We start from the raw sequence: 51,273 nt of genomic DNA on the forward strand, positions 1-51,273 counted from the left end.
TTCGCTTGGTGGCCCCGACGAGCGTCGCGAACAAAAGTTCGCAACCCTCGTCGGGGATCATTTCGGAATGTCACCCACAAATATTTTACTCACACCTATACCTAACCGAAATTCATCTCCCACTTTCACTTCGTTTCGAAGTGAGGGACTTCTTTCGGAAAGATGTTAAAAAGCCGGGGAAAACCATCAGCCATCCGCCAATGAGTGGTCCAAACATTCATCCTCATAGTATACGCGCCATAAATACAGCCCTTCGGCCGGCGCGGTTGGACCAGCGAGGCGCCGATCTTTCGCCGCAAGCAACATCGAAATGTCGGCGGGAGAACGCTTCCCTTGGCCGATCTCCAACACCGTGCCAACGATAATGCGCACCATGTTGTACAAAAAGCCGCTGCCGACAAACCGAAACTCGAGCATCGGGCCGTCGGCCTTCACTTCAGCCCGATACATGGTGCGCACCCGGTCTTCGATCGACGTTTTGGCGGAACAAAAGCTTGTAAAATCGTGCGTTCCATGAAGCAAACCAAGCGCCTCGTTCATCGCGCTGATATGAAGCGAATATGGATGCCATGCGCAATAATGGCGGCGAAACACGTCGCGCTCGGCAGCCGTCCATACTTTATAGCGGTATTCTTTCGCTTTCGCCGAAAAACGGGCGTGGAAGTCTGCATCGGCCTCCTGTACAAAGCGAACGACGATATCATCCGGCAGCTGGGCGTTCAACGCCTTTTTCCACTGCTCCGAGGAAAGGGAAAGCGGCGTATCAAAGTGGATCACTTGGCCATAGGCATGAACGCCGGCATCCGTCCTTCCGGAAGCCGCCACACGCACTTTTGTCCCTTTATGCATCCGCCGAAGCACTTCCTCAAACTCGCCTTGCACCGTCCGCTTTCCCGGCTGGATTTGGTAGCCGGAAAAGTGGGTGCCATCATAGGCAATGATGCATTTGATCCGTGTTGTCATGGCCTTCCTCCGCTATGAGCGTAATAGACAAAGCAATGCAAAAAGCAACGCCACGGCCGCTAAAAACACGGTGTCCACCGGCTTCCAAGCGAGCTGGCGGAATTTCGTCCGCCCTTCCCCGCCGCGGTAGCCGCGCGCCTCCATGGCTGTCGCCAGCTCATCGGCTCGTTTGAACGAGCTGATAAACAGGGGCACAAGCAGTGAGACAATGGCTTTCATCCGTTCGGAAAAACGGCCGCCAGAAAAATCAACACCACGAGCCGCCTGTGCTTTCATAATTTTTTCCGTCTCTTCCATCAATGTTGGAATGAATCGAAGCGAAATGGCCATCATCAAGGCGAGCTCATGGACAGGAACGCGCATCTTTTTGAGCGGCCCAAGCAAACTTTCGACGCCGTCGGTCACTTCAATCGGCGTCGTCGTCAACGTCAACATCGTCGTCATCAATACAAGGAGCAAAAACCTTAGGGAAATAAAGACCCCTTGCTTGATGCCGCCTTCATATACAGAGAGCGCACCGATTTGGTAGATGACGTCTCCTTCTTTCGTCATGAATAGATGCAACAGCAATGTAAACAAAACGACCCATAAAATCGGTTTCAAGCCGCGGGCAATGAACGAAAACGGGATGCGAGACAGCGCTGCAAAGGCAAACGCAAACAGCGACAGCAGTGCATACGTCGCCGCATTGTTCGCCAAAAAGACGATCAGGACGTAAGCAAACACGATCAATAGTTTGGCGCGTGGATCTAAGCGATGAATGACGGAATGACCAGGCACATATTGCCCGATAATCAAATGATTAGTCATGGACGCTCACCTTTGGCGAACAATTGCTGGATGGCTTCCGCTGTCTGTTCCAACGTCAAGCATGGCGACGGAATGACAACGCCGAACCGCTTTTCGAGCTGCTGTTTCAATTTGACCGTTTCCGGCACACTCAAACCGATGGCAGCCAGTTTGTCAGCGTCGCGAAACATCTCTTCCGGCGTTCCGTGGCCCCATACCGTTCCTTCATGCATGACGATGATTTCATCAGCGTACCGAGCTGCATCTTCCATGCTGTGGGTGACGAGAACGGTTGTCAACTGCTTCTCACGATGGAGGCGATAAAACATCTCCATCATCTCTTTGCGCCCGCGCGGATCAAGGCCCGCGGTCGGTTCATCGAGCACGAGCACTTCTGGTTCAAGCGCGAGCACGCCGGCGATGGCGACGCGCCGCATTTGCCCTCCGCTCAAATCAAACGGCGATTTCGCCAATACGTCTTCACTCAATCCGACGAGCTTAATGAGCTCCCGCGCCTTCCGCTTCGCCTCGTCTTCCGGCACGCCAAAATTGAGCGGGCCAAAACAAATATCTTTCTCCACCGTTTCTTCAAACAACTGGTGCTCCGGGAACTGGAAGACGACCCCGACCTTTTTGCGCAGCGGTTTCAGCTGCTTTGGCCGCTTATGGCTCGTGATCGTCTCTTCGCCGATCTTCACCGCGCCGCTTGTCGGCTGCAGCAACCCGTTTAAATGCTGAAGGAGGGTCGATTTTCCTGAGCCCGTATGCCCAACCACGGCAACGTACGCCCCGCTTCGGATGGCGACATTGACATCATAGAGCGCCCGACGGGCAAGCGGTGAACGGGCGTTGTACACATGCTCTACTTTTTCGAATACAATGTCCATAGCTCCTCGACCAACTCCTCTGTCGTAAAATACCCAATCCGAAGCGGAATGCCTTGTTCCCGCAAGCGACTGCCCATTTTCACGGCAAACGGCAAATCAAGACCGATGCGCTCGAGCTTGCTTCCGAGCCGAAAGATTTGCTCCGGCGTCCCTTCTGCCATCACTTCGCCTTTGTTCATCACAATGAGACGGTCCGCCTTCGCTGCCTCTTCCAAATCATGGGTAATTGACAAGACGGTAATGCGCTGCTGGCGGTTCAGGCGGCGCACCGTCTCAAGCACTTCTTCCCTTCCACGCGGGTCAAGCATCGATGTCGCTTCGTCCAAAATGATCATATCGGGGCGGAGCGCCAAAATGCCAGCGATGGCGACGCGCTGTTTTTGCCCCCCAGACAACCGGTGCGGCTCATAATGGAGAAACGGCTCCATATGGACTTGGCGAATGGCCTCGCGAATGCGCTCGACCATTTCCAAGCGCGGAATGCCGTTGTTTTCAAGGGCAAAAGCGATGTCGTCTTCCACGGTCGCACCGACAAACTGGTTGTCCGGGTTCTGGAACACAAGGCCGACGCGGCGGCGCACCTCCCAAACGGTTGCGTCGTTCAAAAGGCGTCCAAACAAGCGAATGGCGCCCCGCTCCGGCCGAAGCAAGCCGATCAGCATCCGAGCGATGGTCGATTTGCCGGATCCGTTATGGCCGACGATCGCTAACCACTCCCCGCGCTCGGCCGTGAAGCTGACGTTTTGCACCGCATAGTCGGATTGATTTGGATAGCGAAAGGACACTCCCTCGATCGACAAGATTGGTTCGGCCATGATCGTTTCCCCTTGCTTCGCCGCGTTGCAAACGCAGCCTGCTAAATGATGGTAAACAAAAAAAAGGGCATAGATCCAGTTCAAACGAAACTGTCTCGCCCTTGTTGAAATGAAACCGTTACACGAGTTCAATAATGACCATCGGCGCCCCGTCACCGCGGCGAGGACCAAGTTTCATAATGCGCGTATAGCCGCCTTGGCGATCTTGGTAGCGCGGCGCAATGTCGCTGAACAGCTTTTGCAACGCATCCTGGCCGGTTTCGCTGTTGGCGACCTCCTTGCGGATGAATGCCGCTGCTTGGCGGCGGGCATGCAAATCGCCGCGTTTGCCGAGCGTAATCATTTTTTCCATGACCGAGCGCAGTTCTTTCGCCCGCGCTTCCGTCGTTTCAATGCGTTCGTTGATGATTAAGTCTGTTGCCAAGTCGCGAAGCAGTGCTTTTCGTTGCGAAGTCGTGCGTCCTAATTTTCTGTACGACATCAAATGTCCCTCCCTTTTAAAGTGATGTGTTCCTCATGGTGGCCATCATCAAAGCAATATGGTGAAAGTGTGTTTCCGGCTTGCCGGCGGAGGCCGGCACTTAGTCGTCTTTGCGCAGGCTGAGGCCAAGCTCAGCCAGTTTCGCTTTTACTTCCTCAAGCGACTTGCGGCCGAGGTTGCGCACTTTCATCATATCTTCTTCCGTTTTTTGCGTCAGTTCTTGAACAGTGTTGATGCCGGCCCGCTTCAAGCAATTGTAGGAACGAACCGAAAGATCGAGTTCCTCGATCGTCATTTCGAGCACTTTTTCTTTTTGATCGTCCTCTTTCTCGACCATGATCTCCGCATTTTGCGCCTCATCCGTCAAGCCGACAAAAATGTTCAAGTGCTCCGTTAAAATTTTCGCTCCAAGGGAAATGGCCTCTTTCGGCCCAATGCTTCCATCCGTCCACACATCAATGGTCAGCTTGTCATAGTCCGTCACTTGGCCGACCCTTGTATTCTCGACTTGATAGGAAACTCGGGAGACCGGCGTATAAATGGAATCGATCGGAATGACGCCGATGGGCTGGTCTTCGCGCTTATTCGCCTCAGCAGGAACATATCCGCGCCCCCGCTTGGCAGTCATGCGCATGCGCAGGCGGCCGCCTTCCGCCAGCGTCGCGATATGAAGGTCCGGGTTTAAAATTTCTACATCGCTGTCGTGAGTGATATCGGCAGCCGTGACAACTCCTTCACCCTGCACATCAATCTCCAACGTTTTCTCTTCGTCTGAATAAATTTTCAACGCTAGTTTTTTGATATTCAAAATGATGGCTGTCACATCTTCAACGACGCCGTCAATCGTTGAAAACTCATGCAAGACGCCGTCGATTTGCACCGATGTTACAGCTGCACCAGGGAGTGAAGACAATAGGATACGACGCAAGGAGTTCCCTAAGGTTGTACCATATCCACGCTCAAGCGGTTCGACGACGAATTTGCCATATTTGGCATCTTCGCTCAGTTCGACCGTTTCAATTTTCGGCTTTTCAATTTCAATCATCGATTATTATACCCTCCTTCAAAACGTCGAGACCCCGATCAAACGGTACACGCCTAACAACATTCCCCCATGAATCTCTCTTTACGCTTGCCTGCCATGGTCTTTATCATATCCCATTATTGACAATGGTGCAAATTCTATACAGGGGCGTTACACACGGCGACGTTTTGGCGGACGGCATCCATTGTGCGGGATTGGAGTGACGTCTTTGATCGCCGTAATTTCCAACCCGGCTGCTTGCAATGCACGGATCGCTGCCTCGCGGCCAGCCCCCGGACCTTTGACGTTCACTTCGACCGTTTTCATGCCATGCTCCATCGACGCTTTCGCTGCTGCTTCAGCCGCCATTTGCGCCGCAAACGGCGTTGATTTGCGCGAACCTTTGAACCCCAGCGAACCAGCGCTCGCCCAAGCAATGGCGTTGCCATGAACATCCGTAATCGTCACGATCGTGTTGTTGAACGTTGAACGGATATGGGCGATGCCTGTATCAATATTTTTTCTTACCCGGCGTTTACGAGTGTTTGTTCTGCGTGCCATTCGTCAAATGACCTCCTTTGCGTGATTATTTTTTCTTGTTCGCTACCGTGCGGCGCGGACCTTTGCGCGTGCGGGCATTGTTTTTCGTGTTTTGGCCGCGAACCGGCAATCCGCGGCGATGGCGAAGACCACGATAGCAGCCGATCTCCATCAACCGTTTAATATTTAACGATACTTCACGCCGCAAATCGCCTTCCACTTTTAAGCGGCCGACGATTTCACGAATGCGGCCAAGCTCTTCTTCCGTTAAGTCGCGAACGCGTGTGTCTTCCGATACGCCGGCTTCTTTTAAGATTTTTTGTGCTGTCGGTTTGCCGATCCCATAAATGTATGTTAACGAAATGACTACCCGTTTATCACGCGGAATATCGACACCTGCAATGCGTGCCATATGATACACCTCCTTGAAAATTACCCTTGGCGTTGTTTATGCTTCGGATTTTCACAAATGATCATAACTTTGCCGCGTCTGCGAATAACTTTGCACTTTTCGCAAATCGGTTTGACAGATGGTCTTACTTTCATGTTGTTTACCTCCCTAATTGAACGGAGTGCATTCCTTTATTTATATCGATACGTGATCCGTCCACGCGTCAAATCATACGGCGACAGCTCCACCGTCACCCGGTCGCCAGGCAAAATGCGAATGAAATGCATGCGGATCTTGCCGGATACATGAGCCAACACCGTGTGCCCATTTTCTAATTCTACACGAAACATCGCATTTGGCAATGTTTCGATGACGGTGCCTTCCACTTCAATTACATCATCTTTCGCCATCGAGCGGCTCTCCCTCCTTCGAATGAGTAACATTGTGTTACGCAAAACCGAACGTGATATCCATGATGATCGAGAAGACGTTTACCCCTTCCCACTTATGAAGTGGGAGACTCATTTCCACAATGTGTTAAAATTTCGCAGCCATCTTCTGTAATGACAATCGTATGTTCGAAATGGGCGCACCGTTTTCCATCGGCCGTGACGACGGTCCAATCGTCGGCCAACGTTTTCACGTAACGGCTGCCGGCATTGACCATCGGTTCGATGCACAGCGCCATCCCTGGCCGCAAAATCGGGCCTTTGTTCGGCGGCCCATAATGTGGGATTTGTGGGTCTTCATGTAAGTGTTGACCAATTCCATGCCCGACATACTCGCGAACAACGGAAAAGTGATGCGCTTCGACATACGTTTGAATCGCATGGGAGATGTTCGTTAAACGAGCGCCCGGTTTTGCCTCGGCGAGCCCGACGTACAGCGATTGCTCTGTCACGTCAAGCAACCGTTTCGTCTCGGCGTCGATCTCCCCGACCGGATACGTCCAGGCCGAGTCGGCGTGATAGCCTTCATACTGCGCGCCGACATCGATCGTAATAATATCGCCTTCCCGCAATGCGCGGCTGCTGGGAATCCCGTGCACAAGCTCTTCATTCACCGAGGCGCAAATGCTCCCTGGAAACCCTTGATACCCTTTAAACGACGGAATGGCGCCATGGGAACGAATCACTTCCTCCGCGATGGCGTCCAGTTCCTTTGTTGTGATCCCGGGACGAATGTGCTTTTGCAATTCTTTCAATGTAAGGGAAACGATTTTTCCCGCCTCGCGCATCAAAGCAATTTCCTGCGCGGTTTTGCAACGAATCATCGAGCAAGTCCCCCGAGCACTTCACAAATATCAGCAAACACCTTTTCCATTTCCTGTTCGCCGTTAATGTGGCGCAAATAGCCTTTTTGCTCGTAAAAATCGAGGAGCGGCTTCATTTGTTTCATATTCACCTCAAGCCGATTGGCCACCGTTGCTTCATTATCATCGGGGCGCTGGTACAGATCGCCACCGCATTTATCGCATACGCCCGGTTTCGCCGGCGGATGAAAAACGAGATGGTACGTTGCTCCGCAGTTGCGGCAAATACGTCTGCCGGTCAGGCGCTCCATTAAGACCTCTTGGCGAACGTCGATATGGATGACATAGTCAAGCTTGCGCCCGATTTCCGAAAGCAACCTCTCAAGCGCTTCTGCTTGGGCGACCGTGCGCGGGAATCCATCGAGCAAAAAACCATTTTGGCAATCCTCTTTGCTCAGCCGTTCGCGGACGATGCCGATCGTCACCTCATCCGGCACAAGATCACCGCGGTCCATATACTGCTTTGCCTGCAACCCTAACGGCGTCCCTTCTTTGATCGCCGCTCGAAACATATCTCCCGTTGAAATATGCGGAATTCCGTAAGCCTCGACAATTTTCCCGGCCTGCGTGCCTTTGCCGGCACCCGGCAGCCCCATCAGCACTAAATTCATCCTAACTCCCCCTATCGGCAAGGGACGTCCGTTCTTGCCTTCTTTATTTGATGAATCCACGGTAATGGCGTTTCACCAGCTGGCTCTCAAGCTGCTTCATCGTCTCAAGCGCCACGCCGACGACAATAAGCAAGCTCGTACCGCCGATTCGTGCGGAAGACGGCAAGTTGGCAAAGTTCACAAAGAACACCGGCAGCACAGCGACAACCGCCAAAAAGATTGATCCGACCAGCGTCAGCCGGTATAAAATTCTCGTCACGTACTCTTGTGTGTTTTTCCCAGGGCGAATACCTGGGATGTAGCCGCCTTGTTTTTTCAAGTTGTCCGCCATCTGCTCCGGATTGACTTGAACAAACGCATAAAAGTACGTAAACGCGATGATGAGCACGACGTAAATGATCATCCCAACCGGGTGCGTATAATCAAACGTTCGGCGAATCCACAATGTTACATCATTCGTGCCAAAAAACGATGCAATGGTCGGTGGTGCAATCAAAAACGATACAGCGAAAATGACCGGAATGACTCCCGCTGGGTTCACTTTGAGCGGCAAATGAGTCGAGTGGCCGCCCACCGGGCTTCGGCCCTCAAGCCGCTTTGCGTATTGAATCGGAATTTTCCGGAACGCCTGCTGGATGTAAATGACACCAACGATGACGGCAACGACCGCCAACGCCACAAGCAGGAGCCGGACGATGCGCAAAAACACATCTTCCCCGACATTTTCAAACTGTTGGGCGTAAATTTGGTTCAAGACCGTCGGAATGCCTGAGACAATCCCGGCGAAAATAATGATCGAAATGCCATTGCCCACGCCTTTCGCGGTGATCTGTTCGCCGAGCCACATTAAAAATGCGGTGCCGGCGGTCAAGACAACCGCGATCAACAAATACGTGCCGATGCCCGGATTTCGAATGAGCATCCCGCCAGCCAAGTTGTTAAAGCCGTACGACATGCCGATGGCTTGGATAAACCCGAGCACGACCGTGAAATAGCGGGTAAACTGAGCTAATTTACGCCGGCCTACCTCGCCTTGCTTCGACCACTCCGTAAATTTGGGAACAACGTCCATTTGCAGCAGCTGGACGATAATCGATGCCGTGATATAGGGCATAACTCCCATGGCAAAAATCGAAAAGTTTTGCAGCGCCCCGCCGCCAAAAATGTTCAGGACGCCGAACGCATTTAATTCATCTTGCAGTTTTAACACATCCGCGTTCACGCCTGGAACAGGGATGAACGTTCCAATGCGGAACACGATCAACATAAGAAGAGTGAAAATAATTTTGTTTCGAATATCACTGACGCGCATAAAGTTGGAGATTGTCCGAAACATTAAATCACCTCAGTTTTACCGCCAGCCGCTTCAATGGCCTCTTTCGCCGATGCTGAGAACTTATGCGCTTTAACCGTCAGTTTTTTCTCGATTTGGCCTTTGCCTAAAATTTTCACACCCGATTTCAACTTGCTGATGACGCCCGTTTCAAGGAGCAATTCCGGCGTTACTTCCGTTCCGTCTTCAAAACGGTTCAGTTTTTCCAAGTTCACGACTGCATATTCTTTCCGGTTGATGTTCGTGAAGCCGCGCTTCGGCAAACGGCGGAACAGCGGAGTTTGACCGCCTTCAAACCCAAGACGAACTCCTCCACCCGAGCGGGCATTTTGACCTTTTTGACCGCGGCCGGACGTTTTGCCGTTGCCCGAACCGATCCCGCGGCCGACACGAACCGCTTTCTTCCGGGAACCCGGCGCTGGTTGCAATTCATGAAGTTTCATGGCAAAGCACCTCCTTATGATTCATTATTCTTCAATTTCTTTGACATTGACAAGGTGGGCCACTTTGTTGATCATCCCGCGGATTGCAGGATTGTCATTGTGGACGACCGTTTGGTGCATTTTTCGCAGGCCGAGCGTTCTGACGGTAACGCGTTGGTCTTCCGGACGGCCAATCACGCTGCGCGTGAGGGTAATCGCCAGTTTTTTTGCCATGATCGTTCCCTCCTTATCCTAACAGTTCCTCGACTGTTTTGCCGCGCAATCTCGCTACGTCTTCGGCGCGTTTTAATTGTTTCAGCCCATCAAACGTTGCGCGCACCATGTTGATTGGCGTGTTTGAACCGATCGATTTCGACAAGATGTCGCTGATGCCCGCCAGCTCTAATACAGCACGCGCCGGACCCCCAGCGATGACCCCGGTACCTTCGGAAGCGGGTTTCAAAATGATTTCCCCGGCACCGAAATGGCCGATGACTTCATGCGGAATCGTTGTGCCGACGATCGGCACTTCAATTAAGTTTTTCTTCGCATCTTCAATCGCTTTGCGGATCGCTTCTGGAACCTCTTGTGCTTTTCCGGTGCCAAATCCGACATGGCCGTTTTTATCGCCGACGACGACGAGAGCTGAAAAGCGCAGGCGACGTCCGCCTTTTACGACTTTTGCTACACGGTTGACCGCGACTACACGCTCTTCCAATTCAAGTTTGTTTGGATCGATACGACGCATCGTTGTCCCTCCTTTGTAATTAGAATTCCAAGCCGGCTTCGCGGGCGGCGTCTGCCAATGCTTTTACCCGTCCGTGATATAAATACCCGCCACGGTCGAACACGACTTTTTTAATGCCTTTTTCCAATGCACGTTTGGCGACAAGTTCGCCGACTTTTTTCGCTGCCTCAATGTTGTTCGTCGAATCTAAGCCAAACTCTTTGTCCAACGTCGAGGCGCTGACGATCGTTGACGATTTTGTATCATCGATAATTTGCGCGTAAATATGTTTATTTGAACGGAACACGCTCAACCGCGGACGTTCAGCCGTGCCGAAGATTTTTTTGCGGATGCGCGCGTGTCTTTTCTTCCGAACCGCGTTTCGGTCCACTTTCGTGATCATCGAATGTCACTCCTTTCGCTTCGCTATGCCGCGTTATTTACCAGTTTTGCCTTCTTTCAGGCGCACAAGCTCACCTTCGTAGCGGATGCCTTTGCCTTTATACGGCTCTGGCGGACGAACCGCGCGAATGTTGGCGGCCAGTTCGCCGACGCGCTGTTTGTCTGCCCCTTTGACGATGATTTTCGTTTGGGATGGCACTTCAATTTCAAGCCCTTCTTCCGGCTCAATTTCTACCGGATGAGAATAACCGACGCTCAATACAAGCTTTTTCCCTTGTTTCGACGCCCGGTACCCGACACCAACGAGTTCGAGCGCTTTTTCATAACCTTTCGAAACGCCTTCGACCATGTTGGCAAGCAAGCTGCGCGTCGTGCCATGGAGCGCGCGATGATGTTTTTCATCGCTTGGACGCGTAACCGTGATGACATTGCCCTCAACCGTGATCGTCATATCTGGATGGAACGTGCGGGTCAGCTCCCCTTTCGGCCCTTTGACCGTAACCGTGTTGCCGTTGACCGTAACGGTGACACCGGCAGGAATTTCAATTGGTTTTTTGCCGACACGTGACATGTCAAAAACACCTCCATTCTTGAGCAGATAGATTACCAAACGTAGGCGATTACTTCGCCGCCCGTGCCTTTTTGCCGTGCTTCTTTGTCTGTTAAGATGCCCTGCGATGTCGAAAGAATCGCGATCCCTAAGCCGTTCAGGACGCGCGGCACTTCATGGGCTTTGACGTAAACGCGCAACCCCGGTTTGCTGATGCGTTTCAGCCCGGTAATGACACGTTCGTTGTTCGGACCGTATTTCAAGAAGATGCGGAGAATGCCTTGTTTGTTGTCTTCGATATATTCATAATCACGAATAAACCCTTCGCGCTTTAAAATTTCCGCGATTTCCCGCTTGATTTTCGAAGCCGGGACTTCGAGCTTTTCGTGACGCACCATATTCGCATTGCGGATGCGAGTCAGCATATCAGCAATTGGATCTGTCATCACCATTATGTTTTACCTCCTTCCCAATCAATGGGTTGATTACCAGCTGGCTTTTTTGATGCCTGGAAGTTGACCTTTGTATGCGAGCTCACGGAAACAAATACGGCACAATTTGAATTTTCGATAGACCGAGTGCGGGCGGCCGCAGCGCTCGCAACGGGTGTACGCTCTCACTTTAAACTTCGGCGTCCGTTTTTGTTTCGCGATCATCGATTTTTTAGCCACGATTTCGCCTCCCTTGCGTTATGGGATCATTATTTTTGGAATGGCATGCCGAGCAACGCCAGCAGTTCACGAGCTTCTTCATCCGTGTTGGCCGTTGTGACGATCACGATGTCCATGCCGCGCACTTTGTTCACTTTATCGTAGTCAATCTCAGGGAAAATGAGCTGTTCTTTAATGCCGAGCGTATAGTTGCCGCGGCCGTCAAACGACTTTTTCGATACGCCGCGGAAGTCGCGCACGCGCGGAAGCGAGACCGAAATCAACTTATCGAGAAACTCATACATCCGTTCGCCGCGCAGCGTCACTTTCGCACCGATCGGCATCCCTTGGCGAAGACGGAAACCGGCGATCGATTTTTTCGCACGCGTTACCACCGGACGCTGACCGGCGATCAGCGTCAGCTCTTCAACGGCGCTGTCTAATGCTTTCGGGTTTTGCACCGCATCGCCGACACCCATGTTGATGACGATTTTTTCGATTTTTGGCACTTGCATGATCGATTTATAGTTGAACTTGCTCATGAGAGCAGGTACGACTTCGTTTAAATACTTCTCTTTCAGGCGGTTCATAAAAGTACCTCCCTTCCTGCGTCACGGTTATTTATCCAAAATCTCGCCGGATTTTTTCGCATAGCGCACTTTTTTGCCATCGACAATTTTATAGCCGATGCGCGTCGGTTCACCCGTTTTCGGGTCGAGCGGCATGACTTTCGAAACGTGGATCGGCGCTTCCTTCTCAATGATGCCGCCTTGCGGGTTCGCTTGCGACGGTTTCGCATGCTTTTTCACAATATTGACGCCCTCGACGATGACGCGGTTTTTCTTCGGAAACGCCGCTAGAATGACGCCTTGCTTGCCTTTGTCTTTGCCGGAGATTACTTGCACTTTATCGCCTTTTTTTACATGCATCGCATTCGCACCTCCTTGAAACGCTGTTCCGTTCCATTAAATAACTTCCGGAGCTAAAGAAATGATTTTCATGAAGTCTTTATCGCGCAATTCACGGGCAACCGGTCCGAAAATCCGCGTGCCGCGCGGGCTTTTGTCATCACGGATGATGACGCAGGCGTTTTCGTCAAAGCGGATGTACGAGCCGTCCGGACGGCGCACCCCGCGTTTCGTACGAACAACAACTGCTTTCACGACTTGACCTTTTTTAACAACGCCACCTGGTGTCGCATCTTTGACCGTCGCCACAACGACGTCGCCGATGTTCGCATAGCGGCGACCCGAGCCTCCGAGCACTTTAATGACAAGCACTTCGCGTGCACCAGAGTTATCAGCTACTTTCAAGCGAGATTCTTGTTGAATCATCGACGAAACCTCCTTTCGGAATTATCTCTCCGAACTAAGTGAAGAACGATTACAGAACAACCGCTTTTTCAATGACTTCCACTAAGCGGAAGCGTTTTGTGGCCGACAGCGGGCGAGTTTCCATAATTTTCACGATATCGCCGACTTTAGCGATGTTATGTTCATCATGCGCCTTATATTTTTTCGAATATTTCACGCGTTTGCCGTACAGCGGATGTTTTTTGTACGTTTCGACCAACACGGTGATCGTTTTGTCCATTTTGTCCGATACAACCCGCCCGACGTACACTTTGCGTTGATTGCGTTGGCTCATTCCACAAACCTCCTCTCAAACACATTATTTATTGGCAGCGAGCTCACGTTCGCGAATAATCGTTTTCATGCGGGCGATGTCTTTGCGCACTTGGCGGATGCGCGCCGTGTTTTCCAATTGACCTGTGGCCAGTTGGAAGCGAAGGTTGAACAATTCTTCCTTCAACGCTTTAATTTTTTGTTCGATCTCGGCAGTGGTCAACTCACGGATTTCTTTCGCTTTCATTACGCTTCACCACCAGTTTCTTCACGTTTTACAAATTTGCATTTGATCGGAAGTTTGTGAGAAGCGAGACGCAATGCTTCACGTGCCACTTCCTCAGAAACACCGCCCACTTCAAACATCACTTTGCCTGGTTTGACAACGGCGACCCAGCCTTCCGGCGCCCCTTTACCAGAACCCATCCGCACTTCAAGCGGTTTTGCCGTATACGGTTTGGATGGGAAAATGCGGATCCATACCTTCCCGCCCCGTCTCATGTAACGGGTCATCGCCCGACGGGCTGCTTCGATTTGCCGGTTCGTAATCCAAGCTGATTCTAATGCTTGCAACCCAAATTCACCGAAATGAACTTCCGTGCCGCCTTTCGCCCGGCCTTTCATCCGTCCGCGATGTTCACGGCGATATTTGACGCGTTTTGGCATTAACATGATTATTTTCCTCCTTCCTCAGCTTTTTTCTTGGTCGGAAGGACTTCTCCACGATAAATCCATACTTTCACGCCGATTTTTCCGTACGTCGTATCGGCTTCTGCTGTTCCATAGTCAATGTCAGCGCGCAGCGTATGGAGTGGAACCGTCCCTTCGCTGTAATGCTCCGAACGAGCGATGTCAGCCCCGCCCAAACGGCCGGATACCATCGTTTTGATCCCTTTCGCCCCAGCGCGCATCGCACGTTGGATCGCTTGTTTTTGCGCCCGGCGGAACGATACGCGGTTTTCAAGCTGACGAGCGATATTTTCAGCAACAAGACGTGCATCCAAGTCCGGTTTTTTGATTTCTACAATGTTGATATGGACGCGTTTACCGGTCAATTGCGCGAGCGCTTTGCGGAGCGCTTCCACTTCCGAACCGCCTTTCCCGATGACCATGCCCGGTTTGGCGGTATGGATCGTTACGTTGACGCGGTTGGCTGCCCGTTCAATCTCCACGCGGGAGACGGCCGCGTCTTGCAGGCGTTTGCTAATGTATTCACGGATTTTCAAGTCTTCGTGCAACAGATCTGCATAGTCTTTTTCCGCATACCATCTCGATTCCCAGTCACGAATGATGCCGATGCGCAGACCGATCGGGTTGACCTTTTGACCCACGGATTATCCCTCCTTCTTTTCTGAAACGACGATCGTAATATGGCTTGTGCGTTTGTTAATGGCGCTTGCCCGTCCCATGGCGCGCGGACGGAACCGTTTCAGCGTCGGGCCTTCGTCGACATACGCTTGAGTAATGACCAAGTTGTTGACGTCCATGTCATAGTTGTGTTCAGCGTTGGCGACTGCTGATTTCAACACTTTCTCAATGATCGGGGAAGCTGCTTTTGGTGTATGGCGCAAAATAGCGAACGCTTCGCCCACTTCTTTCCCGCGAATCAAGTCAATGACTAAGCGCGCTTTACGAGGAGCGATGCGAACGGTTCTTGCAACAGCTTTGGCTTGCATATCTAGAACCTCCTCTCATTACCGTTTCGTTTTCTTGTCATCGCCAGCATGGCCGCGGAACGTGCGCGTCGGCGCAAATTCGCCGAGTTTGTGCCCGACCATGTCTTCCGTGATGTAGACCGGAACATGTTTGCGGCCATCGTACACCGCGATCGTATGCCCAACAAACTGCGGGAAGATCGTCGAACGGCGAGACCACGTTTTGATCACTTGTTTTTGCCCTGTTGCATTCAGTTTTTCGATTTTTTTCATCAAATGCTCATCGCAAAACGGACCTTTTTTCAAGCTGCGACCCATAAGTGAACCTCCCTTCTGAATTGCGCTCGTTCATTATTTCTTGCGGCGACGGATGATGAATTTATCCGATTTGTTTTTCTTTTTGCGTGTTTTGTATCCAAGCGTCGGTTTGCCCCATGGCGTCATCGGCGATTTGCGTCCGATTGGCGCTTTCCCTTCACCACCGCCGTGCGGATGGTCAACCGGGTTCATAACCGAACCGCGAACTGTCGGGCGAATCCCCAACCAGCGGGCGCGTCCTGCTTTCCCGATGTTGACAAGTTCGTGTTGCTCGTTGCCGACTTCACCAACCGTTGCACGGCATTTGCCTAAAATCATGCGCACTTCGCCGGAAGCCAAACGAACGATGACGTATTTTCCTTCTTTCCCGAGCACTTGCGCCGACGTACCAGCTGCACGCACCAATTGTCCGCCGCGGCCCGGTTTCAGCTCAATATTGTGGACGAGCGTACCGACTGGGATGTTCTCAAGCGGAAGCGCATTGCCGATTTTAATGTCCGCATCCGGACCGGACATGATTTCCATGCCGACTTTCAAGTTTTTCGGCGCGATAATGTAGCGTTTTTCACCGTCTGCATAGTTGATGAGCGCGATATTGGCAGAACGGTTCGGATCGTATTCAATCGTAGCAACGCGTCCTGGAATTCCGTCTTTGTCGCGTTTAAAGTCGATAATCCGATATTGGCGTTTATGGCCGCCGCCTTGATGGCGCACCGTAATTTTCCCTTGATTGTTGCGGCCCGCCTTTTTCTTTAACGGAGCAAGCAGCGATTTTTCCGGCTGATCTGTCGTAATTTCCGAGAAATCAAGCACCGTCATGCCGCGACGGCCGTTCGATGTCGGTTTGTACTTCTTGATCGCCATCGGAATGTCCCTCCTTCATCGTTTATGTTACACTTCAAACAGTTCGATCTCTTTGCTGTCCGGCGTCAGCGTGACGATCGCTTTGCGGCGGCGGTTCGTATAGCCGCTGTAGCGGCCGACGCGTTTAAATTTCCCTTTATAGTTCATGATGTTCACTTTGGCTACTTTAACGCCAAAAATTTTCTCGACCGCGTCTTTCACTTCCGTCTTGTTCGCTTTGACGTCGACCTCAAACGTATATTTTTTTTGCCCGATCAAATTCATTGTATTTTCCGTGATGATGGGGCGCTTAATAATGTCGCGGGGGTCTTTCATTATGCAAGCACCTCCTCTACTTTCTCCACGGCCGCCTTCGTAATGACGAGTTTGTCATGGTTGAGCACATCGAGCACATTGATGCCGTTGGCTGCCACCACTTTGACGCCTGGAATGTTGCGCGCCGACAGATATACATTCTCATTCAGCTCGTCGGTCACAATGAGTGCTTTCCGATCCACTGAGAGATTGTTTAAAATTTTGACCATTTCCTTCGTCTTCGGTGCTTCAAGCGACAATTGATCCAATACAACGATGTCGTTTTCGAGCACTTTCGAAGACAATGCCGATTTGATCGCTAAACGGCGAACTTTTTTCGGAAGTTTGTAGCTGTAGCTGCGCGGAACTGGACCAAAGACCGTACCGCCGCCGCGCCATTGCGGAGCGCGAATCGAACCTTGACGGGCGCGTCCTGTCCCTTTTTGGCGCCATGGCTTGCGGCCGCCGCCGCTCACTTCAGCGCGGTTTTTCGTTTTATGCGTTCCTTGACGCATCGAGGCGCGTTGCATAATCACTGCTTCAAACAACACATGCTTATTCGGTTCAATCCCAAAAACGGCGTCGTTCAACTCGATTTCGCCGACCGTCTGACCGTTTTGGTTGTATAATGCTACTTTTGGCATTACGTAGTTCCTCCTTTCTTGGCCGGATGTTATTTCGCCTTCTTCGCCGCTTTCACGGCGCTTTTGACGATGACTAAGCCTTTTCTCGGACCCGGCACATTGCCTTTAATGAGCAGCAAGTTGCGCTCCGGATCCACTTTCACGATTTTCAAGTTTTGGATCGTCACGCGCTCACCGCCCATGCGGCCCGGCAAGTTTTTCGTTTTGAAAACGCGGTTTGGCGCGATGGACCCCATCGAACCCGGACGGCGATGATAACGGGAACCGTGAGCCATTGGTCCACGTGATTGACCGTGGCGTTTGATCGCCCCTTGGAAACCTTTCCCTTTCGAAATGCCCGTGACATCGACAATTTCGCCTTCGCTGAAAATGTCAACTTTCACTTCTTGGCCAACTTCATATTCATCGATGTTGGCGCCGCGGATTTCACGAATGAAGCGCTTAGGTGCCGTGTTAGCTTTGGCAGCATGGCCAATTTGCGGTTTATTGGCGCGTTTTTCGCTAATATCTTCAAAACCTAATTGGATCGCTTCGTAACCGTCGTTTTCGATCGTTTTCTTTTGCAGGACGACATTCGGCGTCGCATGGATGACGGTTACCGGAATCAAATCGCCATTTTCCGCAAATATTTGCGTCATACCGATCTTTCTTCCTAAGATTCCTTTCGTCATGTGTCACACCTCCCAGTCGATCAAAGTTTAATTTCAATATCAACGCCCGACGGCAAATCGAGACGCATTAACGAATCAACCGTTTGCGGAGTCGGGTTGATGATGTCGATCAAACGTTTATGCGTCCGCATTTCGAATTGTTCACGGGAGTCTTTGTACTTATGAACGGCGCGCAAGATCGTATACACCGTTCTTTCCGTCGGCAGCGGGATCGGCCCCGACACTTTTGCCCCGGAACGTTTTGCGGTTTCCACAATTTTCTCCGCCGATTGGTCTAAAATTCGATGATCGTAAGCTTTTAAACGAATGCGAATTTTTTCTTTTGCCATTTGGTTTCCCTCCTTCTTCGCCTATTTTGAAAATAGACTTCTCCACGGAAATTTCCTGCACACCGCCGTGGCAAAGCGGCCGGGTGTGTCAGCAACCTTCCGCTTCATCGCAGTCAAAGACCAACATTTGATATTATACTGGTATGTAAGCAAGATTGCAAGTGATTTCTTTGCTTTTCCCACACTTCTTCTATTATACATAGCCGCCATCCCGTTTTCAACACAGCCGCCAATCTGACGGTCAAGATGGCATCAAAAAAAGGATGTCCATTGCTGGACACCCTTTTTTGCCGTGATTACTCGATGATTTCCGATACAGAGCCAGCGCCGACCGTACGGCCGCCTTCGCGGATTGAGAATTTCGTACCTTCTTCGATCGCGATCGGGGCGATCAGTTCCACCGTCATTTCAACGTTGTCGCCAGGCATAACCATTTCGACGCCTTCCGGAAGCGTGATAATGCCCGTTACGTCCGTCGTACGGAAGTAGAATTGCGGACGGTAGTTCGAGAAGAACGGAGTATGGCGTCCGCCTTCTTCTTTCGTCAGGACGTATACTTGCGCTTTGAATTTCGTGTGCGGCGTGATCGAACCAGGTTTCGCCAATACTTGGCCGCGCTCGACTTCATCACGAGATACGCCGCGGAGAAGCGCACCGATGTTGTCGCCAGCTTCCGCTTGATCGAGAAGTTTGCGGAACATTTCTACACCCGTAACGGTCGTCGTTTTCGGCTCATCCGACAAACCGATGATTTCAACCGGGTCGCCAACTTTCAACGTACCGCGTTCAACACGGCCTGTTGCAACCGTACCGCGGCCCGTGATCGAGAAGACGTCCTCGATTGGCATCATGAACGGTTTGTCCACTTCACGTTGCGGCGTCGGGATGTATTCGTCAACCGCATTCATCAGTTCAATGATTTTTTCTTCCCATTGCGGGTCGCCTTCAAGCGCTTTTAATGCCGAACCTTTGATGACCGGCACTTCATCGCCTGGGAAGTCGTATTCAGAGAGAAGATCGCGAACTTCCATTTCAACAAGTTCAAGCAATTCTTCGTCGTCCACCATGTCGCATTTGTTCAAGAATACAACGATGTACGGAACACCGACTTGGCGGGAGAGAAGAATGTGTTCGCGCGTTTGCGGCATCGGACCGTCAGCCGCCGAGACAACAAGGATCGCGCCGTCCATTTGCGCCGCGCCCGTGATCATGTTTTTGACGTAGTCAGCGTGGCCCGGGCAGTCAACGTGCGCATAGTGGCGAGCATCTGTTTCATACTCGACGTGCGCCGTCGAAATCGTAATCCCGCGTTCACGCTCTTCCGGAGCAGCGTCGATTTGGTCGTACGCTTTTGCTTCGGCTTTGCCTTGTTTCGCCAAAACCGTCGTGATCGCAGCTGTCAACGTCGTTTTCCCGTGGTCAACGTGGCCGATCGTGCCAATGTTGACGTGCGGTTTCGTGCGCTCAAATTTCGCTTTAGCCATGAGAGATATCCTCCTTAAAAGTAAGATATGAATTTATATGGTTGGGTAAGTATAGGATGCTTGGGAACAAAACGTTCCCAAGTCTTACTTACATAAGTATTTATAGCGAAACTAGCAAGAGAAATCAATTATTCGCCTTTATTTTTTTTGATAATTTCATCGGCGATGTTTTTCGGAACTTCTTCATAGTGGTCAAACACCATCGAGAACGTTCCGCGTCCTTGCGTGTTCGAACGGAGCGATGTCGCATAACCGAACATTTCAGCCAACGGCACCATCGCCCGGACGACTTGGGCGTTGCCGCGCGCTTCCATCCCCTCGATGCGGCCGCGACGGGACGTGATGTCGCCCATGATGTCACCGAGGTACTCTTCAGGGATGACGACTTCGACTTTCATGATCGGTTCCAAAAGAACCGGATCGCACTTCGTCGCGGCGTTTTTCAATGCCAAGGAAGCAGCGATTTTGAATGCCATTTCGCTCGAGTCGACATCGTGGTACGATCCGTCAAACAGTTTCGCTTTAATGTCGACAACCGGATAGCCGGCTAAGACGCCGTTTTGCATCGCTTCTTCCAATCCAGCTTGGACGGCCGGCACATACTCTTTCGGAACAACCCCACCGACGATGGCGTTCTCGAATTCGAAGCCTTTGCCGCGCTCGTTCGGCGAGAATTCGATCCAAACATGGCCGTATTGACCGCGGCCGCCGGATTGACGGATGAATTTGCCTTCGACTTGCGCCGATTTGCGGAACGTTTCGCGGTAGGCAACTTGCGGCGCCCCGACGTTCGCTTCGACTTTGAACTCGCGGCGCATCCGGTCGACGATGATGTCAAGATGCAACTCGCCCATTCCGGAGATGATCGTTTGTCCCGTTTCCGGGTCGGTGTGAGCGCGGAAAGTCGGGTCTTCTTCTTGCAATTTTTGCAGCGCTTGGCTCATTTTGTCTTGATCGGCTTTCGACTTCGGCTCGATTGCCACCGAAATGACCGGTTCTGGGAATTGCATCGACTCTAAAATGACAGGATGCTTCTCATCACATAGAGTATCACCGGTCGTCGTATCTTTTAAACCTACCGCTGCGGCAATATCACCGGCATAGACTTTCGAAATTTCTTGACGGTGGTTCGCGTGCATTTGCAACAAGCGGCCGATCCGTTCGCGCTTCCCTTTCGTCGTGTTCATCACATATGAACCGGAATCAAGCGTTCCAGAGTAGACGCGAATAAACGTCAATTTCCCGACATACGGGTCAGTCATGATTTTAAATGCCAAAGCGGCAAACGGAGCGTCATCGCTTGCTTCACGTGTCACTTCTTCTTCGGTATCCGGAACGACGCCGCGAATCGCCGGGATGTCAACCGGAGACGGCAAGTAGTCGACAACGCCGTCAAGAAGCAGCTGAACACCTTTGTTTTTGAATGCCGAACCGCAGAAGACCGGGAAGAATTCAACGCTGATCGTCGCTTTGCGGATCGCGGCCTTCAGCTCTTCCGTCGTGATTTCTTCCCCTTCCAAATATTTCATCATTAATTCTTCGTCCAGCTCAGCGACCGCCTCAATCAGCTTGTTATGGTACTCTTCTGCCATATCGCGGTATTCTTCCGGAATGTCAATGCGCTCAATGTTTTTGCCAAGCTCATCATGGTAATGGTACGCGCACATTTCAACCAAGTCGATAATGCCGGAGAATTGATCTTCAGCGCCGATCGGCAGTTGCACCGGATGGGCATTTGCTTGCAGGCGGTCATGGAGCGTTTTCACCGAATACAAGAAATCGGCGCCGATTTTATCCATTTTGTTGACGAACACGATCCGTGGGACGCCATATGTCGTCGCTTGGCGCCAAACGGTTTCCGTTTGCGGTTCAACACCCGATTGCGCGTCTAAGACTGTGATGGCCCCGTCCAATACGCGCAACGAACGCTCAACCTCGACCGTAAAGTCGACGTGCCCCGGCGTGTCGATGATGTTGATGCGATGGCCTTTCCATTGCGCCGTTGTCGCCGCCGACGTGATCGTAATTCCGCGCTCTTGTTCTTGTTCCATCCAGTCCATCGTTGCCGCACCTTCATGCACTTCCCCGATTTTATGAACGCGGCCGGTATAGAACAAGATCCGTTCAGTCGTCGTCGTTTTCCCGGCGTCAATGTGCGCCATAATCCCTATGTTGCGAGTCTTTTCCAAGGAGAACTCTCTTGCCATAGTGGTTATTTTCTCCTTCCTTCAAATATGAAATATAAGTAGATGGCGCCGCCATCGATGGCGCAATCCCCTTGTCTTTGAAGTTGTCCCACGCGCGACCGGAAAGGCCGCAATATATAGGAAGATAGGTGAATAGGCAACCGCAGTGCCTCCTCACCTATTTCCTTTAGGCGACGCTCCTTACCAGCGGTAATGGGCAAACGCGCGGTTCGCTTCAGCCATTTTATGTGTATCTTCGCGTTTTTTCACCGCTGCACCCGTGTTGTTGGCAGCGTCCATAATTTCATTTGCCAAGCGCTCTTCCATCGTTTTTTCGTTGCGAAGACGTGCATATTGCACGAGCCAGCGCAAACCGAGAGAAACGCGGCGGTCCGGACGAACCTCGACCGGAACTTGGTAGTTCGCCCCACCAACGCGGCGAGCGCGCACTTCCAACACCGGCATAACGTTTTTCAACGCTTGCTCAAACACTTCCATTGGATCTTTACCCGTGCGCTCACGGATAATATCAAACGCGGTGTAAAGAATTTTTTGCGCTTTTGATTTTTTGCCGTCGATCATAATTTTATTGATCAAACGGGTAACAAGCTTCGAATTGTAAATTGGATCTGGCAGTACGTCACGTTTAGCAACAGGGCCTCTACGTGGCATAGTGTTTCCTCCCTTCAGGAAAACATTCTCTTCATTTCATTATTTTTTCGCTACTTTTGGTTTTTTCGCGCCGTATTTCGAACGACCTTGCATCCGGTTCACTACGCCTGCAGCATCCAGCGCCCCACGGATGATATGGTAGCGTACCCCCGGCAAGTCTTTGACACGTCCGCCGCGGATGAGCACAACGCTGTGTTCTTGCAAGTTATGGCCGATCCCCGGAATGTACGCCGTAACTTCAATCCCATTTGTCAAGCGGACACGGGCGTATTTCCGCAACGCCGAGTTCGGTTTTTTCGGCGTCATCGTGCCGACACGCGTGCAAACGCCGCGTTTTTGCGGAGACGACACATTCGTTTGCTCTTTTTTGAAGCTGTTATACCCTTTGTTCAACGCAGGGGATTTCGATTTAACGACTTTTTTCTCGCGTCCTTTGCGGACCAATTGGTTGATTGTAGGCATGAAAAGATCCTCCTTTCGCATGCATCGTTTAAGCCCACATATCCAGGTGGTTCATCGTTTATGCAAATAAAGGTTTTAGGGGAGAAAGGCAAAACGTTACCGAAGGATCGCCACCGCGGCCGCACCGACTTGGATTTTGCACGCCTTGCCAAGCTTTTTCATCGAATCGACTTTTGTGACCGGCACGTTTGCCTCATTGGCGGCGGCGGTCACTTTTTCGATGATCGGCAAGTCGGCATCCTCCGCCACGATCACTTCCGCTGCTTTCCCTTCCTTTAAAGCCCTTATCGTTTGTTTGGTTCCAATGACAATTTTTCCAGCCTGTAATACTTTTTCATAAGACATGTAACATATCCTCCAAAGTACCAGGTTGTTGGAACACCTTTATTAGACTACCATTTTCTTTGTCGATTGTCAACTGGATTTTTCATTAGATGATGGCCGGCCAAGGAGCGCCTTAGCCGGCCACTTGGTTCGCGTTATTTGGAAGACACCGTGTCGCTAGCCGTTTCCTTTTTGACGGCCGGCTTCACTTTCCGGTAGCGGGCCATACCGGTTCCAGCCGGGACGAGTTTGCCGATAATGACGTTTTCCTTCAAGCCAAGCAGTTCATCACGTTTTCCTTTGATGGCCGCATCCGTCAAGACGCGCGTCGTTTCTTGGAACGAAGCAGCCGACAAGAACGAATCCGTCTCAAGCGACGCTTTCGTGATGCCGAGCAACACCTGGCGGGCCGTCGCCGGCCGTTTCCCTTCGCGAAAAGCTTTGGCGTTGACATCCGTAAACTGGTGGACATCCAACAGCGTGCCCGGCAGCACATCGGTGTCGCCGGCATCGATGACGCGCACTTTGCGCAGCATTTGCCGCACCATGACCTCGATATGCTTATCGCTGATTTCCACCCCTTGCATCCGGTACACTTTTTGCACTTCACGAAGCAAGTACTCTTGAACGGATGTAATATCGCGCACGCGCAACAACTGTTTCGGGTCGACCGAGCCTTCTGTCAGCTCTTGGCCGCGTTCGACGCGCTGACCTTCTTCGACTTTCAGCCGCGCGTTGTACGGCGCTACATACGTACGCGTTTCGACCTCGCTTTGCACGACGATTTCATATTGGTTGTCGCGCGTTTTGTTAATCGAGATGACCGTGCCGTCAATTTCCGAAATGACCGCTTGCCCTTTCGGGTTGCGCGCTTCAAACAGCTCTTGCACCCGCGGCAAACCTTGAGTGATATCGTCGCCGGCGACGCCGCCTGTATGGAACGTCCGCATTGTCAGCTGCGTGCCCGGCTCGCCGATCGACTGAGCGGCGATAATGCCGACGGCTTCGCCAACTTCGACGTCCATGCCGGTCGCCATGTTGCGGCCGTAACATTTTTTGCAGACGCCATGGCGCGTGTTGCAGGCGAATACGGAGCGAATCCATACTTCCGTAATGCCGGCTTTCATGATCTCATTGGCGATATCTTCGGTGATCATCTCGTCTTTGCGGACGATCACTTCGCCCGTTTCCGGATGGCGCACCGTTTTGTGCGCATAGCGGCCGACAAGCCGCTCTTCAAGCTTGACGACAACTTCCGTGCCATCCGTCAGCGCTCGCGCCAAAATGCCGCGGTCGGTGCCGCAATCTTCTTCGCGGACGATGACGTCTTGGGCCACGTCGACAAGGCGGCGCGTGAGATAGCCTGAGTCGGCCGTTTTGAGCGCCGTATCCGCCAATCCTTTTCGCGCGCCGTGCGTCGAGATAAAGTATTCCAACACCGTCAAGCCTTCGCGGAACGACGACTTGATCGGCAGCTCAATGATCCGGCCGGCCGGGTTGGCCATCAAACCGCGCATCCCCGCAAGCTGCGTAAAGTTCGACGCGTTCCCGCGCGCTCCGGAATCGCTCATCATAAAGATCGGGTTGCGTTTATCAAGCGACTTCATCAACCGGTCTTGAATTTTGTCTTTCGCCGCGCTCCAGATAGAGATGACGCGCTCGTACCGCTCTTCGTCCGTAATTAAGCCGCGGCGGAACTGCTTCAAAACCGTATCGACTTTCGCTTGCGCTTCATCCAAAATTTCTTGTTTTTCCGGCAGGACGACGATATCGGCCACGCCGATCGTGATGCCGGCCTTCGTCGAATATTGGAAGCCAAGGTCTTTCATGCGGTCGAGCATCTTCGATGTTTCGGTGATTTTGAACCGTTTGAACACTTCAGCGATAATTTGCCCGAGCACTTTTTTCTTAAACGGCGGCACGAGTTCGCGCTTGCGAATTTCTTCGCGCACGTTGACCCCTTTGTCAAGGAAGTACTTGTCCGGCGTCCGCCCTTCAATGTTTTCCGTCGTCGGCTCGTTGATGTACGGGAACGAATTCGGCAAAATTTCGTTGAAAATGAGCTTGCCGACGGTCGTTAAGAGCAACTTGTTGTTTTGCTCTTCGGTAAACGTTTCGTTTTTCAGCGAACCGGCATGAATGGCAATGCGCGAATGGAGATGGACGTAGCCGTTATGGTAAGCAAGCAGCGCCTCGTCCGTGTCTTTGAACACCATGCCTTCGCCGATGGCTCCCTCGCGCTCCATCGTCAAGTAGTAGTTGCCCAACACCATGTCTTGTGATGGTGTCACGACCGGCTTCCCATCTTTCGGGTTCAAAATGTTTTGCGCCGCCAACATCAACAAGCGCGCTTCGGCTTGCGCCTCAGCTGACAGCGGCACGTGCACCGCCATTTGGTCGCCGTCAAAGTCAGCGTTGTACGCCGTGCAAACAAGCGGATGAAGACGGATCGCCCGCCCTTCCACAAGCGTTGGTTCAAACGCCTGAATGCCGAGACGGTGCAACGTCGGGGCGCGGTTTAACAGCACCGGATGTTCTTTAATGACATCTTCCAGCACATCCCATACTTCCGGATGGACGCGCTCGATTTTCCGTTTCGCGCTTTTAATGTTGTGCGCCAAGCCCCGCTCGACAAGCTCCTTCATAACAAACGGCTTGAACAACTCTAGCGCCATTTCTTTCGGCAAGCCGCATTGATACATTTTCAAGTTCGGGCCGACGACGATGACGGAACGGCCGGAATAGTCCACGCGCTTGCCGAGCAAGTTTTGCCGAAAGCGGCCTTGCTTCCCTTTCAGCATATGAGAAAGCGATTTTAACGGACGGTTCCCCGGACCGGTCACCGGACGGCCGCGGCGGCCGTTATCGATCAAAGCATCAACCGCCTCTTGCAGCATCCGCTTCTCATTTTGGACGATAATGTTCGGCGCACCGAGATCAAGCAGCCGTTTCAGCCGGTTGTTGCGGTTGATGACGCGGCGGTACAAATCGTTCAAATCCGATGTTGCAAACCGCCCGCCGTCAAGCTGAACCATCGGGCGCAACTCCGGCGGAATGACCGGCAGTACATCAAGCACCATCCATGCCGGATCGTTCCCTGAACTGCGGAACGCTTCAAGCACTTCAAGCCGCTTAATGATGCGGGCGCGCCGTTGCCCTTGCGCCGTTTTCAGCTCTTCTTTCAGCGCGGCCACCTCTTTATCCAAATCAATGTCTTGGAGCAGCTTTTTGATCGCCTCCGCCCCCATCGACGCTTGGAACGATTGACCGTACTTCTCGCGATAGGCGCGGTATTCCTTTTCCGACAACAGCTGCTTTTTCTCAAGCGGCGTATCACCCGGGTCGGTGACGACATAGGATGCAAAATAAATGACCTCTTCGAGCGCCCGCGGCGACATGTCAAGAACCAATCCCATCCGGCTCGGGATGCCTTTGAAATACCAGATGTGCGAAACCGGGGCGGCGAGCTCAATATGGCCCATCCGTTCGCGGCGGACTTTCGAGCGCGTCACTTCGACGCCGCAGCGGTCGCAGACGACGCCTTTGTAGCGAACGCGTTTATATTTGCCGCAATGGCATTCCCAGTCTTTCGTCGGACCGAAAATGCGCTCGCAAAACAAGCCGTCTTTTTCCGGCTTTAACGTCCGATAGTTGATTGTCTCCGGCTTTTTGACTTCGCCATACGACCAAGAACGAATTTTCTCCGGGGAAGCGAGCCCAATTTTCATGTACTCAAACTTATTGACATCTAGCAAGGGGTATACCTCCCTTTTTGATCCGTCGGTTTTCCGTTCGCTCAAGCGGCCAATGGCGGGGAACAGCTCCCCGCCTGGCCGTTATGGCCGGTTTATTCTTTCGTCACCGCATCTTTCTCTTCGCCGGCTTCTTCCCGTTCGGCCGGTTTGACGTCCACCATGATGGCATCCGGTGCATGGTCATCATCATCATCAAAGTTTTCCATGTTCACTTCTTGTTCATCGCTCGTCAAAATCGTGACGTCCATGCCCAAGCTTTGCAGCTCTTTGATCAACACTTTAAACGACTCCGGCACACCCGGCTCCGGAATGTTTTCCCCTTTGACGATCGCCTCGTACGTTTTGACACGGCCGACGACATCGTCGGACTTGACGGTCAAAATTTCTTGCAACGTGTATGCCGCCCCATACGCCTCAAGCGCCCATACTTCCATCTCACCAAAGCGCTGGCCGCCGAACTGCGCCTTGCCGCCGAGCGGCTGTTGAGTGACGAGTGAGTACGGGCCGGTGGAACGGGCATGAAGCTTGTCGTCGACCATGTGGGCGAGCTTGATCATGTACATGATCCCAACCGACACGCGGTTATCAAACGGTTCACCCGTCCGTCCGTCATACAGCACCGTTTTTGCATCGCGCGCTAGACCTGCCTCTTCGAGGATGTTCCAAACGTCTTCCTCCGTCGCCCCGTCAAAGACCGGGGAGGCGATGTGCAGGCCGAGTTTTTTCGCCGCCATGCCAAGGTGCAGCTCAAATACTTGCCCGATGTTCATCCGCGACGGAACGCCGAGCGGGTTTAACATGATGTCAATCGGCGTGCCATCCGGCAAGAAGGGCATATCTTCCTCCGGCAAAATGCGGGAAATAACCCCTTTGTTTCCGTGGCGGCCTGCCATTTTGTCGCCCTCGGAAATTTTCCGTTTTTGCACAATATAGACGCGCACCAGTTGATTGACACCCGGCGGAAGCTCGTCGCCGTCTTCGCGGTTGAACACTTTCACGTCAAGGACGATACCGCCGCCGCCGTGCGGGACGCGCAACGACGTATCACGCACCTCGCGCGCTTTTTCGCCGAAGATCGCGTGCAAAAGCCGCTCTTCCGCCGTCAGCTCGGTCATTCCTTTTGGCGTCACTTTGCCGACGAGCAAGTCGCCGTCTTTGACTTCTGCGCCGATGCGGACGATGCCGCGTTCATCCAAGTTTTTCAGCGCATCCTCGCCGACGTTTGGAATGTCGCGCGTAATTTCTTCCGGACCGAGTTTCGTATCGCGCGATTCGGCTTCATACTCTTCAATATGAATGGATGTATACACGTCTTCTTTGACGAGCCGTTCGCTCATGATGATCGCGTCTTCGTAGTTGTAACCGTCCCATGTCATAAAAGCGACAAGCACATTGCGGCCAAGCGCCAATTCGCCCTTATCCATCGACGGGCCATCGGCCAAAATTTCGCCCTTCTCAACGATATCGCCTTTTTTCACGATCGGCCGCTGGTTGTAGCACGTGCCTTGGTTCGAACGAACGAATTTCAGCAACCGATATTTATCTAGATCACCCTTGACTTCTTTGCCGTCCACTTCAATCAGCCGACGCACCCAAATTTCCTTTGCTTCGACGCGCTCGACGATGCCGCGGTGCTTGCAAATGACCGCTGCGCCCGAGTCTTTCGCCGAAACATACTCCATCCCCGTGCCAACGATCGGCGCTTCCGGTTCCAACAGCGGCACGGCTTGCCGCTGCATGTTCGCTCCCATCAGCGCGCGGTTCGAGTCGTCGTTTTCCAAAAATGGGATGCACGCCGTCGCTGCCGAGACGACTTGCTTCGGCGAAACGTCCATGTAGTCGACGCGATCGCGCTTGACGACGATGTTCTCGCCGCGGAAACGGGCGACAACGTTTTCTTCAAGGAACGTGCCGTCCTCCGCAAGCGGTACGTTCGCCTGCGCTACAACGTAATTGTCCTCTTCATCGGCTGTCAAATAATCGATTTGGTCCGTCACCCGCCCTGTTTCCGGATCGACGCGCCGGTATGGCGTTTCAATAAAGCCGAACTTGTTCACTTTCGCGTAAGTGGACAGCGAGTTGATGAGTCCGATGTTCGGACCTTCCGGCGTTTCAATCGGACACATCCGCCCGTAGTGCGAATAGTGAACGTCGCGCACCTCAAACCCAGCGCGCTCACGTGTCAATCCGCCAGGGCCAAGCGCGGACAGACGCCGCTTGTGCGTCAGTTCGGCCAATGGGTTCGTTTGATCCATGAACTGTGACAGCTGCGAGCTGCCGAAAAACTCTTTGATCGCCGCGATCACTGGGCGGATGTTGATCAGCTGCTGCGGCGTAATCGTGTTCGTATCTTGGATCGACATGCGCTCGCGCACGACGCGCTCCATGCGCGACAGGCCGATGCGGAATTGGTTTTGCAATAGTTCGCCGACCGAACGGAGGCGGCGGTTGCCTAAATGGTCGATGTCATCCGTATCGCCGACGCCGTGGAGCAAGTTGAAGAAATAGCTGATCGACGCAATGATGTCAGCCGGTGTAATATGTTTGACATCCTCGGCGATGAAGCCGTTGCCGATGACGTTGATCACTTTTTCGCCATCCGGGTCATTCGGGGCATAAATTTTGATCGTTTGCACCGAAATGTCCCCGTCCACCACCCCTTCGGCCGGGCGGTATGTCTGTAAGCCGACCCCTTTTTCCAAATACGGGAGCAGGCGATTCAGCGTTCGGCGGTCGATCATCGCTCCAGCTTCGGCGATGACTTCCTTGGTTTCGGGATCAATGATCGTTTCCGCGAGCCGCTGATTGAACAGGCGGTTTTTAATATGAAGTTTTTTATTGATTTTATAACGGCCTACGCTCGCCAAGTCATAGCGCTTCGGATCAAAAAAGCGCGACGCCAGCAAATTTTTCGCATTCTCAAGCGTCGGCGGCTCTCCCGGACGAAGACGCTCGTAAATTTCAATCAACGCTTTTTCCGTGCTGTCGGTATTATCTTTTTCAAGCGTATTGCGCAAGTATTCGTTGTCGCCGAGCAGATCGATGATTTCTTGGTCGGAGCTGAACCCAAGCGCACGGAGAAGCACCGTAACGGGCAGTTTACGGGTGCGGTCGATGCGAACGTAAACGACGTCTTTCGCATCGGTTTCATATTCAAGCCATGCGCCGCGGTTCGGAATCACTGTCGCCGAGTAGCCGCGTTTGCCGTTTTTATCAACTTTGTCGCTGTAATAGACGCTTGGCGAACGGACGAGCTGGGAAACAATGACGCGTTCCGCCCCATTGATAATAAACGTTCCGGTTTCCGTCATGAGCGGAAAATCGCCCATAAACACGTCTTGTTCTTTCACTTCGCCCGTTTCTTTATTAATCAAGCGAACTTTGACGCGAAGCGGCGCCGCATATGTAACGTCGCGTTCTTTCGCCTCTTCGACCGTATATTTCGGTTCTCCTAAACTATAGTCGATAAATTCAAGCGAGAGATTGCCGGAAAAGTCTTCAATCGGGGAAATTTCCCTAAACATTTCCCGCAGCCCTTCATCGAGAAACCATTGGTAGGAGGACGTTTGAATTTCGATCAAGTTCGGCAATTCCAGCACTTCGCTGATGCGTGCATAGCTTCTGCGTTGGCGGTGTCGCCCGTATTGAACTAGTCGGCCTGTCAAGAGTGATTCACCCCTCAAATGTAGACATTAGTGAAAACCGGAACCGGAACAGCTCCATCATCCGCTCTGCTCAGCAATCAATGCCTTCAAGGCGGACTGGCCGCTCCGTCATTCCGGGGCAAAGCACTAGGCATGCATGCGGCCGGCCCCCGCCATCCGGGCGGAAACGGCTTCGTTGCGTGCACCGCCGTTTCATTTAGGGGATTTAACACGCTCCCGGCGCGAGGAAACCAGGCGTTGAGTTGAATGGAGAAAAAAAGAAAATGGTTTCTATTCCAATAGAAAACCATATGGTTCGTTGTTTATTGATTTTATCATTGTTTCCATTACGTCCAAAATTATACGTCATCCCCTCTGCACGGGAAATGTGCATATTTAGCATTTTATAATGCTACCACAATAAAAAAACGGTGTCAACATTTTTTCGCCTTTATGATATAATATCCTTTTTTCTTCGCGACGACTTCTACAGCGGGAAAGCATTCGTTCAGCTTTTGCAAGGCCGATGGGGCGCCTTGCTTTTTTTGAATGACGACCCATAGCTCGCCATGATCAAGCAGATGATCGCGGCTTTGTTCAAAAATCGCGTAAACGACCCGTTTGCCAGCCCGGATCGGCGGATTGGTGACGACCGCTGCAAATCGCTGTTCTCCGACTTCCGAAAAAAGATCGCTTTTGTAAATCACCGCATTGTCAATCCCGTTTGCCTGCTTGTTTTCCTGCGCCAGTTCGAGCGCCCGCTCGTTGACATCAATCATGTGAACGCGCCGGTTTGGAAACGATTTGGCCAAGGCAAGCCCGATCGGCCCATATCCGCAGCCGACATCCAACAAATCCCCAGCCACTCCCGGCTCCTCGAACGTTTCAATTAACAGGCGTGTGCCAAAGTCGACTTCGCGCTTTGAAAACACTCCGCTGTCGGTCGTAAAGCGGAATTCATGCCCCCGCAACACGTACGTCCACGTTTGCGGGTTTCGCTCCGACTTCGGATTGACTGAGTAATAATGCTCGCTCATCATCATCCCCTCCTCCTTGTCGACAGGCTGCACTGCCTTCCGTTATATAGTGTAACAAAAAAGAGGCCGTCCCTTGCTTCGGGCAAGCCTCTTTTTTCAATGGCGCAGCCATTACTTGATTTCGACTTTCGCGCCAGCTTCTTCGAGTTTTGCTTTGATTTCTTCTGCTTCTTCTTTCGCAATGCCTTCTTTGATCGGCTTCGGGGTGTTGTCGACCAAGTCTTTCGCTTCTTTCAGGCCGAGGCCAGTGATTTCGCGAACGACTTTGATGACTTTGATTTTTTGCGCGCCAGCGTCGGCAAGAATGACGTCGAATTCCGTTTTTTCTGCCGCTGCTTCAGCGCCAGCTGCTGCGCCGCCCGCGACAACAACCGGAGCCGCAGCTGTTACGCCGAATTCCTCTTCAATTGCTTTGACTAATTCATTTAATTCCAATACCGTCATGTTTTTCACAGCTTCGATGATTTGTTCTTTCGTCATCACAACTTCCTCCTTTGTTTTCTGAATGATTGTTAAGCACATATCGATGCGCCATTACGCGCCTTGTTCCTCTTGCTTGTCAGCCACCGCTTTAATCGCAAGCGCAAAGTTGCGGATCGGGGCTTGAAGAACGCTAAGCAACATCGAAAGCAACCCTTCGCGGGACGGGAGTTTCGCCAACGCATCGATTTCTTCTTTGCTGGCGATGTTCCCTTCGATGACGCCGCCTTTGATTTCCAATGCTTCATGCGTTTTCGCAAACTCGCTTAAAATTTTTGCCGGCGCCACGACATCTTCATTGCTGAAGGCGATGGCATTTGGACCAGTGAACACTTCATCCAGTCCTTCCAAGCCGACTTCCGCGAGCGCCCGGCGGGTCAAGGTGTTTTTGTACACTTTAAACTCGACGCCTGCCTCGCGCAGCTGTTTGCGCAACTCGGTCATTTCCGCCACGTTCAAGCCGCGGTAATCAACGATGACGGTTGCCTTGCTGGCCCGGAATTTGTCTGCGATTTCCGCGACCACTTGTTTTTTCAGTTCAATCGCGCTCGACACGTCCTGCACCTCCTGTAAGGAAAATGAGAGAATACCACTTATACCGTCTGCTCAATAAAAAACCTCCATGCCGCGTAGACATGGAGGTGTCGTTCAACGCACCGCCGCTCGTCCCCGACGCAGGGCGCGCTGTTCTATCGTCCACATACCTCGGTAGGAAATTAAGCCTCAAACAGGCACCTACTGTCTACGGTACAAATGATATTCATTTGTTCAGCCAAATGGCATTTTAACAGACGGACAAACAAAAGTCAACGGTTATTGTGCAACAGCAACCGTGGACGGGTCAACCTTGATGCCAGGGCCCATTGTCGATGTAATCGTGACGTTTTTCACGTACGTCCCTTTTGCCGCCGCCGGTTTGGCTTTCAAAATTGCTTCATAGACGGCCGCGAAGTTTTCAGCCAATTTCTCGTTGTCAAACGACACTTTGCCGATCGGAACGTGGATGTTGCCCGCTTTGTCGACGCGGTATTCCACTTTACCAGCCTTGATTTCCTGCACCGCTTTTGCTACGTCAAACGTGACTGTTCCGGTTTTCGGGTTTGGCATCAACCCTTTCGGCCCTAAAATGCGGCCGAGTTTCCCGACTTCACCCATCATGTCCGGCGTAGCAACAACGACATCAAAGTCAAACCAACCTTGCTGGATTTTGTTGATATATTCTGTATCGCCGACATAGTCAGCGCCAGCCGCTTCTGCTTCTTTCGCTTTTTCCCCTTTCGCGAACACCAACACGCGCGCCACTTTCCCTGTGCCGTGCGGCAGGACGACGGCGCCGCGAATTTGTTGGTCCGCTTTTTTCGGGTCGACGCCCAAACGGAACGCCACTTCCACCGTGGCATCGAATTTCGCGATGTTCGTTTTTTTCACGAGCTCGATTGCTTCAGCAATCGGGTATGCTTTGGAGCGGTCGACGAGCTTCAATGCTTCTAAGTATTTCTTTCCTCTTTTCGGCATGTGAAAAATCCTCCTCGATTGTGGTTTTAGCGGAAAAACCTCCCACATTGAACGTTCTTCGCTTCTTTCGAAAACGAAGAAGCGGACGGATGCCCATTCATCGGGCCCGTCTTGCTGTTTTTGTTCATGGAGAGAGAGGTTGCCCAATGACGCAACCTCCCCTACAAACGACGCACCGGCTTTAGTCTTCAATCACAATGCCCATGCTGCGGGCCGTGCCTTCGATCATGCGCATGGCCGCCTCAATGCTCGCCGCATTCAAATCCGGCATTTTCAGCTCAGCGATCTCACGTACTTTGTCGCGTTTAATTGTCGCCACTTTGTTGCGGTTCGGTTCGCCGGAGCCCGATTCAATGCCCGCCGCTTTTTTCAGCAATACAGCGGCTGGCGGCGTTTTCGTGATGAATGTAAATGAACGGTCTTCAAAAACCGTAATTTCAACCGGAATGATCAACCCTGCTTGGTCCGCCGTGCGGGCATTAAACTCTTTGCAAAACGCCATAATATTGACACCGGCTTGACCCAACGCAGGACCTACTGGCGGCGCCGGATTCGCTTTCCCTGCAGGAATTTGCAGTTTGACGACCTTGATTACTTTTTTCGCCACGAGACACACCTCCTTAAGTCCGTGATGTGGTATTAGGGATTGCCCCTCCCACTCATCCGGCTCCGGTCTACTGAGCCGTTTTCCTATCTCCCGTTCAGTTGAGAGGATCAGCGTAAAAACAAAACGGCTCCCTTATACAAGTGTATAAGTTCACCGCCATATGTCTCCGTTTAAGAGACATACTGACTTTAAAATAGTATCACTTTTCCCTATCAATTGCAAGTTCTTTATCCATTAGATTTTTTCTATTTGCGAAAACTCAAGCTCCACCCGTGTTTCACGCCCAAACATATCGACAAGCAGCTTCACTTTATGTTTATCCGGGTCAATCGCTTCAATTTTCCCTGTAAAGTTCGCAAACGGACCTTCTTTGATCCGCACCGTTTCATTTACCTCATAGTCTACGTCAACCTCGGCAAGCGGCATGCCCATCCGCTTCAAGATCATTTTTACTTCTTCCTCCATAAGCGGCGTCGGTTTCGAACCAGCTCCGCTTGAGCCGACAAATCCAGTGACGCCCGGCGTGTTGCGCACGACATACCATGAGTCATCCGTCATGACCATCTCAACGAGCACATAGCCAGGGAACACTTTCTTTTTCGTCGTTTTCCGTTTTCCGTTTTTGACGTCCGTCTCCGTCTCTTCCGGAACGACGACGCGAAAAATTTTATCTTGCATTCCCATCGATTCGACGCGTTTTTCCAAATTGGCTTTCACTTTGTTTTCATATCCCGAATATGTATGGACAACATACCAGTTTTTCTCCATCAACAAGCCTCCCCAAGGCGGTTTTCGTTTTGTTTTTTGCGCAAAACAAAAACCCGTTGCCGGGTTCCATACGCGCACGATTATCTTTCATTATAACATATCCTTCGTCCGCTTATTCAAACACGAGGCGAATCAACTCAGAAATGCCGAGGTCCACAACGGCAAAAAAGACGGTGAAAAACGCCACCGTGGCCAACACGACCGCCGTGTAGTTCACTAACTCCTTCCGGTTTGGCCAACTCACTTTTTTCAGCTCGCGTACGACTTCTTTTAAAAAGTTGATTACTCGCTGCATCACTCGTACCTCCATCATCGTTCAAAACTATCTCCACCGTCTATTTCGTTTCACGATGGATTGTATGTTTGTTGCATGTTGAGCAAAACTTGTTGGCCATAAGGCGCTCACCAAGGCGACGTATCTGTTTTGCTGCCGTATAGTTTCGGCTTCCGCACTGCACGCAAGCCAGCGTCACTTTTTGGCGCATCAGCATTCCACCGTTCCTGCGAGATGTCCATAAAAATTTATCATATTGGCTGTTTCGCTGTCAATGACATCTTTTGATGCGGCGTTGCGATGCTATAAACTGATCTCGCGGTATTCCAAATATTTCTCGAGCTTCCGCTTGACGCGTTGCAACGCGTTGTCGATCGACTTGACATGGCGGTTCAGCTCTTCGGAAATTTCCTGGTATGAGCGTCCATCCAAATACAAAGCGAGCACTTTCCGCTCGAGGTCGCTGAGCAGTTCCGCCATCTTTAGTTCAATATCATCGACTTCCTCGCGGTTGACAATCAATTGTTCCGGGTCCGTCACCTGCGTGCCGGACAACACATCCATCAGCGTCCGGTCAGATTCATCGTCATAAATCGGCTTATCCAAGGAAACGTAAGAGTTGAGCGGAATATGCTTTTGGCGGGTCGCCGTTTTAATCGCGGTAATCATTTGCCTTGTGATGCAAAGTTCTGCAAACGCTTTAAATGAGGAAAGCTTGTCCCCCTTAAAATCACGGACGGCCTTATACAGACCGATCATTCCTTCCTGCACGATATCTTCCCGATCAGCTCCGACTAAAAAATAGGAGCGAGCTTTGGCGCGCACAAAGTTTTGATATTTATGGATTAAAAAATCAAGTGCTTCCCCATCCCCTTCGTGAACGAGCGCAACAAGCTGCTCATCGTCCAGCTGATGATAACCTTTCCCTTTCATTGCTTTCAAGCATTCCCCCACGCTGATCCCCCCGACCGCATCAATCGCTAACATGTATTATACAGGACAAATTTTTACAGCGTCAACCGCTCATTTTTCTCCTCTTCGCCATTTTTCAAAAATTTCAGCAATTCTATCATTTAGCGGAACTTTGGAGATCGGAGTGCGTTGCCGCATCGCTTTTACTTTTTGGGAAATGTCCCGCTCAACCGTCTCGACTTCATCCAATAGCTCGCGCGCCGACTTGCGCAGGGCGCCTTGGCCGAACACCGTCCATTGTTCGGTGTAGTCGGAGGTAGCGACATACACTTTTGTGCGCGCATTCATCAATGTTTTCGCCAACCGTTCAATTCGCTCATCGGCCGTCTCATGTTCCTTTGTAAAAATGACATCGACGTCGTAATGTTTATACTTTTTCTCGTTTCCTTGCACGAGGTGGGCATCGAATACGATCACGACATGGTCCCCGGTGAATCCTTTGTAGTCAGCCATTTTTTCAATCAATAAATCCCTTGCCGCTGCCAGATCGCCCTCTTCTTTCAGCCGGCGCAGCTCCGGCCAAGCACCGATGATGTTATAGCCGTCGACAATCAAAATGTTCATTCGCTATTCTCCCAACGGATACCGCTTCCGGTACACCTCGTACATGAGCAGGCTGGCGGCGACAGAGGCATTGAGTGAGGTGACATGGCCGCGCATCGGCAACCGGAACAAGAAATCGCACTTTTCAAGCACTAGGCGGCTGATCCCTTTTCCTTCGCTCCCGATGACGAGCGCCAACGGCATCGTGCCATCGAGCGAGCGGTAGTCGTCTTGAGCCGATGCATCCGTTCCGGCTACCCACACTCCGCGCTCTTTCAGCTCGTCAATCGTCCGCGCCAAGTTTGTCACACGCGCGACCGGAACGTGCTCAATCGCCCCGGTCGACGCCTTCGCCACCGTTTGGGTCAGCCCGACCGAACGCCGCTTCGGAATAATGAGGCCGTGCGCCCCGACCGCATCAGCGGTGCGCATGATGGCCCCTAAATTATGCGGATCCTCAAGCTCATCCAAGATGAGAAAAAACGGCGCCTCGCCCCGCTCGGCGGCGCGAGCGAACAAGTCATCAATTTCATAGTAGCGGTAAGCCGCCGCCTGAGCGATCACCCCTTGATGAGCTCCTTCAGCCATCTGATCAAGCTTGCGCTTCGGGACATATTGGACGAGCACGCCCCGCCGCTTTGCCCATTCAAGCACAGGTTCGACGGTATGGCGCTGCGCCCCTTCCGCGATCCAAATTTTATTGATGTCGCGCCCGGCTTTGAGCGCTTCAATGACCGGATTTTTGCCGATAATGTAGTCCATCATTCCAACGCCCTTTCTTCCCTTTCAATAATGGCAAACGAACGGCCGATCAGCTCATCAACCCGCTTTTCATTATTAACCAAAAAATGATAACCGATGAGCGCCTCAAAGGCCGTGCTATGCCGGTATGTTTGCACATCCGTATTTTTCGGGATTGTGCCTGATTTGGCATTGCGGCCGCGGCGGACGATGTCCTTTTCCTCCTCGGTCAGGACGCCCTCGTCAAGCAACGCCAAAATCACTCGCGCTTGCGCCCGCGCCGACACATAGCGGACCGCCCGCCGATGCAGCTCATGCGGCCGCACGCTGCCGCCAGCAAGCAAATGGCGTCGCACATACACCTCGTACACGGCGTCGCCAATATAGGCAAGCGCCAGTCCATTTAACTGCTTCACATCGTTGACCGTTTCAAACTCCGCCATCATCGCGTGCTATCCCCGTTTCCATCTCGTTCCTTGCGGCGTGTCTTCCAAAATAATGTTTTTCGCTCTCAACTCGTCGCGAATGCGGTCGGCCAGCGCAAAATCGCGGTTTTTCCGCGCTTCATTGCGCTTTTGGATCAACGCCTCGATTTCCTCATCAAGCAGCTCATCCTGCTTCAAGGTGAGTCCAAGTACGTCCGCCAGCTGTTCGAACTCGCGCAAAAACGCGTGAATGACCTTCTCGGATGTCGTTTTTTCCTGCAAGTACAAGTTGGCCTGCTTCGCCAGTTCAAACAATACGGCAATGCCGTTCGCCGTGTTGAAATCGTCGTCCATTTCACGGATGAACGAGGCGCGGATGTCGGCAATGCGCGAAACCCATTCCTCGTCATTGTCCGTTAAGTTCGTGCTTGCCTGCAGGCGATGCTGCAAATTGCCATACGCCGTCTTCAGGCGCTCGAGTCCGCGCCGCGCACTCTCAAGCAGTTCCTCGCTGTAGTTGATCGGATGGCGGTAATGCACCGACAGCATGAAAAAACGCAGCACTTGCGGGTCGATCTCCCGGATAATATCGTGAACGAGCACGAAATTGCCAAGCGACTTCGACATTTTTTCGTTGTTAATATTTAAGTACCCATTGTGCAACCAATATTTCGCGAACGGTTTGCCGGTCAGCGCCTCCGACTGGGCGATTTCGTTTTCATGGTGCGGGAATGTCAAGTCCTGGCCGCCGGCGTGGATATCGATCGTATCGCCCAAATATTTGCGCGCCATCGCCGAGCATTCGATATGCCAACCAGGCCGCCCTTTCCCCCATGGACTGTCCCAACAAATTTCTCCTTCCTTCGCTGCTTTCCAAAGGGCGAAATCAAGTGGATCGTCTTTTTTCTCCCCAATTTCGATGCGCGCCCCAGCTTGCAGCTCATCGATCGATTGATGAGACAGCTTGCCGTATTCGCGGAACTTGCGCGTCCGGTAATACACGTCGCCGTCGACTTCGTAGGCATATCCTTTGTCAATGAGCGCCTGAATGAATTCGATAATCGTATCAATGTTTTCGGTCACCCGCGGATGGATGTCCGCTTTTTTGCAGCCAAGCGCCTGAATGTCTTCAAAATACGCCTCAATAAACCGCTCAGCGATCGCCGGCACGCTCTCGCCGAGCTCGCGGGCCGCTTTGATCAACTTGTCATCGACGTCGGTAAAGTTCGATACATACGTCACATCATAGCCGCGGAACTCCAAATAGCGGCGGATCGTGTCAAAAACGATGGCGGCCCGAGCATTGCCGATGTGAATATAATTATAGACGGTCGGGCCGCACACATACATTTTCACTTTATTCGGCTCCAGCGGCTCAAACGGTTCTTTTTTTCGCGTCAGTGTATTATAAAGCCGGATGCTGCTCATACTCGTTCTTCCTTTCTTGTTGTTTCAATGCCTCAAGCTCGCTTTTCAGCCGGGCGATTTCCTCTTCAAGCTCCCGAAACCGGTCGGCGATCGGGTCAGGAAGGTCGGTATGGTTTAAATCTTTCTTCACTTTCACCCCGTCGCGCACAACGACGCGGCCCGGAATGCCAACGACGGTCGAATTGGGCGGTACGTCTTTTAACACGACCGACCCAGCGCCGATTTTCGAGTTTTCCCCGATCGTAATCGAACCGAGCACTTTCGCGCCGGCAGCGATCAAACAGTTGTCTTTGATCGTCGGGTGCCGCTTCCCTTTTTCTTTCCCTGTCCCGCCTAATGTGACCCCTTGATAGACGGTGACATTGTCGCCGATTTCGCACGTTTCGCCGATCACCACGCCCATGCCGTGGTCGATGAAAAAGCGGCGGCCGATTTTCGCGCCCGGATGGATTTCAATGCCAGTGAAAAAGCGGCTGATTTGCGAAATCAAGCGGGCAAGAAAGTAAAATTTCCGCTTGTAAAGCGCATGGGCGATCCGATGCGCCCAGATGGCATGCAGGCCGGAATACGTTAAAATGACTTCCAAATAGCTTCTCGCCGCCGGGTCTTGCTCAAAAATGACCTCAATATCCTCTTTTAACGTTTTAAACATAATGTCCTCCCTCCACCCTCTGAGTTGTCTTGAATAAAAAAGCGTCCCTGTGCCGAAGACACAGAGACGCTTTTGGCGCGGTTCCACTCTGTTTAGCGAAACGGGGCGCCGTTTCGCTCACTCGATTCCGATAACGGAGATGCTCCGCTCCCCTCTACTGCAGAACGTCTCTGTTCCGGTTCGAAAGGAGACTCCGAGGCGCACTTCAGACAGCACCGAACATAAGCCGCTTCCAGCCAAGGCGGCTCTCTCTGGGATGCCGATGCTTCCTACTTCTCCTCGTCAACGCTTTTTCTTTATGCGCTTGTTCCATCGAAACTTTATATTATTATACCACATCCATCATGCAAACGTGCATAGAGGCCGATTAAAATTTTTCTTGCAACGCCCGCTCCAGCCGCTCGATCACTTTTTCTTTGCCGAGCAACTGAATGGCAAACGGCAGCTCCGGTCCGTGCGTTTGTCCCGTCACCGCCGCGCGGATCGGCATAAACAACTTTTTCCCTTTTTGCCCGGTCGCCTTTTGCACCGCTTTAATGGCCGCTTTAATCTCGTCTGCCGTAAACGGCTCAAGCTCACGCACGCTCTCAAGGAAGGTGGAAAGCACAGCCGGCACTTGCTCTTCAGCAAGCACTTGACGCGCCTCGTCCTCGTAGTCGATTTCTTCTTTAAAGAACAGCTCAGACAGCGGGACGATCTCCGCCCCGTAGCTCATTTGCTCTTGATACAAAGCAATTAAATCGCGCGCCCATTGCCGCTGTTCGTCCGTCATATCCGCCGGCAGGCGCCCGGCTTTCACTAAATGCGGCAAGGCCAGCTCGACAAGCCGGTCAAGATCAAGCTTTTTGATATATTGGTTGTTCATCCATGTCAGCTTTTTCGTATCAAACATGGACGGCGATTTTGACAGCCGGGAGACATCGAACATGCGGATCAGTTCGTCTTTCGTAAAAATTTCTTCCTCTCCTTCCGGCGACCAGCCAAGCAAAGCGAAAAAGTTGAACATCGCTTCCGGCAAATAGCCAAGTTCTTTGTATTGCGAGACGAACTGAATGATGGATTCATCGCGCTTAGACAGCTTTTTCCGCTGCTCGTTGACGATCAACGTCAAGTGCGCGAACTGCGGCGGCTCCCAGCCGAAGTACTCATATACCATGAGCTGCTTCGGCGTATTGGACAAATGTTCCTCACCGCGAAACACATGGCTGATTTCCATTAAATGGTCGTCGATGACAACAGCGAAATTGTATGTCGGAATGCCATTCGCCTTGACAATCACCCAATCGCCGCCGACATCTTTCGATTCAAACACCACTTTGCCGCGCACTAAATCGTAAAACTCGTACGTTTTCCCTTCCGGCACCTTCAGGCGGATCGTATACGGCTTCCCTTGCGCCTCGAGCTCCGCGACCTGCTCCGGCGTCAAATGGCGGCATTTGCCGCTGTACTGCGGAGCGGCGATGCCGGCCGCCCGCTGCGCCTCCCGCTCGCGCTCGAGCTCTTCCGGCGTGCAAAAACATTTGTACGCATGCCCTTGCTCAAGCAATTCATTCACATATTTTCGGTAAATATCGAGCCGCTCCGTTTGCCGGTACGGCCCGTAGCCGCCATCTTGATCAATCGATTCATCATAATCAATGCCGAGCCATTTTAAGTTTTCGAGCTGCGACTTTTCGCCGCCTTCGACGTTCCGTTCAATATCCGTATCCTCGATGCGGACGATCATTTTTCCACCGTGATGGCGGGCAAACAAATAGTTAAACAGCGCTGTCCGCGCCCCGCCGATATGCAAATGGCCGGTTGGGCTCGGCGCATAGCGCACGCGCACCTCTTTTGCCATCATCCAAACCCTCCACTTCCATCAAAGCTTGTGCTATTATTGTACCGTTTATCGCGGCAAAGTTCAAAACAGACAGCTCTCACCTAAGCCGCACCACGCCGCCGACGCCCCCCTTTACACCTCCTAGCCAGGACGGCGAACAAAGCGCTTATGTATTAAAGAACGAGGCCTTCCCAAATGATGCTGCCAAAGGCCGCTCCATTAGCTTTTTTGCAGCAAGACGACCGCCTGGGCGGCAATGCCTTCCCCCCGCCCAGTGAATCCAAGCTTCTCCGTCGTCGTTGCCTTCACATTGACTTGCGAGCGCTCGGCTTCCAGCAACCGAGCGATCACCGCCCTCATTTCTTCAATATATGGCGCCAGCTTCGGCTTTTGTGCGATGATCGTGCAGTCGGCGTTCACGAGCCTATACCCTTCCTGCCGAGCGAGCGCCCATACGTGCGCCAACAGCTCAGCCGAGTCGGCATCTTTAAAGCGCGGATCTGTGTCTGGAAAATGCCGGCCGATATCGCCGGCGCCGATTGCCCCAAGGCATGCGTCCGCCACCGCATGAAGCAGCACGTCGGCATCTGAGTGGCCGAGCAGCCCCTTTTCATACGGAATAGTAACGCCGCCAATGATCAGCGGACGCCCTTCAACAAGCTGATGGACGTCAAACCCTTGTCCAATGCGAAACATCTCTCCACCCCCATCTATTCGGCCATCCGGCTTGCCAAAATCGCTTCAGCAAACAAAAGGTCCTCCGGCGTCGTCAGCTTAATATTGCGATAATCCCCCTCAATGATCTTCACCGGCTTGCCGATTCGCTCCACAAGGCTGGCGTCATCCGTGCCGAGATAGCCAGCCTGTTTCGCCGCTTCGTGCGCTTCCATGATCAAAGACAGACGAAAAGCTTGTGGCGTCTGCACCGCCCACAAGCTGGAACGATCAATCGTCTGTTCGACAAACAAACCGTTCGCTTTTTTGATCGTATCTTTCACCCGCACTGCCGGGATCGCCGCCCCGTACTGAACAGCGGCGTTCACTAGCTCGTGCAAATGATGGACGCGGACAAACGGGCGGGCGCCGTCATGGATGAGAACAATCTCCTCCCCCGCGAGCGCCTGCAATCCGTTATAGACGCTATGCTGCCGCTCCTCGCCGCCGTCGGTAAGCGCGGCGACTTTTTGAATGCGAAAGCGGGCGAGCAGCTGCTCAAATCGGCTTCGCTCGGCTGGGTTGACGACGAGCACGATGCGGGTGCACCGCTCATCGCGCTCAAACACGTTCAGCGTCCGAACGATGAGCGGCTCACCGCCAAGCTCAAGGAATTGCTTGTTCATGCCGGCGTTCATCCGCTTTCCTCGCCCGGCCGCCAAGACAATCGCTTCGTAATTCATTGGCCGTTTCCCCTATTCGTTTTACAACGCTTTTTGCAGCAGTTTCAATTTGGCAAAAATCATTCTCCCTGCAGATGTTTGTAACACGCTGGTGACTAAAACGTCAACCCGTTTGCCGATATATTCTTTGCCATCTTCAACGACGATCATCGTCCCGTCGTCCAAATAGGCCACGCCTTGGTTATGCTCCTTCCCATCTTTAATGACGTGTACGTTCAGCTCCTCGCCTGGCAACACGACCGGTTTGACGGCATTCGCTAAATCGTTGATATTCAAAACACGCACGTTTTGCAGCTCACATACTTTGTTTAAATTGAAATCGTTCGTCACGACAACGCCTTGAAGCTGCTTCGCCAGCTTGACGAGTTTGCTGTCGACTTCCTGGACGTCGCTGAAATCCGCTTCATGGATTTCCACTTTCATCGCCATTTCTTTTTGAATGCGGTTCAAAATATCCAAGCCGCGGCGGCCGCGGTTCCGCTTCAGCACATCGGACGAATCGGCGATATGCTGCAATTCTTCGAGCACAAACCGCGGAATGACAAGCGGCCCTTCCAAAAACCCGGTTTGGCAAATGTCTGCGATCCGCCCGTCGATGATGACGCTCGTATCCAAAATTTTCACAGCACCGCCCTTTGACGGTTCGTTTTCCGCTTCTCCACCTTTTTTCTTTGCCATGCGATTGGACAAGGAAAATAAGTTCATCAACTCATTCCGTTTCTTTAAACCGACGCGAAACCCTAAGTAGCCAAGCAACACCGTCAAAAAAATCGGCAACACCGTATTCAACACTTGAATGTGAAACGACTGCAACGGCATGACAACGAAAAACGCGATAATAAGACCGAAAATCAGCCCGAGACTGCCAAACAGCACGTCGGCGGCCGGCGCCTTCACGAGCGTTTCCTCCACCCAGCGAATCATGTCGACCACATAATCGACAAGCCAAAACGTCAACAAAAAGAAAACGACTGCCCCCAGCACCGCCAGCGTATAAGAATTATTGAGAAGCGGCATGCCGCTCACATTCATCACCTTAAGCAAGTCAGGAAAAAACATGGCGCCTAACGTTCCGCCCACGGCGAGGAAAAATAATTGCACAATGCGTTTGACCATCAGCCCATCTTCACCTCCCTATTTAACATTATAAACAGTTTCCAATGTTTGAAACCAATTGGAAGGCAATTTTTAATCGTTTTTGAACATTCGACATCTGCTTGTAACAATAGCAGAAAACGCCGGCCAAACGCCGTAGTTGTTTCGGATCTCCCTACTATATTTTTACGTACATCAGAGCGAAAAGGTTCAATCCTTTTAGGCTGTTTATGCCTCTGCTTGAGCACTTAAGAATGAAGAGGCGATGAATTTTTGATCGCTCATATCCCCTTGGACACGAAGAAGCGGGCCGCGCAGGCGAAAGAGCGATTAACACATTGTATGCTCAAGCGCCTCGGCCACATGCGAAACACCGATCACTTGCACACCTTTTGGCGGCTGCCAGCCGGCTAAATTGTTTTTTGGCACAATGATGCGGGAAAAGCCTAATTTTACCGCCTCCTGCACGCGCTGTTCGATGCGCGAGACGCGGCGCACCTCTCCAGTTAAGCCGACTTCGCCGATAATGACATCCGCCGGATTCGTCGGCCGATCGCGAAAGCTCGAGGCGATGCTGACAGCGACCGCCAAGTCAATTGCCGGCTCATCAAGCTTCACGCCGCCCGCCACTTTCAAATAAGCATCTTGGTTTTGCAACAGCAGCCCAACCCGCTTTTCGAGCACGGCCATCAAAAGCGACACACGGTTATGGTCAAGGCCGGTCGCCATCCGTCTCGGGTTGCCGAAGCTCGTCGGCGAGACGAGCGCCTGGATTTCCACGAGCACCGGCCGCGTCCCTTCCATCGCCGCCACGACCGTCGAGCCAGCCGCTCCGCGCGACCGTTCTTCTAAAAACACTTCTGATGGGTTTTCCACTTCCTTCAGCCCAATGTCGCGCATCTCAAAAATGCCAATTTCGTTCGTTGAGCCAAAACGGTTTTTCACCGCTCGCAAAATGCGATACGTATGGTGTCGCTCCCCTTCAAAATAGAGAACGGTGTCCACCATATGTTCGAGCAGGCGCGGCCCGGCGATCGCCCCTTCCTTCGTCACATGACCGACGATAAAAATGGCAATGCCTTTTGTTTTCGCCAGCTTCATCAGCTCGGCCGTGCATTCGCGCACTTGGGCGACGCTGCCCGGTGCAGAGGAAATATCGGTGCGATACACCGTCTGAATCGAATCAATGATGACACAAGCAGGTTGAACCGTTTCAACCGCTGCCACAATGTATTCCAAATCTGCTTCCGCCAACACGTACAGCTGATCGCACTCCGCACGAAGGCGTCCAGCGCGCAGCTTTACTTGTTTGACCGATTCCTCACCGGAGACATACAGCACTTGATGCCCAGCGGCGGCCAGCTGCGCCGATGTTTGCAAAAGCAACGTTGATTTGCCAATGCCAGGGTCGCCGCCGATCAAAACGAGCGAACCTTTGACGATTCCACCGCCCAGCACGTGATCGAGCTCCGCGCTGTTCGTTTTCATGCGCGGCTCTTGCACCGCCTCCACGGCTGTAATCGGGACCGGTTTGGCCGAACCCGCCCGCTCCGAACGAAGAAATGCGCCGCGCACAGTCGGTTTCTCCTGCTCAATTTCCTCAACAAACGAATTCCATGTTTGGCATCCCGGACAGCGTCCAAGCCATTTGGCCGACTCATATCCACACTCTTGGCAAACGAACTTCGTTTTCTTCTTCGCCATCGATCTTAACCCTTTCTGTAACGTTTTCCAACGAAAAAAAGGCATGGGCAGGAAGCTGCCGCATGCCTTTTCTTCCCTCACACGACCGCTTGTTTCGACAATACGACAAACTCCCCGTCTTTGACATCCACGACGACTTTTTGCCCTTTGGCGATCGTGCCTTTTAACAATTCTTCGGACAAACGGTCTTCAACATGCTTTTGCAAGGCGCGGCGCAGCGGGCGGGCACCGTATTCTGGATCGAACCCTTCGGCGGCGATTTTCTCAATGGCGGCCTCCGTCAGCTCAAGATCAATGTCTTGCTCTTTCAGCCGCTTCACGAGCGTATCGGCCATCAATCGGACGATTTGTTTCAGATGGTCTTTTTCGAGCGAATGGAAGACGATGATTTCGTCGATCCGGTTTAAAAACTCTGGACGGAATGCTTTTTTCAGCTCATCCATCACTTTGCTTTTCATATCTTTGTATTGCTGGTTCCCGTCTTGAATGTTGAAGCCAACGTACTTATTCCGTTTCAGCGCATCGGCGCCGACGTTGGACGTCATGATGATGATCGTGTTGCGGAAGTCGACCGTCCGCCCTTTCGAGTCAGTCAGCCGCCCATCTTCCAACACTTGCAGCAAAATATTGAACACGTCCGGATGCGCTTTTTCCATCTCATCTAACAGGACAACCGAATACGGCTTGCGGCGCACTTTTTCCGTCAGCTGGCCGCCTTCTTCATAACCGACATACCCCGGCGGCGACCCGATGAGCCGCGATGTCGAGTGTTTTTCCATATACTCGGACATATCGATGCGAATGAGGGCGTCTTCATCGCCAAACATCGCTTCTGCCAAGGCTCGAGCCAACTCCGTTTTCCCAACCCCGGTCGGACCAAGGAAAATGAACGAACCGATCGGGCGTTTCGGGTCTTTCAGGCCAGCACGGGCGCGGCGCACCGCTTTGGCGACCGCTTTGACCGCCTCGTCTTGGCCGACGACACGCGAATGCAAAATTTCTTCCAGCTTGAGCAGCCGCTCCGTTTCCGTCTCAGCGAGCTTCGATACCGGAATGCCGGTCCAACTCGAGACGACCGCGGCGATGTCTTCGACCGTCACTTCCAAATTTTCTTGGCCTTGTTTTTCTTTCCACGCACGTTTCGTTTCCTCCAGTTCTTCGCGCAGCCGCTGTTCCATATCGCGCAGCGACGCCGCTTTCTCAAACTCTTGGCTTTGCACGGCCGCGTCTTTTTCTTTCCGCACTTCCTCGAGCTTTTGTTCAAGTTCTTTCAATTTCGGCGGTGCGGTGAACGAACGAAGGCGCACTTTCGAGCAAGCCTCGTCGATCAAATCGATCGCCTTATCCGGCAAGAAACGGTCGGTAATGTAGCGGTCGGACAACTTGACGGCTTGCACGATCGCCTCGTCGGAAATCGAAACGCGGTGGTGCGCTTCATACCGATCGCGCAACCCTTTTAAAATTTGGATCGATTCTTCCACTGTCGGTTCATCAACGTAAATCGGCTGAAAGCGGCGTTCAAGCGCGGCGTCTTTTTCAATATATTTCCGGTATTCATCGAGCGTTGTCGCGCCGATGCATTGAAGCTCCCCGCGCGCCAACGCCGGTTTCAAAATGTTCGACGCGTCGATCGCTCCTTCCGCCCCACCGGCGCCAATTAATGTATGCAGCTCATCGATGAACAAGATAATGTTGCCCGCTTGACGAATTTCATCCATCACTTTTTTCAGTCGGTCTTCAAATTCCCCCCGGTATTTCGTTCCGGCGACGACCGTCCCCATATCGAGCGTCATGACCCGCTTGTCGCGCAGCGTTTCCGGCACTTCGTTATTGACGATTTGTTGGGCTAACCCTTCAGCAATGGCCGTTTTCCCAACGCCCGGCTCGCCGATCAACACCGGATTATTTTTCGTCCGCCGGCTTAATACTTCAATGACGCGCTGAATTTCTTTACTGCGGCCGATGACCGGGTCCAGCCGCCCTTCGCGGGCAATCGCTGTCAAATCGCGGGCGAGGCTGTCAAGCGTCGGAGTGCTCACGTGCGAAGCACCGCCGCCATGGCCTGACATCGACTCATTGCTGCCAAGCAGCTGCAACACTTGCTGGCGCGCTTTGTTCAAGCTTACTCCCAAGTTGTTCAGCACGCGGGCGGCCACCCCTTCGCCTTCGCGGATCAACCCAAGCAAAATATGTTCTGTGCCGACGTATGAATGGCCGAGCTTCCGCGCTTCATCCATCGACAGCTCAATCACTTTCTTCGCCCGCGGCGTATAGTGGATCGTATGCGACACTTCACTGCCACGGCCGATGAGCGATTCGACTTCTTTTTGAATTTTATCTGGGCCGAGCCCAAGCGCCATGAGCGCCTTAGCCGCGATCCCCTCGCCCTCGCGGATGAGGCCGAGCAAAATATGTTCTGTGCCGATATTGTTATGGCCGAGGCGAATGGCTTCTTCCTGCGCCAGCGCCAGCACTTTTTGCGCCCGTTCCGTAAATCTGCCAAACATCATCGTTCATCACCCTCCATCTTTCTTCGTTCCTCCATCTTTAAACGCTCCCGGATCAGCGCCGCGCGGCGGACGTCCCGTTCTTCAGGGCGAAGCGCCCCGCCGGCATATTGCTGCAAAAATCCCGGCTGCGTCAAAATCATCAGCTCATTTAAAATGTTGCGCGAGATGTTCTTGATATATCCTAGATCAATCCCTAAGCGAACATCGGACAGACATTGCGCCGCTTCTTTCGATTCGATGACGCGGCAGTTGGCCAGTATGCCGTATGAACGGAACACCTTGTCTTCTAATTGTATGCCCAAAGTTTTCACTAATGCCTGACGAGCCGCTCTTTCTTGGGCGATCAGCTGCTGAACGATCGTATGCAAATCAGCAACAATGTCTTCCTCCGATTTCCCAAGCGTGATCTGGTTGGAAATTTGGAATATATTTCCCAACGCTTCACTCCCTTCACCGTATGTTCCACGGACAACAAGCCCAAGCTGGTTGATGGCAGGAATAATACGGTTAATTTGCTGCGTCAGCACAAGCGCCGGAAGATGCATCATCACCGAAGCCCGCAATCCCGTCCCGACATTGGTCGGGCAGCTCGTTAAATAACCAAGCCGCTCGTCAAAGGCATAGTTGACATACCCTTCAATCCAATCGTCCAATTCGCTCGCCGCCTCGAGAGCCTCAGCAAGCTGCAACCCCGGGAATAGGCATTGGATGCGGATATGATCCTCCTCGTTGATCATGATGCTGATTTCTTCATTTTCCGAAAGCAGACAAGCGCCAAACGGCGAATCCTCAGCCAGATGCGGACTAATTAAGTGTTTTTCTACCAATACCCGTTTTTCAATCGGCTGAAGCTCCGACATTTTCAACAACTCGAAGCGGCCTGCCCCTCCGTAAGAACGATGGGCGAACGTCCGTTCAAACAACGCGACGATTTGCATCGCTTCTTCACTGCTAAACAGCGTTGGAAAACGAAAGTCAACGATGTTGCGCGCTAGTCGGATGCGACTGCTTAAGACGATGTCCGAATCCGGCCCCTCTTGGCTCATCCACGCGCTGACCGCCGTATTGAAAAACTTCTCGAACGACATACCGCTTACATATCCCCCTCTCCGCGTCGACGCAGTTCATCCTCCAACGAGCGGATTTGGTCGCGCACCTCGGCCGCCCGCTCGAATTCCTCACGAGCAACGAGCTCCTGAAGCTTTTGTTTCAACATAGCAAGTTGCTTGCGCAAATGGAGAACGCCGCCTTTTCGCTTCGGAATTTTTCCTGAATGAGCGGTATTGCCGCTATGGAGCCGTTTCAAAATCGGCGGCAAGTAGCGTGCAAACGTCCGGTAGCAGTTAGCGCAGCCGAACCGCCCGATTTGTGTGAATTGATGGTATGTCATTTGGCACGTCTCACATTGAAGTACATCCGGGTTCGGAAACGCGTTCGCCGTCATCTCTTTCATCGGCGCTTGAAAGTTAAGAAGCCCCGCCAACAAGTTGTTGAGTGAAAAATCATCATTGCCGTAGAACGTAAACATATGGCCATGCTCTCTGGCACATTGCTCGCAAAGATGGAACTCCGTTTTCTCTCCGTTTACAATTTTTGTAAAGTGCATCGTGGCCGGCCGCTGCTTGCATTCTTGGCAAATCAATGCCTCCCCCTCCCCCTATTTGTATTTCAGCGACGTCAGCATCGCTTTTAACATGCGGGCCCGCAGTTCGTCCCGCTCGGGCAAATCGATATATAAAACAGAACGATCCATAGCGCTTAACATAATTTTCGCTTCCCGCTCCGAAATTACCTTTTCTTCAACGAGACGTTTTACCACATCTTCGGCATTCGATTGGCTGATGCGGTGGCCGACAAGCTCGAGCAGCTGGTCAATAAGCTGTGCTTCACTCTTTGTCTTCACTTTCATAATGCGGATATACCCACCGCCACCGCGCTTGCTTTCGACGATGTACCCTCTTTCAAGGGTAAACCTCGTATTGATGACATAGTTGATCTGCGACGGAACACATTGGAATTTATTAGCGATTTCGCTTCGTTTAATTTCAACGATATCTTGGTCGCTCATATTGAGCACTTGCTTTAAATATTGCTCAATGATGTCGGAAATGTTCGGCACTCTACCTACCACCTTCCTTACAACCAAGCTGCCTGGCGATGGGCCGTCCGCTGACCAGGACACCCCACTGCCTATTTGTTGACTTTGACTATATTTGACCTTACTCTTACTATACAATGTATTACGGAAAATTTCAAGAGTGACCAAAGAAGGAAAACTAACTATAGAATATCCGTTTTTTTGGACAATAAAACGTCAAGCAGCCGAATAAATGAAAAAGCACGCCTTTTCTTCCAAGGAAAGAAAAGACGTGCTTTCCATTTTGCCTAGCAGCGACCTACTCTTGCAGGGGCGCTGGCCCCAACTACCATCGGCGCTGGAGGGCTTAACTTCCGTGTTCGGGATGGGAACGGGTGTTTC

The 51,273-nt window shown here is 52.2% G+C and carries 64 protein-coding genes, 1 rRNA gene and 2 other annotated features; all 65 genes read right to left on the reverse strand.

Annotated features, from left to right (window positions below; genetic code table 11):
- Positions 1 to 186: 186 nt before the first annotated feature.
- On the reverse strand, positions 187 to 963 hold the full coding sequence (gene truA, locus JCR24_RS14435; RefSeq protein WP_014194607.1) for a tRNA pseudouridine(38-40) synthase TruA: 777 nt from the start codon (positions 961 to 963) through the stop codon (positions 187 to 189).
- A 12-nt stretch (positions 964 to 975) separates the two neighbouring features.
- Positions 976 to 1,773: an energy-coupling factor transporter transmembrane component T family protein gene (locus JCR24_RS14440; protein ID WP_060788515.1), complete on the reverse strand. Its 798-nt coding sequence runs from the start codon at positions 1,771 to 1,773 to the stop codon at positions 976 to 978.
- Positions 1,770 to 2,639 (reverse strand): energy-coupling factor ABC transporter ATP-binding protein, encoded by an 870-nt coding sequence (locus JCR24_RS14445; protein ID WP_238980854.1) that lies wholly within the window; start codon positions 2,637 to 2,639, stop codon positions 1,770 to 1,772. Before JCR24_RS14445 ends, JCR24_RS14440 begins: the two co-directional genes overlap by 4 nt.
- On the reverse strand, positions 2,615 to 3,454 hold the full coding sequence (locus tag JCR24_RS14450) for an energy-coupling factor ABC transporter ATP-binding protein (RefSeq protein ID WP_238980855.1): 840 nt from the start codon (positions 3,452 to 3,454) through the stop codon (positions 2,615 to 2,617). The genes JCR24_RS14445 and JCR24_RS14450 overlap by 25 nt, the downstream gene beginning before the upstream one ends.
- A gap of 118 nt (positions 3,455 to 3,572) precedes the next feature.
- A complete protein-coding gene (gene rplQ, locus JCR24_RS14455; protein ID WP_011229646.1) occupies positions 3,573 to 3,935 on the reverse strand; it encodes a 50S ribosomal protein L17 in 363 nt (120 codons plus the stop codon).
- Between the two features lie 100 nt (positions 3,936 to 4,035).
- Positions 4,036 to 4,980, reverse strand: coding sequence for a DNA-directed RNA polymerase subunit alpha (locus JCR24_RS14460; protein WP_011229645.1), 945 nt, complete (start codon positions 4,978 to 4,980; stop codon positions 4,036 to 4,038).
- 150 nt (positions 4,981 to 5,130) lie between these two features.
- On the reverse strand, positions 5,131 to 5,520 hold the full coding sequence (gene rpsK, locus JCR24_RS14465; RefSeq protein WP_011229644.1) for a 30S ribosomal protein S11: 390 nt from the start codon (positions 5,518 to 5,520) through the stop codon (positions 5,131 to 5,133).
- A 25-nt stretch (positions 5,521 to 5,545) separates the two neighbouring features.
- Positions 5,546 to 5,911, reverse strand: a complete 366-nt coding sequence (rpsM, locus tag JCR24_RS14470; protein ID WP_008881920.1) for a 30S ribosomal protein S13 — start codon at positions 5,909 to 5,911, stop codon at positions 5,546 to 5,548.
- A 20-nt stretch (positions 5,912 to 5,931) separates the two neighbouring features.
- Positions 5,932 to 6,045: a 50S ribosomal protein L36 gene (gene rpmJ / locus JCR24_RS14475; RefSeq protein ID WP_011229643.1), complete on the reverse strand. Its 114-nt coding sequence runs from the start codon at positions 6,043 to 6,045 to the stop codon at positions 5,932 to 5,934.
- A 36-nt stretch (positions 6,046 to 6,081) separates the two neighbouring features.
- Positions 6,082 to 6,300, reverse strand: a complete 219-nt coding sequence (infA, locus tag JCR24_RS14480) for a translation initiation factor IF-1 (protein ID WP_011229642.1) — start codon at positions 6,298 to 6,300, stop codon at positions 6,082 to 6,084.
- A 95-nt stretch (positions 6,301 to 6,395) separates the two neighbouring features.
- Positions 6,396 to 7,163, reverse strand: a complete 768-nt coding sequence (map, locus tag JCR24_RS14485; RefSeq protein WP_011229641.1) for a type I methionyl aminopeptidase — start codon at positions 7,161 to 7,163, stop codon at positions 6,396 to 6,398.
- Complete coding sequence (locus JCR24_RS14490; protein WP_014194603.1) at positions 7,160 to 7,813, reverse strand: adenylate kinase; 654 nt, start codon at positions 7,811 to 7,813, stop codon at positions 7,160 to 7,162. Before JCR24_RS14490 ends, map begins: the two co-directional genes overlap by 4 nt.
- A gap of 43 nt (positions 7,814 to 7,856) precedes the next feature.
- A complete protein-coding gene (secY, locus tag JCR24_RS14495; RefSeq protein WP_011229639.1) occupies positions 7,857 to 9,149 on the reverse strand; it encodes a preprotein translocase subunit SecY in 1,293 nt (430 codons plus the stop codon).
- A complete protein-coding gene (rplO, locus tag JCR24_RS14500) occupies positions 9,149 to 9,589 on the reverse strand; it encodes a 50S ribosomal protein L15 (RefSeq protein WP_011229638.1) in 441 nt (146 codons plus the stop codon). Before rplO ends, secY begins: the two co-directional genes overlap by 1 nt.
- Positions 9,590 to 9,613: 24 nt before the next feature.
- Positions 9,614 to 9,802, reverse strand: a complete 189-nt coding sequence (gene rpmD, locus JCR24_RS14505) for a 50S ribosomal protein L30 (protein ID WP_025039211.1) — start codon at positions 9,800 to 9,802, stop codon at positions 9,614 to 9,616.
- Between the two features lie 13 nt (positions 9,803 to 9,815).
- Positions 9,816 to 10,316 (reverse strand): 30S ribosomal protein S5, encoded by a 501-nt coding sequence (rpsE, locus tag JCR24_RS14510; RefSeq protein ID WP_011229636.1) that lies wholly within the window; start codon positions 10,314 to 10,316, stop codon positions 9,816 to 9,818.
- A gap of 19 nt (positions 10,317 to 10,335) precedes the next feature.
- Positions 10,336 to 10,698 (reverse strand): 50S ribosomal protein L18, encoded by a 363-nt coding sequence (gene rplR, locus JCR24_RS14515; protein WP_011229635.1) that lies wholly within the window; start codon positions 10,696 to 10,698, stop codon positions 10,336 to 10,338.
- Positions 10,699 to 10,731: 33 nt separating this feature from the next.
- Entirely contained in the window at positions 10,732 to 11,268 is a 537-nt protein-coding gene (gene rplF / locus JCR24_RS14520; protein WP_011229634.1) for a 50S ribosomal protein L6, read from the reverse strand.
- 32 nt (positions 11,269 to 11,300) lie between these two features.
- On the reverse strand, positions 11,301 to 11,699 hold the full coding sequence (gene rpsH / locus JCR24_RS14525) for a 30S ribosomal protein S8 (RefSeq protein ID WP_012820490.1): 399 nt from the start codon (positions 11,697 to 11,699) through the stop codon (positions 11,301 to 11,303).
- Positions 11,700 to 11,732: 33 nt separating this feature from the next.
- Positions 11,733 to 11,918 (reverse strand): type Z 30S ribosomal protein S14, encoded by a 186-nt coding sequence (locus JCR24_RS14530; RefSeq protein ID WP_003247599.1) that lies wholly within the window; start codon positions 11,916 to 11,918, stop codon positions 11,733 to 11,735.
- Positions 11,919 to 11,947: 29 nt separating this feature from the next.
- The gene (gene rplE / locus JCR24_RS14535; RefSeq protein WP_011229632.1) at positions 11,948 to 12,487 is read right to left on the reverse strand and encodes a 50S ribosomal protein L5; all 540 of its coding nucleotides are present in this window, start codon (positions 12,485 to 12,487) and stop codon (positions 11,948 to 11,950) included.
- 27 nt (positions 12,488 to 12,514) lie between these two features.
- Positions 12,515 to 12,826 carry a 50S ribosomal protein L24 gene (gene rplX, locus JCR24_RS14540; RefSeq protein ID WP_011229631.1) on the reverse strand — a complete coding sequence of 104 codons (312 nt, stop codon included), beginning with the start codon at positions 12,824 to 12,826 and terminating at the stop codon, positions 12,515 to 12,517.
- A gap of 36 nt (positions 12,827 to 12,862) precedes the next feature.
- Positions 12,863 to 13,231 carry a 50S ribosomal protein L14 gene (rplN, locus tag JCR24_RS14545; RefSeq protein WP_011229630.1) on the reverse strand — a complete coding sequence of 123 codons (369 nt, stop codon included), beginning with the start codon at positions 13,229 to 13,231 and terminating at the stop codon, positions 12,863 to 12,865.
- Between the two features lie 49 nt (positions 13,232 to 13,280).
- A complete protein-coding gene (gene rpsQ / locus JCR24_RS14550; protein ID WP_011229629.1) occupies positions 13,281 to 13,544 on the reverse strand; it encodes a 30S ribosomal protein S17 in 264 nt (87 codons plus the stop codon).
- 24 nt (positions 13,545 to 13,568) lie between these two features.
- Entirely contained in the window at positions 13,569 to 13,769 is a 201-nt protein-coding gene (rpmC, locus tag JCR24_RS14555; RefSeq protein WP_011229628.1) for a 50S ribosomal protein L29, read from the reverse strand.
- On the reverse strand, positions 13,769 to 14,194 hold the full coding sequence (gene rplP / locus JCR24_RS14560; RefSeq protein WP_011229627.1) for a 50S ribosomal protein L16: 426 nt from the start codon (positions 14,192 to 14,194) through the stop codon (positions 13,769 to 13,771). The genes rpmC and rplP overlap by 1 nt, the downstream gene beginning before the upstream one ends.
- 2 nt (positions 14,195 to 14,196) lie before the next feature.
- Complete coding sequence (gene rpsC / locus JCR24_RS14565) at positions 14,197 to 14,853, reverse strand: 30S ribosomal protein S3 (RefSeq protein ID WP_011229626.1); 657 nt, start codon at positions 14,851 to 14,853, stop codon at positions 14,197 to 14,199.
- 3 nt (positions 14,854 to 14,856) lie between these two features.
- Positions 14,857 to 15,198, reverse strand: a complete 342-nt coding sequence (gene rplV, locus JCR24_RS14570; RefSeq protein WP_011229625.1) for a 50S ribosomal protein L22 — start codon at positions 15,196 to 15,198, stop codon at positions 14,857 to 14,859.
- Between the two features lie 18 nt (positions 15,199 to 15,216).
- Positions 15,217 to 15,495 carry a 30S ribosomal protein S19 gene (rpsS, locus tag JCR24_RS14575; protein WP_011229624.1) on the reverse strand — a complete coding sequence of 93 codons (279 nt, stop codon included), beginning with the start codon at positions 15,493 to 15,495 and terminating at the stop codon, positions 15,217 to 15,219.
- A gap of 33 nt (positions 15,496 to 15,528) precedes the next feature.
- The gene (rplB, locus tag JCR24_RS14580; RefSeq protein WP_011229623.1) at positions 15,529 to 16,359 is read right to left on the reverse strand and encodes a 50S ribosomal protein L2; all 831 of its coding nucleotides are present in this window, start codon (positions 16,357 to 16,359) and stop codon (positions 15,529 to 15,531) included.
- A 27-nt stretch (positions 16,360 to 16,386) separates the two neighbouring features.
- A complete protein-coding gene (rplW, locus tag JCR24_RS14585; protein ID WP_011229622.1) occupies positions 16,387 to 16,674 on the reverse strand; it encodes a 50S ribosomal protein L23 in 288 nt (95 codons plus the stop codon).
- Positions 16,674 to 17,297 carry a 50S ribosomal protein L4 gene (gene rplD, locus JCR24_RS14590; protein WP_011229621.1) on the reverse strand — a complete coding sequence of 208 codons (624 nt, stop codon included), beginning with the start codon at positions 17,295 to 17,297 and terminating at the stop codon, positions 16,674 to 16,676. The genes rplW and rplD overlap by 1 nt, the downstream gene beginning before the upstream one ends.
- Before the next feature lie 29 nt (positions 17,298 to 17,326).
- Entirely contained in the window at positions 17,327 to 17,968 is a 642-nt protein-coding gene (gene rplC, locus JCR24_RS14595; protein WP_011229620.1) for a 50S ribosomal protein L3, read from the reverse strand.
- Between the two features lie 20 nt (positions 17,969 to 17,988).
- A complete protein-coding gene (gene rpsJ, locus JCR24_RS14600; protein WP_008881945.1) occupies positions 17,989 to 18,297 on the reverse strand; it encodes a 30S ribosomal protein S10 in 309 nt (102 codons plus the stop codon).
- A 296-nt stretch (positions 18,298 to 18,593) separates the two neighbouring features.
- Positions 18,594 to 19,781, reverse strand: coding sequence for an elongation factor Tu (gene tuf, locus JCR24_RS14605; protein ID WP_011229619.1), 1,188 nt, complete (start codon positions 19,779 to 19,781; stop codon positions 18,594 to 18,596).
- A 128-nt stretch (positions 19,782 to 19,909) separates the two neighbouring features.
- Entirely contained in the window at positions 19,910 to 21,988 is a 2,079-nt protein-coding gene (gene fusA, locus JCR24_RS14610) for an elongation factor G (protein WP_014194600.1), read from the reverse strand.
- Positions 21,989 to 22,168: 180 nt separating this feature from the next.
- Entirely contained in the window at positions 22,169 to 22,639 is a 471-nt protein-coding gene (gene rpsG, locus JCR24_RS14615; RefSeq protein ID WP_011229617.1) for a 30S ribosomal protein S7, read from the reverse strand.
- 39 nt (positions 22,640 to 22,678) lie between these two features.
- Complete coding sequence (gene rpsL / locus JCR24_RS14620) at positions 22,679 to 23,101, reverse strand: 30S ribosomal protein S12 (RefSeq protein WP_238980856.1); 423 nt, start codon at positions 23,099 to 23,101, stop codon at positions 22,679 to 22,681.
- 96 nt (positions 23,102 to 23,197) lie between these two features.
- On the reverse strand, positions 23,198 to 23,446 hold the full coding sequence (locus tag JCR24_RS14625) for a 50S ribosomal protein L7ae-like protein (protein WP_011229615.1): 249 nt from the start codon (positions 23,444 to 23,446) through the stop codon (positions 23,198 to 23,200).
- 134 nt (positions 23,447 to 23,580) lie between these two features.
- A complete protein-coding gene (gene rpoC, locus JCR24_RS14630; RefSeq protein ID WP_238980857.1) occupies positions 23,581 to 27,180 on the reverse strand; it encodes a DNA-directed RNA polymerase subunit beta' in 3,600 nt (1,199 codons plus the stop codon).
- 92 nt (positions 27,181 to 27,272) lie between these two features.
- Complete coding sequence (gene rpoB, locus JCR24_RS14635; protein WP_011229613.1) at positions 27,273 to 30,845, reverse strand: DNA-directed RNA polymerase subunit beta; 3,573 nt, start codon at positions 30,843 to 30,845, stop codon at positions 27,273 to 27,275.
- A gap of 413 nt (positions 30,846 to 31,258) precedes the next feature.
- Positions 31,259 to 31,861 (reverse strand): class I SAM-dependent methyltransferase, encoded by a 603-nt coding sequence (locus tag JCR24_RS14640; protein ID WP_013143980.1) that lies wholly within the window; start codon positions 31,859 to 31,861, stop codon positions 31,259 to 31,261.
- Positions 31,862 to 31,972: 111 nt separating this feature from the next.
- Positions 31,973 to 32,341 carry a 50S ribosomal protein L7/L12 gene (gene rplL, locus JCR24_RS14645; RefSeq protein ID WP_012820484.1) on the reverse strand — a complete coding sequence of 123 codons (369 nt, stop codon included), beginning with the start codon at positions 32,339 to 32,341 and terminating at the stop codon, positions 31,973 to 31,975.
- A gap of 54 nt (positions 32,342 to 32,395) precedes the next feature.
- On the reverse strand, positions 32,396 to 32,896 hold the full coding sequence (rplJ, locus tag JCR24_RS14650; protein WP_011229610.1) for a 50S ribosomal protein L10: 501 nt from the start codon (positions 32,894 to 32,896) through the stop codon (positions 32,396 to 32,398).
- Between the two features lie 47 nt (positions 32,897 to 32,943).
- Positions 32,944 to 33,107: a sequence feature (ribosomal protein L10 leader region), on the reverse strand.
- A gap of 47 nt (positions 33,108 to 33,154) precedes the next feature.
- On the reverse strand, positions 33,155 to 33,856 hold the full coding sequence (rplA, locus tag JCR24_RS14655) for a 50S ribosomal protein L1 (protein ID WP_012820483.1): 702 nt from the start codon (positions 33,854 to 33,856) through the stop codon (positions 33,155 to 33,157).
- A 181-nt stretch (positions 33,857 to 34,037) separates the two neighbouring features.
- Positions 34,038 to 34,463 carry a 50S ribosomal protein L11 gene (gene rplK / locus JCR24_RS14660; RefSeq protein WP_011229608.1) on the reverse strand — a complete coding sequence of 142 codons (426 nt, stop codon included), beginning with the start codon at positions 34,461 to 34,463 and terminating at the stop codon, positions 34,038 to 34,040.
- Between the two features lie 234 nt (positions 34,464 to 34,697).
- Entirely contained in the window at positions 34,698 to 35,231 is a 534-nt protein-coding gene (gene nusG / locus JCR24_RS14665) for a transcription termination/antitermination protein NusG (RefSeq protein ID WP_012820482.1), read from the reverse strand.
- Between the two features lie 112 nt (positions 35,232 to 35,343).
- Positions 35,344 to 35,526 (reverse strand): preprotein translocase subunit SecE, encoded by a 183-nt coding sequence (secE, locus tag JCR24_RS14670; protein ID WP_012820481.1) that lies wholly within the window; start codon positions 35,524 to 35,526, stop codon positions 35,344 to 35,346.
- 40 nt (positions 35,527 to 35,566) lie between these two features.
- On the reverse strand, positions 35,567 to 35,716 hold the full coding sequence (gene rpmG, locus JCR24_RS14675; protein ID WP_075261442.1) for a 50S ribosomal protein L33: 150 nt from the start codon (positions 35,714 to 35,716) through the stop codon (positions 35,567 to 35,569).
- Between the two features lie 92 nt (positions 35,717 to 35,808).
- Positions 35,809 to 36,438 carry an RNA polymerase sporulation sigma factor SigH gene (gene sigH, locus JCR24_RS14680; protein ID WP_020278980.1) on the reverse strand — a complete coding sequence of 210 codons (630 nt, stop codon included), beginning with the start codon at positions 36,436 to 36,438 and terminating at the stop codon, positions 35,809 to 35,811.
- 90 nt (positions 36,439 to 36,528) lie between these two features.
- The gene (locus JCR24_RS14685) at positions 36,529 to 37,041 is read right to left on the reverse strand and encodes an NYN domain-containing protein (RefSeq protein ID WP_012820478.1); all 513 of its coding nucleotides are present in this window, start codon (positions 37,039 to 37,041) and stop codon (positions 36,529 to 36,531) included.
- 3 nt (positions 37,042 to 37,044) lie between these two features.
- Positions 37,045 to 37,782, reverse strand: coding sequence for a 23S rRNA (guanosine(2251)-2'-O)-methyltransferase RlmB (rlmB, locus tag JCR24_RS14690; protein WP_011229602.1), 738 nt, complete (start codon positions 37,780 to 37,782; stop codon positions 37,045 to 37,047).
- Complete coding sequence (locus tag JCR24_RS14695; protein ID WP_012820476.1) at positions 37,782 to 38,207, reverse strand: Mini-ribonuclease 3; 426 nt, start codon at positions 38,205 to 38,207, stop codon at positions 37,782 to 37,784. Before JCR24_RS14695 ends, rlmB begins: the two co-directional genes overlap by 1 nt.
- Positions 38,208 to 38,213: 6 nt before the next feature.
- On the reverse strand, positions 38,214 to 39,614 hold the full coding sequence (cysS, locus tag JCR24_RS14700; RefSeq protein WP_014194590.1) for a cysteine--tRNA ligase: 1,401 nt from the start codon (positions 39,612 to 39,614) through the stop codon (positions 38,214 to 38,216).
- On the reverse strand, positions 39,592 to 40,266 hold the full coding sequence (cysE, locus tag JCR24_RS14705) for a serine O-acetyltransferase (RefSeq protein ID WP_012820475.1): 675 nt from the start codon (positions 40,264 to 40,266) through the stop codon (positions 39,592 to 39,594). The genes cysS and cysE overlap by 23 nt, the downstream gene beginning before the upstream one ends.
- Positions 40,267 to 40,325: 59 nt before the next feature.
- Positions 40,326 to 40,561, reverse strand: a binding site (T-box leader).
- Positions 40,562 to 40,633: 72 nt separating this feature from the next.
- Entirely contained in the window at positions 40,634 to 42,106 is a 1,473-nt protein-coding gene (gene gltX / locus JCR24_RS14710) for a glutamate--tRNA ligase (protein ID WP_011229598.1), read from the reverse strand.
- 201 nt (positions 42,107 to 42,307) lie between these two features.
- Positions 42,308 to 42,784, reverse strand: coding sequence for a 2-C-methyl-D-erythritol 2,4-cyclodiphosphate synthase (gene ispF / locus JCR24_RS14715; protein WP_011229597.1), 477 nt, complete (start codon positions 42,782 to 42,784; stop codon positions 42,308 to 42,310).
- 14 nt (positions 42,785 to 42,798) lie between these two features.
- Complete coding sequence (gene ispD, locus JCR24_RS14720; RefSeq protein ID WP_011229596.1) at positions 42,799 to 43,485, reverse strand: 2-C-methyl-D-erythritol 4-phosphate cytidylyltransferase; 687 nt, start codon at positions 43,483 to 43,485, stop codon at positions 42,799 to 42,801.
- 21 nt (positions 43,486 to 43,506) lie between these two features.
- A complete protein-coding gene (locus JCR24_RS14725; protein WP_011229595.1) occupies positions 43,507 to 44,601 on the reverse strand; it encodes a PIN/TRAM domain-containing protein in 1,095 nt (364 codons plus the stop codon).
- Between the two features lie 309 nt (positions 44,602 to 44,910).
- Positions 44,911 to 46,284 carry a DNA repair protein RadA gene (radA, locus tag JCR24_RS14730; protein ID WP_238980858.1) on the reverse strand — a complete coding sequence of 458 codons (1,374 nt, stop codon included), beginning with the start codon at positions 46,282 to 46,284 and terminating at the stop codon, positions 44,911 to 44,913.
- Positions 46,285 to 46,361: 77 nt separating this feature from the next.
- Positions 46,362 to 48,794, reverse strand: a complete 2,433-nt coding sequence (clpC, locus tag JCR24_RS14735) for an ATP-dependent protease ATP-binding subunit ClpC (protein ID WP_011229593.1) — start codon at positions 48,792 to 48,794, stop codon at positions 46,362 to 46,364.
- Positions 48,791 to 49,882, reverse strand: coding sequence for a protein-arginine kinase McsB (gene mcsB / locus JCR24_RS14740; protein ID WP_011229592.1), 1,092 nt, complete (start codon positions 49,880 to 49,882; stop codon positions 48,791 to 48,793). The genes clpC and mcsB overlap by 4 nt, the downstream gene beginning before the upstream one ends.
- Before the next feature lie 5 nt (positions 49,883 to 49,887).
- Entirely contained in the window at positions 49,888 to 50,436 is a 549-nt protein-coding gene (gene mcsA, locus JCR24_RS14745; RefSeq protein WP_011229591.1) for a protein-arginine kinase activator protein McsA, read from the reverse strand.
- A 15-nt stretch (positions 50,437 to 50,451) separates the two neighbouring features.
- On the reverse strand, positions 50,452 to 50,913 hold the full coding sequence (gene ctsR / locus JCR24_RS14750) for a transcriptional regulator CtsR (RefSeq protein ID WP_011229590.1): 462 nt from the start codon (positions 50,911 to 50,913) through the stop codon (positions 50,452 to 50,454).
- Between the two features lie 264 nt (positions 50,914 to 51,177).
- A 5S ribosomal RNA gene (gene rrf, locus JCR24_RS14755) occupies positions 51,178 to 51,273 on the reverse strand; the annotation flags it as partial.

It is taken from the genome of Geobacillus sp. YHL, assembly GCF_022341265.1.
In the GTDB taxonomy this organism is placed as follows: Bacteria; Bacillota; Bacilli; order Bacillales; family Anoxybacillaceae; genus Geobacillus; species Geobacillus thermoleovorans.

Excerpts from the sequence above, each read along its gene's own strand:
- JCR24_RS14695 (WP_012820476.1), bottom strand. The coding sequence starts at position 38,207 with ATGATGGCGGAGTTTGAAACGGTCAACGATGTGAAGCAGTTAAATGGA.
- sigH (WP_020278980.1), bottom strand. The coding sequence starts at position 36,438 with ATGAAAGGGAAAGGTTATCATCAGCTGGACGATGAGCAGCTTGTTGCG.
- JCR24_RS14725 (WP_011229595.1), bottom strand. The coding sequence starts at position 44,601 with ATGGTCAAACGCATTGTGCAATTATTTTTCCTCGCCGTGGGCGGAACG.
- rplW (WP_011229622.1), bottom strand. The coding sequence starts at position 16,674 with ATGAAAGACCCCCGCGACATTATTAAGCGCCCCATCATCACGGAAAAT.
- rpsG (WP_011229617.1), bottom strand. The coding sequence starts at position 22,639 with ATGCCACGTAGAGGCCCTGTTGCTAAACGTGACGTACTGCCAGATCCA.
- JCR24_RS14625 (WP_011229615.1), bottom strand. The coding sequence starts at position 23,446 with ATGTCTTATGAAAAAGTATTACAGGCTGGAAAAATTGTCATTGGAACC.
- rplQ (WP_011229646.1), bottom strand. The coding sequence starts at position 3,935 with ATGTCGTACAGAAAATTAGGACGCACGACTTCGCAACGAAAAGCACTG.
- radA (WP_238980858.1), bottom strand. The coding sequence starts at position 46,284 with ATGGCGAAGAAGAAAACGAAGTTCGTTTGCCAAGAGTGTGGATATGAG.
- rpsE (WP_011229636.1), bottom strand. The coding sequence starts at position 10,316 with ATGCGTCGTATCGATCCAAACAAACTTGAATTGGAAGAGCGTGTAGTC.
- JCR24_RS14450 (WP_238980855.1), bottom strand. The coding sequence starts at position 3,454 with ATGGCCGAACCAATCTTGTCGATCGAGGGAGTGTCCTTTCGCTATCCA.
- rpsH (WP_012820490.1), bottom strand. The coding sequence starts at position 11,699 with ATGGTGATGACAGATCCAATTGCTGATATGCTGACTCGCATCCGCAAT.
- rplV (WP_011229625.1), bottom strand. The coding sequence starts at position 15,198 with ATGCAAGCCAAAGCTGTTGCAAGAACCGTTCGCATCGCTCCTCGTAAA.
- clpC (WP_011229593.1), bottom strand. The coding sequence starts at position 48,794 with ATGATGTTTGGCAGATTTACGGAACGGGCGCAAAAAGTGCTGGCGCTG.
- rplN (WP_011229630.1), bottom strand. The coding sequence starts at position 13,231 with ATGATTCAACAAGAATCTCGCTTGAAAGTAGCTGATAACTCTGGTGCA.
- cysS (WP_014194590.1), bottom strand. The coding sequence starts at position 39,614 with ATGAGCAGCATCCGGCTTTATAATACACTGACGCGAAAAAAAGAACCG.
- mcsB (WP_011229592.1), bottom strand. The coding sequence starts at position 49,882 with ATGTCGTTCGAGAAGTTTTTCAATACGGCGGTCAGCGCGTGGATGAGC.
- JCR24_RS14685 (WP_012820478.1), bottom strand. The coding sequence starts at position 37,041 with ATGAACATTTTGATTGTCGACGGCTATAACATCATCGGTGCTTGGCCG.
- rplB (WP_011229623.1), bottom strand. The coding sequence starts at position 16,359 with ATGGCGATCAAGAAGTACAAACCGACATCGAACGGCCGTCGCGGCATG.
- cysE (WP_012820475.1), bottom strand. The coding sequence starts at position 40,266 with ATGTTTAAAACGTTAAAAGAGGATATTGAGGTCATTTTTGAGCAAGAC.
- JCR24_RS14640 (WP_013143980.1), bottom strand. The coding sequence starts at position 31,861 with ATGAGCGAGCATTATTACTCAGTCAATCCGAAGTCGGAGCGAAACCCG.
- rpsM (WP_008881920.1), bottom strand. The coding sequence starts at position 5,911 with ATGGCACGCATTGCAGGTGTCGATATTCCGCGTGATAAACGGGTAGTC.
- rpsS (WP_011229624.1), bottom strand. The coding sequence starts at position 15,495 with ATGGGTCGCAGCTTGAAAAAAGGTCCGTTTTGCGATGAGCATTTGATG.
- infA (WP_011229642.1), bottom strand. The coding sequence starts at position 6,300 with ATGGCGAAAGATGATGTAATTGAAGTGGAAGGCACCGTCATCGAAACA.
- rpmD (WP_025039211.1), bottom strand. The coding sequence starts at position 9,802 with ATGGCAAAAAAACTGGCGATTACCCTCACGCGCAGCGTGATTGGCCGT.
- rplP (WP_011229627.1), bottom strand. The coding sequence starts at position 14,194 with ATGTTAATGCCAAAACGCGTCAAATATCGCCGTGAACATCGCGGACGG.
- rplR (WP_011229635.1), bottom strand. The coding sequence starts at position 10,698 with ATGATCACGAAAGTGGACCGAAACGCGGTTCGGAAGAAAAGACACGCG.
- map (WP_011229641.1), bottom strand. The coding sequence starts at position 7,163 with ATGATTCGTTGCAAAACCGCGCAGGAAATTGCTTTGATGCGCGAGGCG.
- rpmC (WP_011229628.1), bottom strand. The coding sequence starts at position 13,769 with ATGAAAGCGAAAGAAATCCGTGAGTTGACCACTGCCGAGATCGAACAA.
- rpmJ (WP_011229643.1), bottom strand. The coding sequence starts at position 6,045 with ATGAAAGTAAGACCATCTGTCAAACCGATTTGCGAAAAGTGCAAAGTT.
- secY (WP_011229639.1), bottom strand. The coding sequence starts at position 9,149 with ATGTTTCGGACAATCTCCAACTTTATGCGCGTCAGTGATATTCGAAAC.
- nusG (WP_012820482.1), bottom strand. The coding sequence starts at position 35,231 with ATGGAGAAAAACTGGTATGTTGTCCATACATATTCGGGATATGAAAAC.
- rplC (WP_011229620.1), bottom strand. The coding sequence starts at position 17,968 with ATGACGAAAGGAATCTTAGGAAGAAAGATCGGTATGACGCAAATATTT.
- JCR24_RS14490 (WP_014194603.1), bottom strand. The coding sequence starts at position 7,813 with ATGAATTTAGTGCTGATGGGGCTGCCGGGTGCCGGCAAAGGCACGCAG.
- gltX (WP_011229598.1), bottom strand. The coding sequence starts at position 42,106 with ATGGCAAAAGAGGTGCGCGTGCGCTATGCGCCGAGCCCAACCGGCCAT.
- JCR24_RS14440 (WP_060788515.1), bottom strand. The coding sequence starts at position 1,773 with ATGACTAATCATTTGATTATCGGGCAATATGTGCCTGGTCATTCCGTC.
- truA (WP_014194607.1), bottom strand. The coding sequence starts at position 963 with ATGACAACACGGATCAAATGCATCATTGCCTATGATGGCACCCACTTT.
- secE (WP_012820481.1), bottom strand. The coding sequence starts at position 35,526 with ATGCAGCGAGTAATCAACTTTTTAAAAGAAGTCGTACGCGAGCTGAAA.
- rplD (WP_011229621.1), bottom strand. The coding sequence starts at position 17,297 with ATGCCAAAAGTAGCATTATACAACCAAAACGGTCAGACGGTCGGCGAA.
- tuf (WP_011229619.1), bottom strand. The coding sequence starts at position 19,781 with ATGGCTAAAGCGAAATTTGAGCGCACGAAACCGCACGTCAACATTGGC.
- ispF (WP_011229597.1), bottom strand. The coding sequence starts at position 42,784 with ATGTTTCGCATTGGACAAGGGTTTGACGTCCATCAGCTTGTTGAAGGG.
- rpmG (WP_075261442.1), bottom strand. The coding sequence starts at position 35,716 with ATGCGCCAAAAAGTGACGCTGGCTTGCGTGCAGTGCGGAAGCCGAAAC.
- rplX (WP_011229631.1), bottom strand. The coding sequence starts at position 12,826 with ATGCATGTAAAAAAAGGCGATAAAGTGCAAGTAATCTCCGGCAAAGAC.
- JCR24_RS14445 (WP_238980854.1), bottom strand. The coding sequence starts at position 2,639 with ATGGACATTGTATTCGAAAAAGTAGAGCATGTGTACAACGCCCGTTCA.
- rplF (WP_011229634.1), bottom strand. The coding sequence starts at position 11,268 with ATGTCACGTGTCGGCAAAAAACCAATTGAAATTCCTGCCGGTGTCACC.
- rpsL (WP_238980856.1), bottom strand. The coding sequence starts at position 23,101 with ATGCCTACAATCAACCAATTGGTCCGCAAAGGACGCGAGAAAAAAGTC.
- rplO (WP_011229638.1), bottom strand. The coding sequence starts at position 9,589 with ATGAAACTTCATGAATTGCAACCAGCGCCGGGTTCCCGGAAGAAAGCG.
- rplA (WP_012820483.1), bottom strand. The coding sequence starts at position 33,856 with ATGCCGAAAAGAGGAAAGAAATACTTAGAAGCATTGAAGCTCGTCGAC.
- rpsK (WP_011229644.1), bottom strand. The coding sequence starts at position 5,520 with ATGGCACGCAGAACAAACACTCGTAAACGCCGGGTAAGAAAAAATATT.
- rpsJ (WP_008881945.1), bottom strand. The coding sequence starts at position 18,297 with ATGGCAAAAGAAAAAATTCGCATTCGTTTAAAAGCTTACGATCATCGA.
- rlmB (WP_011229602.1), bottom strand. The coding sequence starts at position 37,782 with ATGGACTACATTATCGGCAAAAATCCGGTCATTGAAGCGCTCAAAGCC.
- rplL (WP_012820484.1), bottom strand. The coding sequence starts at position 32,341 with ATGACGAAAGAACAAATCATCGAAGCTGTGAAAAACATGACGGTATTG.
- ispD (WP_011229596.1), bottom strand. The coding sequence starts at position 43,485 with ATGAATTACGAAGCGATTGTCTTGGCGGCCGGGCGAGGAAAGCGGATG.
- rplE (WP_011229632.1), bottom strand. The coding sequence starts at position 12,487 with ATGAACCGCCTGAAAGAGAAGTATTTAAACGAAGTCGTACCTGCTCTC.
- JCR24_RS14460 (WP_011229645.1), bottom strand. The coding sequence starts at position 4,980 with ATGATTGAAATTGAAAAGCCGAAAATTGAAACGGTCGAACTGAGCGAA.
- fusA (WP_014194600.1), bottom strand. The coding sequence starts at position 21,988 with ATGGCAAGAGAGTTCTCCTTGGAAAAGACTCGCAACATAGGGATTATG.
- rpsQ (WP_011229629.1), bottom strand. The coding sequence starts at position 13,544 with ATGAGCCAACGCAATCAACGCAAAGTGTACGTCGGGCGGGTTGTATCG.